A 53,000-nucleotide genomic window follows, 5' to 3' on the forward strand; every position below is an offset into this window, starting at 1 on the left:
TGATCAGCAGGTCGTCAGACGTTATATCCGTAATCAGGAAAAGGCCGACAAAGCTTCCGACTTCGCCGACCTCTTTAATCGTAGCTACTAACTTATAGCAAAACCGCTTCTAGCGGTTCAAGCGCAGCGTTTCAAACCTCCACCTCTGGTGGAGGGCATGGCTTGTCTTCGTCAAACGAGCATATTTGCGAACTCGCGTTCGCAGGCGAGCCGGTCCAGCGGGCCGAGACTGCCCAGCTTGCGCAGGATGAGCGTATTCGGAATGCTGGCGAGGCGCCAGCGGACGACGCAGCTCTTCGGCAGGTTGGCGGACGCGAGGTCCGTCAGCGCGACGTCGCTCGGCCAGGCGGATGCCTTGGCGGTCGTGATCATAGCGACCACGCTCGACCCGTTCCTTTCATTGAACGCCGGGCCGGAGACGACGACCGCCGGGCGACGTTTTAGGACTGGAATGTCTGCGAAAGGGAAGGGGACGACGATCGTCTCGTAGCGTTCACAGATCACGGAACGCCTCTTCATCCTCATCGCTTTCCCACTCCGGGAAGAGCGGCGCGATATTCTTCAGGTAATCGTCGGCAAGCCTCGCCTCACGCAACTGGATTTTTTCCCCCCGCCGAGTCTTGTACCACTGACGCCAGACGTCCTTCATGCTGCCATCGGGCCGGATTGCCTCCGTGGGGCGCCCGTCCTTGCCGGTGTTCATCCGTATCCAACGGCCAACGACACCGTCCGCTTCCAAATTTATATATTCGCCGTCGCGCAACTTGCGGAGCCGGGCCTGCAGTTCCGGGCTTTCGATGTGATTGAACCAGATGGCGACATCGGAAATTCGTACCTGGGGGACCATGAGGGACTTCTTTTCTTTGTATGGGGGTCTATGGGGGGTATCTAAACATGGCTTGTTCCCCGTGTCCACCCCGGCCGAAAACGTCTTCGGCCCAGTGCTGAACGTAGACAAGGACGGCTTCACCGTTCAATGTCGGCCGATTCCAACCAGCAGAACGAGCATCATGATTTCCTCTCTCGAATCCGAACTCGTCGCCGCCATCCGCAACATCCCGGACTATCCGAAGCCGGGCATCGTCTTCCGCGACATCACCACCCTGCTCGGCAATCCGCGGGCCTTCCGCCGCGCGGTGGACGAGCTGGTGCATCCCTATGCCGGCATCGGCGTGGCCAAGGTGGCGGGGATCGAGGCGCGCGGCTTCATCCTCGGCGGGGCCATGGCGCATCAGCTTTCGACCGGCTTCGTGCCGATCCGCAAGAAGGGCAAGCTGCCGCACGAGACGGTGCGCATCGCCTACAGCCTGGAATACGGCGTGGACGAGATGGAGATGCACAAGGACGCGATCCGCCCGGGCGAGAAGGTGATCCTCGTCGACGACCTGATCGCCACCGGCGGCACGGCGGAGGCGGCGGTGAAGCTGCTGCGCCAGATGGGCGCGGATATCGTCGCCGCCTGCTTCGTCATCGACCTGCCGGAGCTCGGCGGCCGCCGCCGGCTGGAAGCGCTCGGCGTCGAGGTGCGCACGCTCGTCGCCTTCGCGGGGCACTGAGCGGGGTCAGGCGAACTCCAGCACCGTGCTCTCGAAGCGGATGACGGGCTCGCCGTGCTGGTTGGCGCCGGCGCAGAGGATCGTGTTGATCAGCCGGCCGGGGCGCGAGGCGAGCGGCCGCGACGCCAGGAGCGTCACCGAGTAGGTGATCGTGTCGCCGGCGAAGACCGGCTTCAGCCAGCGCAGGCCGGTGAAGCCGGGGGAGGGGCCGAGCTTCGGCGGATCGATCCCCTCGGCGGCAAGCCGGCGGCATTCGCCCGCCCAGAACGGCACGAAGCATTTCATCCAGCCGGCGCTCGAATGCCAGCCCGACGCGCAGAGGCCGCCGAAGAGCGACCGTCTGGCTGCCGCGGCGTCGAGGTGGAACGGCTGCGGGTCGAAGTCGGCGGCGAAGCGGACGATGTCCTCCGCCGCGAAGACGAGGCTGCCGATCTCGACCGCCTGCCCGACGGGATAGAGCTCAGCCATGCGCATGGCCGGCTCCTTCCGCCGTCCGGCGGCGCATCATGTTGGCAAATTCGCAGACGGCGACCAGCTCGCCGCGCTGGTTCGTCACCTCGGCGCGGAACCGGACGATGCCGATCTCCGGCCGCGAGCGCGAGACGCGCGCCTCCAGCACGCTGCAATGGCCGGAGAGCGTGTCGCCGGCCAGCACCGCCCGCTTCCATTCCATGAGGTCGACACCGGGCGAGCCTTCCGAGGCCGCGCGGCGGATATAGGCCTCGTAGAGCATGCGCATCATCACCGCGCTGGTGTGCCAGCCGGAGGCGGCGAGCCCGCCGAGGATGCTGGCGCGGCCGGCTTGCTCGTCGAGATGCATCGGCTGCGGATCGAATTCCCGCGCGAAGGCGACGATCTCGTCCGCCGTCAGCGTCCGCCGTGCGAAGTCGAAACGGCGGCCGGGCGAAAAATCCTCGAAGGTCAGCAGCGCGTCCGTCATGACGTCAGGTGTTGAAACGGAAGTGGATGACGTCGCCGTCCTGCACGACGTATTCCTTGCCTTCGTCGCGCGCCTTGCCAGCCTCCTTGGCGCCGACCTCGCCCTTGTAGGCGACGTAGTCGTCATAGGCGATGGTATGCGCGCGGATGAAGCCGCGCTCGAAATCGGAGTGGATGACGCCGGCGGCCTGCGGGGCCTTGGTGCCGCGCTCGATCGTCCAGGCGCGCGTCTCCTTCGGGCCGACGGTGAAATAGGTGATGAGGTGGAGCAGCTTGTAGCCGGCGCGGATCAGCCGGTCGAGGCCGGCTTCCGAGAGGCCGAGGGCGGAGAGGAACTCGGCGGCCTCCTCCTCGGGAAGCTGGGCGACCTCGGCCTCGATCGCCGCGGAGATGACGACTGCCTCCGCGCCCTGCGCCTTCGCCATCTCCTCGACGGCGCGCGTATGGGCATTGCCGGTCGCGGCATCGGCCTCGGCGACGTTGCAGACGTAGAGCACCGGGTGGGCGGTGAGCAGGTTGAGGCCCTGCAGGATGTGGATCTCGTCCGGGGCGAGGGTGGCCAGCAGCGTGCGCACCGGCTTGCCCTCGCGCAGGAGGGCGAGCGCGGCTTCCATCACCGGAAGCTGGGCCATCGACTCCTTGTCCTTGCCGGTCGCGCGCTTGCGCGTCTGCTCGACGCGGCGCTCCAGGCTGTCGAGGTCGGCGAGCATCAGCTCGGTCTCGATCGTCTCGGCGTCGGCGACGGGGTCGATGCGGCCCTCGACATGGGTGATGTCGGTGTCCTCGAAGCAGCGCAGCACGTGCACGACCGCGTCGACCTCGCGGATATTGGCGAGGAACTGGTTGCCGAGACCCTCGCCCTTCGAGGCGCCGCGCACCAGGCCGGCGATGTCGACGAAGGAGATGCGGGTCGGGATGATCTCCTTCGAGCCGGCGATCTCGGCGAGCGTCTTCATGCGCGGATCGGGCACGGCCACCTCGCCGGTGTTCGGCTCGATGGTGCAGAAGGGATAGTTGGCAGCCTGCGCCGCCGCCGTCTTGGTCAGCGCGTTGAAGAGGGTCGACTTGCCGACGTTCGGCAGTCCGACGATACCGCATTTGAAGCCCATGGGAGAATGGTCCGTCCGTCGTGAGAATTTGCCCCCGCTATGGGGGAAGGGGGCGCGATGGTCAAGGGGTGGCGCGACGCCGATGCCCCTCATCCGGCTGCCGCCACCTTCTCCCCGCAGGCGGGGAGAAGGGATATGCCGCATCGTTTCCTGAACCGTCGTCGTTCCGCGGGGCTGGTCCCCTCGCCCCGCTTGCGGGGAGAGGGTTAGGGTGAGGGGCAGCGCCGTCGCCTCAATCCTCCCGCTTGCCCAGCAGCTTCTTCAGCATGTCCGCCATCGGTCCCGTCGTGGGCAGGGCCTTGGGCTGGGCGTGGTTGCGGGCGGGGCGGATGTGCGACTGGGCGGGCTTCTTCTCCGGCGCGTCGGGCTTGGCGCCGGTGGCGAGCGCCAGCTTGTTCATGAGCTGCGAATCCTCGCCGCGCACCAGCATGGCGGCGTTGAGCGCGAGCTCGTCCAGCAGCGGATCGAGCCAGGCGTGGTCGGCCTTGGCGAAATCGCCGAGCACGTGGCCGGTCACGCGCTCCTTGTCGCCCGGGTGGCCGATACCGAGCCTCAGGCGCCGGTAGTCCTTGCCGCAATGGGCGTCGAGCGACTTGATGCCGTTGTGGCCGCCGTGGCCGCCGCCCACCTTGATGCGCGCCTTGCCGGGCGCGAGATCCAGCTCGTCGTAGATCGCGACGACGTCCTTCGGCGGCAGCTTGTAGAAGCGCATCGCCTCGCCGACCGACTCGCCGGACAGGTTCATGAAGGTCTGCGGCTTGACGAGCAGCACCTTCTCTCCGGCAAGCTCGCCCTCGGAGATCTCGCCCTTGAATTTCCGCGACCAGGGCGAGAAGGGGTTCTTGCGGTGGATCGCGTCCACCGCCATGAAGCCGATATTGTGGCGGTTGCCCGCGTATTTCGCGCCCGGATTGCCGAGGCCGGCGATAATCAGCATGGTCTTTGTCTGCCCGAAGTTTCCGTCTGCGTCTTCACCACCGAAAAACGGCGCGGAAGTCAACCGCGGGCGGTCACTTCCTGGTCTTCGCCTCGTTGGCGGCGGTGCGGGGATTGGCGAGACCGTAGGCGGCGAAGATGCGGTCCTGCCCGCCTTCGAGGATGAGCTTGTCGAGCTCGGCCTGCAGGCGGGCGTGGATCGCCTCCGGCATCGCCCTGTTGCAGGCGAGCCCATAGGTCTGCCCGTCCATGACCATCGCCTTCTCCACCGGATGGCCGGCCGCGATCATGCTCTCAAAGGTCTTCAGGGAGGTCGGCATCAGGTCGATGCGGCCGCTCAACAGCTTGCCGAGCGTGATGTCGATATCGGCGGCGAGGTCGATGTCGCGGAAGCCCCTGGCGGCAAGCAGGCCGATGGCGAAGTCGTCGCGCTGCGCGCCGATCCTGAGCTTCACCGCCTCCTCCAGCGTATGCGCGTCGATGCCGCCGTCCCTGCGCTTCACCAGAACCATCACGTCCTGCACGAGCGGCTCGACCCAGCGGAAGCGGTCGTGGCGCTCCTCGGTATGGGTCGCCGTGAAGGCGCAGTGCATCGGCTGGTGCTCGGCGAGCGCGAAGGCGCGCGCCCAGGGCATGATCTCGATCGTGTAGTCGACGCCGGCGCCCTTGGCGATGGCATGGACCTGATCGATGGAGATGCCCGTGATCGCGCCGTCCTTCGTGAAGTTGAAGGGCGGATATTCCTCGGTGACGAAATGGACGGTCTCGGCCCGGGCGGGAGACAGCGCGGCAAGCAGGAGGCCAAGCGCCGGAAGCAGTCTCTTCATCGCCCCGTCCTCCTTCGTTTCCGCAAGAACACCTGCCACCGACTAGGACGCAACGGCAGCCCTTTCTTCCGGCACGAACTCCGCGAGCCTGTCGACCAGCGCCGGAAGCGGCAGCGGCCTGCTGAAAAGGTAGCCCTGGCCGAACTCGATGTCCATGGCGCGCAGGATCTCCCACTGCTCGTCGGTCTCGATGCCCTCGGCGACGACCGTGCAGCCCATCTGGTGCGAGATCGTGCGGATGCCCTCGACCAGCATGCGGCTCTTGTCGCGCAGCGCCTTCTCGCTCGTCGACAGCGAGCGGGTGAAGGACTGGTCGATCTTGACGATATCCACGGGGAAGCGGTTGAGATAGCTCAGCGACGAGTAGCCGGTGCCGAAGTCGTCGAGCGCGATGCGGCAGCCGAGCGCGGACAGCGCGTCGAGCACCTCCCGCACCGCCGGATTGTCGAGCATCAGCACGGCCTCGGTGATCTCGATGACGATGCGCGGGGGCGTGACGTCGTTCTCCATCAGCAGGCTCGCGAGCCGGGCGGGCAGCGCCGGCTCGAACTGCAGCGGCGAGAAGTTGACGGCGAGATAGGTCTCCCCGAAGCCGGCGATCGCCGAGATCGCGGCGAGATTGGCGATCGACTTCGACAGGATGACATCGCCGATGCGGGTGATCGAGCCGTTCTCCTCGGCGATGCCGACGATCTCGCCGGGCGGCAGGATGCCGCGCTGCGGGTGGTGGAGCCGCATCAGCGCCTCGAAGCCCGCCACGCGCCCGTCGGAAAGGGCGACGATCGGCTGGAGATGGGCCTCGAACCAGTCCTCGCGCAGGCCCTGGTCGATGAACTGCTCCGTCTCCAGGCGCTTGCGGGCGATGTCGAGCATGTCCGCGTCGAAGAAGCGGACGCCGTTCTTGCCGCTCCTCTTGCGCGAATACATCGCCATGTCCGACTTCTGCAGCAGGTCGGCGGCGGTCGCGGCATGGTCTGGGTAGACGGCGATGCCGATGCTGGCGCTGACGTTGAGCTCGCAGCCCTGCGAGAGGATCGGCGGGCGCAGGCTGGCGGCGAGCCGTGCGCTGACGTCGGTGGCGAGCTGGCGCGCGTTCGGGGCGCTCAGCAGGATCGCGAACTCGTCGCCGCCGAGCCGGGCGATCATGTCGTCGGCGCGCAGCTGCCGCCGCAGCCTCGTGGCGACCTCGCACAGCACGTCGTCGCCGGCGGCGTGGCCGAGGTTGTCGTTGATCCACTTGAAGCGGTCGAGGTCGACGAAGAGGCAGGCGAGCTGGTGGCCGTGCTGGTCGGCCCTGCCGATCATGTCGTCCAGCACCGCCTCGAAGCCCTGGCGGTTGATGAGGCCGGTGAGGTGGTCGGTGATCGCCTGGCGGTGATTGCGGGTCTCGGCCTCCTTGAGGTCGGTGACGTCGGTCATCACGGAGAGCGACAGCGCCTGGCGATCGTCGCTCTCGGCGATGCCGGTCTCCAGGATCAGCACGTCCATCACGCTGCCATCGGCGCGGCGGAAGCACACCGTCACCTCGCAGATGCCGCCTTCCGACCGGCTGGTGGCGTGGCGGTCGCGATAGACGTCGCGCCATTCGGGATCGACGAAGGCGGTGAAGTCGCGGCCGATCACGTCCCGGCGGCGGTAGCCCGTCGCCGTCAGCCAGTAGTCGCTGACGGCCGTGATGCGGTTCTGCGCGTCGATCGAGAAGAGCATGGCCGGCGTCAGGTTGTAGATGTCGGTTGCGCGCGCATGCGCCAGCTTCAGCTCGTTCTCCTCGCGCTCGAGCTTGCTCTGCATCTCGTTGAAGTTGTGGGCGAGCGCGCCCATCTCGTCGTTCGAGGTCCAGTCGACATGGTGGCGCGAGCCAAGCCGGCGGGTCGCCTCGATCGCCGCCGTCAGCCGCATCAGCGGGCGGATGACGGTGATGCGGTTGCCGATGATGGCGGCGGTGAACATCGTGCCGACGGCGAAGAGGAAGATCGCGAAGATCGTCAGCTCGTCGCGGCTGAAGCGTGCGAGAATGCCCTCCTTCTCGATCCAGATCTCCGCCGTGCCGACCTTCTTGATGCCGTCGGCGGCATGGTAGAGGATGTCGGTCGTCATCGAGCGCGCATTCGGGAAAGCCGGGGCCAGCTCGGGCTTGCGCACGTCGATGAGGTTGGCCGTGTCGCGCACGCGCACATAGGCGATGGCGGGATCAGCCTGGAGCGTGGCGGCGACCTGGCCGATGCTTTCCCGGTCGAAGTCCCACAGGGGCTTGGCGAGCGCCTGCACGTTCGTTTCGACGAGCACCTGCGTGTGCTGCTCCCGCTCGCGGGCGACCCGGTCGGAGGAGACGATGAGAAACAGGGCGAAGAGCGGCGCGACGAAGATCAGCAGCGCGCCGATGACGATCGCGATGAAGCGACTTTCCACCGAATGCATTCTCATGCCGGCAGTTCCGCTGCGCCAAGCCAGCCCATTCGTACCCCTCTTCCGGCTCGCCTTCGAAAACCCTGGTCTAGCGTTCCATGAAAACCTTAAATGTTGTTGAAGCGGCGGACCAGAAAAACGCTGAGAATTCAAGCATCCCGCAGGGGTGTCTCCGTGGCCCGGACGTCGCGCAAACAAAAAGTCCCGCTTCGCGGGAAGCGGGACTTCGCATCGGCGGGCCTTGCGGAAGACTTATTCTTCCGAGGCTTCTTCCTCGTCCTTCTTCACGCCGCCGGCCGGAGCCGCGATCGTGGCGATGGTGAAGTCGCGGTCGGTGATGACCGGGCTCGTGCCCTTCGGCAGCGTGACGTTCGAGATGTGCACGCCGTCGCCGACCTTGAGGCCGGTGAGGTCGACGGTGATGGAGTCCGGGATGTTGTCGGCGAGCGCGTGCAGCTCGACCGCATGGCGCACGATGTTGAGGACGCCGCCGGCCTTGATGCCCGGGGCCTTGTCTTCGTTGACGAAGTGGACCGGCACTTCGACGACGACGTGGGTGTCGCCGGAAACGCGCAGGAAGTCGACATGCATCGTGAAGTCGCGGACGGGATCGAGCTGGTAGTCCTTCGGCAGGACCCGGATCTTCTCGCCGTTGACGTCGATCGTGGCGACGGTCGTCTTGAAGCCGCCGGCATGGATGCGCAGCGTGACGTCCTTCGTCGAGACGGCGATCGCGAGCGGGGGCTGCTTGTCGCCGTAGATGACTGCGGGAATAAGGCCGTTGCGGCGAAGTTCACGGGAGGACCCCTTACCAACCCGTTCGCGCGTCTCGGCCTTGAGCTCGTAGGTTGCGTTGCTCATGGCATTACCTTTCATGTTGCTGGAGCGCTTCGCGCGGGCGGGTGGTCCCGACCGTCCGAAACGTGAGGATTTCGTGAAAGCCTCATCCGCGTTGCCTCCAAGGGTGTCTGCGCGGACGTGGGTCCGATAAACGAGAACCGCCGGAAATGCAAGGCCCGCGCCCGCATTGACAGGGGCGGGCCGCGGCCGGATTGTGGAGCGGACGCGTTCGCACGAGGGAGAAGGACATGCGACGGACGATCCCGCTCACCCTAGCGGCGCTTGCCGCCCTTTCGGCCGGCGCCGCGCCGGCCGCCGAGGTTTCGCAACGGACGGCGGGCGAGATCGAGCGCAGCCTCACCCGCTACCTGCCGCCGGAGCTCGCCCGCGCCGGCCTGCTCACCGTGCAGGCGGCGACGACCTTCTACGAGCTGCGCGTCGATCCGGCCGTGCTCGCCGCGAAGGCGCGGGCCGGCGGGCTCGCGGTCGAGGGGCTGAAGCCGGTGACGGCCTATCTGCGTCCGGCGCAGGACGGGACCTATCGTGTCGAGGCGGCGACCGATCTCGATCTCAAGGGCTCGTTCGGCGCCGGCGCCGGCAAGGGCAGCTTCTCCTACCTCGTCGAGGCGATGAAGCTCGACGGCATCTACGACCCGGAGATTCTCTATTTCCGCGCGGCCGACTGGACGGCGAAGGGCCTCGCCTTCGAAAGCCGCTCGCCGCAGCAGTCGGTCGAGGCACGTTTCGGCGAGAGCGCGATGCGCGTCGCCGCCGAGACGACGGGGGCGGGGCTCCTCGACATTTCCGGCACCGGCGTCCTCAAGGCCTTCACCGAGACGGTGACGGGCGGAGAGCAGGGGCGCGTCGAGATCTCCGCCGACGTCGTCGACGTCGATGTCGGTCTCGACGGCGCGCGCTACCAGGTGTTCCGGGACCTCGTCTTCTTCGTGCTCGACAACATGCAGAAGAAGACGCTCGAACCGGCGGAGGCGGCGCGGTTCAAGGCGCTGCTGCGCGCCGCGCTGCCGGTCTTCGACAACCTCACCGAGACGATCACCGCCTCCAACGTCACGGTCGGCACGGCGCAGGGCACCTTCGGCGCCCGGTCGGTGCGCTACGACATCGCCATGAACGGCATCGCGCATGCGACGCGCGTCGGCTTCGGCTTCGACATCGACGGGCCGCGCCCGCCGGCGGGCCTGCTGCCGGCGGCCTTCGAGGGCGTGGTGCCGGAGCGGGCGACCTTCCGCGCCGCCGTCACCGATCTCGACCTCGCCGGCGCCATGACCTACCTGCTCGACAGGACCGACTTCTCGCGGCCGCTGACGGACGAGGAGAGCCGGGAGGCGGGCCGCATCGTGCTGCCGACCGGGACGATGAACGTCGCCTTCGAGGACGTCTCCGCCGTGTCCGCGATCTACGACGTGCGCCTCACCGGGCGGATGCGCGTGCAGCCCGGAAAGAAGGACGGCCACAGCGCCGACGTGACGATCACCGCGCGCGACTTCGACAAGACGGTCGCCTATCTGCAGCAGAACGCCGCCGCCGTGCCGCAGTTCGGCCAGGCGGCCTTCATGCTGCTGATGGTCAAGGGCTTCGCGAAGGACCTCGGCAACGGCACGCAGAGCTGGGACATCGCCGTCGGCGAGGACGGCAAGGTGCTGATCAACGGCCGGCCGCTGCCGTTCCAGCCGCAATGAGCCGTCAGGCGCGGCGCCGCGGCGCGTAGCGGGCGAGCGCCGTCATCAGGCCGCCGGCCACCAGCCCCCAGAAGGCGCCGGAAATGCCGGCGAAGGAGACGCCGGAGGCGGTGACGAGGAAGGTGATGGCGGCGGCCTCGCGGTTTTCCGGCTCGCGGAAGGCGTTGAGCGCGGAGCCGGCGAAGGCGCTGACGAGCGCAAGCCCCGCCACCGCCTGGATGAGGATCGGCGGGGCGAGCGAGACGAAGGCGGTGACGGCGCCGGCGGCAAGGCCGAAGATCACGTAGAACATGCCGGCATTGACCGCCGCCCAGTAGCGCCGGGCGGGGTCCGGATGGGCGTCGGAGCCCGCGCACATCGCCGCGGTGATGGCGGCGAGGTTGACGGCATGGCCGCCGAACGGCGCCGAGAGCAGCGAGAACAGGCCGGTGACGGCGAAGAGCGGGCCGGGGTTCGGCCGGTAGTCGTTGACCTTCAGCACGGCGATGCCGGGAATGTTCTGCGAGGCCATGGTGACGATGAAGAGCGGCAGCGCGATGCCGACGAGGCCGGCGATGTTGAAGACCGGCGCCACCGCCTCCGGCTGCGGCAGCAGCCTTTCCGCAAGGCCGGCGAAGGCGCCGTCCGGGATGTCGATGCCGAAGGCGAGGACGGCGACGAAGGCGGCAAGTGCCGCCGGCACCGCGTAGAGCCGGTTGAGGCTGCCGACCACGGCCCAGGCGACGACGATCGGCAGGCCGAGCAGCGGATCGAAGGCGATCGCCTTCACCGGCGCGAAGCAGAGGCCGATCAGCACGCCGGCCAGCATGGCGTTGGCGAGCGTCGCCGGGATGGCGGCGACCATGCGGCCGAGCGGCTTCCACAGGCCGGCGAGGACGATCAGCGCGGCGCAGACGAGGAACCCGCCGACGGCCGCCGGAAAGCCGCCCTCGACCGTCCCGCCGCTCGCCAGCAGCGCCGCGCCCGGCGTCGACCAGGCGATGGAGACGGGAAGGCGCGTGCGCAGGCTGAGCACGATGGCGCAGACGCCCATGGAGACCGAGAGCGCCATCAGGCCCGACGCGGCCTGGGCCTCCGTCGCGCCGACGCCGGCAAGGCCGTGCAGCACCACGGCGAAGGAGCTCGCGAAGCCGACGAAGGCGGTGAGCAGGCCCATGAAGAGTGCCTGGACGGAGAAATCACGAAGCATGGCGGGTTCGCTGCATCTGGATGGAACGCGTGACTGGTAGCAGGCCGCGCGCCGCTTGGGAACCGTCGGATGGCAGGCGGCCGCGTCCGTGTTTTTATCCCTCGCCCCAACCCTCTCCCTGCAGGCGCGGAGAGGGGCTTAGGAAGCCGGTGCGGCATGTTTCCTTCTCCCCGTCTACGGGGAGAAGGTGGCCGGCAGGCCTGACGAGGGGCTGACGCCCCCATGCGGCCGCGTCAACCGTCAGCGTGCCGGGCACTCGCCGGGCCGGACCACGCGGAAGCCGGCGACCTCCGCCGCGCAGGCATTGCCGAACGTGCGGCGGTCGCGGCCCTGCTGGCCGCAGACCGGCTTGTATTCGCTCGTGCAGACGCGCTGGTCGCGCGGCAGGCCGGCGCGGTCGTCGCGGCCCCTGTCGTTCCGGTCGCGGCCGTCGCGGTCCCGGTCGCCGCGGCTCCGGTCATTGCGGTCCGCGCGATCCCTGTCCCTGCCGTCGCGCTCGCGGTCGCCCTCGCGCCATTCGCCGCGATCGTTGCGGTTGCGGTCCGCGGGCACGACCTGGCATTCGCCGCGGCCGAGGATGTCGTAGCCGCTCGCGCGCGCCTCGCAGGCGTTGGCGAAGGTCTGGCGCTCGCGGCCGCGCGCGGCGCAGACCGGCGCGTATTCCCGCGTGCAGGCGCGGCTCTCGTCCGGCCGCGGCTCCGGCCGGCCGTGGCGGCATTCGCCGGGGCCGAGGACGCGGAAGCCGCTCGCCTGCGCCTCGCAGGCATTGGCGAAGGTCTGGCTGTCGCCGCCGCGCGCGGCGCAGACCGGGCGGTATTCCGCCGTGCAGGCGCGGCCCGGGCTCGGGCGGAAGCCGCCGCCGGCATTCGGGTCGGCGACGTCGACGGAGCAGGCGGCGAGCACCAGCCCGGCAAGGGCGACGACGATGCGTCCCGCCCTCGGGCGGAAGAGGGTCGACAGGATCGGCATGTGGCTATTCTCCTCGCGAATCGTTCGACGACGCTAGGATATTCGGCCGGGAGTGGAAACCCGCTCAGTCGAAGAGGCTGGAAACGGACTCTTCGGCGCTCGTGCGGTTGATGGCCTCGCCGAGCAGGTTGGCGGTCGAGATGACGCGGATGTTGTGCGCCGACTGGACGGCCGTGGTCGGCTGGATCGTGTCGGTGATCACCAGCTCCTTGAGCTTGGAGGAGGTGACGCGCGCCACCGCGCCGCCGGAGAGCACGCCGTGGGTGATGTAGGCCGTGACGCTGGTGGCGCCGTTCTTCAGCAGCGCCTCGGCGGCGTTGCAGAGCGTGCCGCCCGAATCGACGATGTCGTCGATCAGCAGGCAGTCCTTGCCGGAGACCTCGCCGATGACGTTCATCACCTCGGATTCGCCCGGCCGGTCGCGACGCTTGTCGACGATGGCAAGCAGACAGTCGAGCCTTTTCGCGAGCGCGCGGGCGCGCACCACGCCGCCGACGTCCGGCGAGACGACCATGACGTTCTCGAGGTTGTAGTTCTCCTTCACGTCGCGGGCGAGGATCGGCACGGCGTAGAGGTTGTCGGTCGGGATGTCGAAGAAGCCCTGGATCTGGCCGGCATGCAGGTCGAGAGTGAGCACGCGGTTGGCGCCGGCCTGGGTGATGAGGTTGGCGACGAGCTTGGCGGAGATCGGCGTGCGCGGGCCCGGCTTGCGGTCCTGGCGGGCATAGCCGAAATAGGGGATCACGGCGGTGATGCGGCGCGCCGAGGAGCGGCGGATCGCATCGATCATGATCAGGAGCTCCATCAGGTGGTCGTTCGTCGGGAACGAGGTCGACTGGACGACGAAGACGTCCTCGCCGCGCACGTTCTCCTGGATCTCGACGAAGATTTCCTGGTCTGCGAAGCGCCGAACCGTGGCGCGGCCGAGCGGAACATTCAGATAATTGCAGATCGCTTCGGCGAGGAGCCGGTTCGAATTGCCCGCGAAAACCTTCATCTATGGTCCGCCCGTGATTATGCTGATGGGCCGCGTTTAAGCGGCAAGCTCAGCGAATGCAAGGGCCTTGGCGGACGGGAAAAGCGGATTCCCCCGCATTTCGTTACGAGTTCGTTTCGTGGCGTTCGCCCGGGCATCAGCCGCGCGCCGTGCCGCGCCAGTCGAGATACTGGCGGATGGTCTTGGCGGCGATGTCCTCCATCGTGCCGGCGGGCACCGCCGTCCAGGGATCGGCCGCCGTGCCGCGCACGCTTTCCTGCCCCTGGATGCGGTGAAGCCGCGCGCCGGAGCCGTCGAGCACGTCCCAGACATAGACGACGGTTGTCTTGCCGCCGTCGTTCATCGCCGAGAAATAGCCCTTCAGGATGTAGCGGGCCGAGCCGTCCGCGGCGCTCCTGATCGTCAGGCCGCCCGCGCGCGCCTCGGCGCCGAGGCGCTTGGAGAGCGGGGTCACCGCCTGCACCGGCGCGCCGATGATCGGCAGGAAGCGGATCGTCTCGCCGGACGTCGCCCCGGCGGGGGCAAGCGCGGCGGTCTCCGTCCCGCCCGCCGTCTCGGCGGTGGGCGAGCGGGCCGCCGTCTCGCGGGCCTCGGCCTGCTGCCGCGTGCCGGCGTTGCGGGCGAGCGCGTCGGCCTGCGCCTGCAGCGTGTTGGCGGAGGACGCGCCGCCGTCGGAGGCGAAGGCGGTCTGCTGCGTGGTCGTCGCGGCGGGGGCGCTCTCGGCCGTCATGCCGTCCAGGTCGTTCTGGGTGACGGGCGGCGAGGAGAAGCCGCCGCCGACATCGACCTGCGGCGTCAGCGCATCGGTGGTGTTGCAGCCCGAAAGGATCGCGATGAGGCCGATCAGTGCCAGCCGCTTCGAAAGCTCTTGCATCTTCGTCGTCCGTCTTGCCGGAGCGTGCCCGCGGCTCCGTTCCCCGGACAGATTTATGGGAGGCGCGGGCGGGGCCTGTCAACCGCAGCCGTCAGAGGTCGATGAAATCCAGCCCGTAGCGCGAGAGCGGCTTCGGCGTGTCGGTCGTCGTCAGATAGGTCTGGCCGAGCGTCATGGCAGTGCCGGTGTCGGAATCCATGATGACCATGTGCACGAAGAGCGTCATGTTCGGCTCGATCTCCTGCGGGTTGCCGACATGGAACATCTGCTGCTCCATCCAGGAGGGGGCGAAGCGGGCGCCGAGCGAATAGCCGCAGGCGTTCAGCCGGTGCCGGGCGAGGCCGCGCTCGTCCATGATGCGCGCATGCGTGTCGAAGACGGTGCCGAAGGTGTTGCCGGGGCGCAGCACCATCTCGATCGCCTGGATCGTCTCGCGGCAGGCGCTGTAGAGCTCGCGGTGGCGGTTGGTCGGCTCGCCGATGACGACGGTGCGCATCATCGCGGCATGGTAGTGGGCCACCACGCCCGCCCATTCGAGGGTGAGCTGGTCGTTGGCCGCAAGCCGCCGCCGGCCGGACTTGTAGCGGCAGAGCAGCGCGTCGTCGCCCGAGCCGATGACGAAGCCGTTCGCCGGATAGTCGCCGCCGGCCGACAGGATCGCGCCCTGCATGGCGGCGAGGATCTCCGCCTCGTCGGCGCCCGGCGCGATCAGCGGGCGGGCGGCGTCGAGCGCCTTGTCGGCGAGGGCGGCGGCCTGCTCGACATAGGCGATCTCGGCCGGGCTCTTGATCAGCCGCAGGCGGCCGACGAGCGTGGAGGCGTCGACGAGGTCGCCGAAGCTCTGCAGCTGGTTGTCGAGAAGGCGGGCGTTGCGGCCGGTGAGCCCGTGCGTATCGTATTCGACGCCGATGCGGCAGCCGAGCAGGTCGAGGTCGGACAGGAGGTTCTTGAGGTCCATCGTCGGGTCGGCGTTGACCCGGTCGATCCAGATCTCGACCTTCTCGATGGTCGAGGTGTTGCGGGCCTGGCGCAGGTCGGCCGAGCGCGTCAGCAGCACCATGTCGCCGTCGGCCTTCACCACCAGCGTCTGGAAGAAGCAGTAGCCGAACGTGTCGTAGCCGGTGAGCCAGTACATGCTCTCCTGGGCGAAGAGCAGCATCGCGTCCAGCTTCTCCTCGCGCATGCGCGCCGTCAGCCGCTGCAGCCGGTTGGTGTATTCCTCGGCGTCGAAATGAAGGGCCATCCTTGCCGTCCTCCCTCGTCTGCGGGCGTCACGCCCTTACCATGATCGCCGATATCTGGCGTCCGTAGTCCGGTTCCTGCCGGTGGGTGGTGCGCCGGTAGGAGAAGAAGCGTTCCTCGTCGGGATAGGTGCAGATGTCGAGGTTCTCCGCCGTCACGCCGGCCCTGCCGAGCCGCTCGGTCGTCAGGCCCGGCAGGTCGAACAGCGCGTGGCCGGGTTTCTGCGACGGCGTGAAGAAGCGGGCATGGCCGGCATCGGCGGCAAGGAAGCGGTCGACGAATTCCGGGCCGACTTCGTAGTTCTGCCGGCCGATCGACGGGCCGAGGCTCGCGAGGATACGGTCGCGCCTGGCGCCGAGCCGTTCCATCGCGGCTATGGTGTTTTCCAGCACGCCCGCCAGCGCGCCCTTCCAGCCGGCATGCGCCGCGCCGACGACGCGGGCCTCCGGGTCGCAGAAGAGGATCGGGCCGCAATCGGCCGTCAGCACCCCGAGGACGAGGCCGGGCGTCGCCGTCACCAGCGCGTCGGCGGCGGGCCGTGTGCCGTCATACCCGTCGTCGACGGTGACGACGTCCGGCGAATGGACCTGGTGGACGGTCGCGAGCCGGTCCGGGGGAACGCGGAACCAGCGGCAGACGCGGGCGCGGTTCTCGAGCACCTTCTCGCGCGCGTCGTGCGAGCCGAGCCCGACGTTGAGGCCGCGCCAGATGCCGTCGGAAACCCCGCCTGCGCGGGTGAAGAAGCCGTGGCGGACGACGCCCGCGGCGTGGCGCTCGAGGAGCGGGCTTTCGAGGGGCAGGGGGAGCGCGTCGTCCTTCATCGTGTCTCGGCTGGATCGGAGCCCCTCGCGTTCCTTGCGGATTGCGAGAACGCTCTCTCTGTTTGTTTTCACGCAATTCCGCACGCAAGACCGCTTCGCGCGCTTGCTGGAACCGCTCTGGACGGGGCCGTCCGGAAGGCTTTCGGACGGGGCAAATCGGCCCGGATGTTGGCGTTCCTTGGCGGCGGTGTCAATCGGGCTGGCGGAAGGGGAAGAGTGCGAGCGGGCTGCTTCCGACGGCGAGCACCTTGAAGAGATCGCCCATTTTCCCGGCTCCCGAGCCGGCCAGCCGGTCGACATCGGCGAGGATCGCGCGCTGCGTCGCCTCGTCGCGGTTGCGGCCGAGCGCGGAGGCACGCTCGCCGATGCCGAGCCCGGCGAGGAAATCGCCCTGGTGCAGCATGCCGTGCACGGAAAGGCCGGCCGCGGCGGCGGTGGCCGCAAGCCGCGCGAAGTCGACATGGCTCGTCAGGTCCGCCTCGCCGGGATGGGCGAGCGGCGGGTCGAAGCGGTGCTTCAGCACCGCCTGCAGCGTGTCGCCGAAGCCGGTGACGAAATGGCCGTAGTCGATGACGAGCGCGGTGCCGCCGGAACGGGCGAGCCTTTCGCCGATCGCCGTCATCACCGCCTCGCGGGCCGGCGCGATCTCGAAGATCGTGCCGTTCGCAACGGTGCGGTGGTTCTCCGGCAGGAGCGCCGGGTCGATGCCGGCGACGCCGGCGGCGAAGGTCAGCTCCCCCTCGGCGTCGAGGCCGACCATGCGCTCGCGGAAGCCGGAGGGCGTCTTGACGAACTGGCGGATCGGAATCGCGTCGAAGAGCTCGTTGGCGGCGAGCAGCACGAAGCCGTCCGGCAGGTCCTCGAAGCCGTCGTGCCAGGAGACGCGGGGCGCATGCGTGCCGAGCGTCTCGCGCTGGATCTCTCGCAGCTTCGGGCTCGTCTCGACGAGGTGGACGGTCGCGTCCTCGTAGAGCCCGGGGGCGAGCCGGGCGACGACGCGCAGCATGTCGGCCATCATCGTGCCGCGGCCGGGGCCGATCTCGGCGATGCGCACGCCCGCGGGGCCGCCGTGCTTCTGCCAGGCATGGACGAGGAAGACGCCGAGCATCTCGCCGAAGAGCTGGCTCACCTCCGGCGCGGTGACGAAGTCGCCGGCGCGGCCGAAGGGATCGCGGGTGCGGTAGTAGCCGTATTCCGGATCGGCGAGGCAGAGGGCGAAATAGTCGGTCACGCTGATCGGGCCGCTGGCGCGGATCAGGGCCTTGATCTTGCGGGCAAGGGGCGTGGACATGGCGGGCCTCGTCTCAGGCGGCGGCCCGGCGGGCGCGGGCGACGGCCCAGAGGCCCAGCGCCAGCATCGGCAGCGAGAGGACCATGCCCATGGTCAGCCAGCCGAAGGCCAGATAGCCGAGCTGCGGGTCCGGCTCGCGGAAGAACTCGACCGTGATGCGCGAGAGCGCGTAGCCCGCGACGAAGAGGCCGGTGACGAGGCCGGGACGCTTCAGCGCGCCGAGACGGTAGACGGCGACGACGATGACGGCGAGAAGGAGGATGCCCTCCAGCCCCGCCTCGTAGAGCTGGCTCGGATGGCGGGCAAAGGGTCCGGCCTCCGGGAAGACCACGGCCCAGGGCGCGTCGGAGAGGCGCCCCCACAGCTCGCCGTTGACGAAGTTGGCGAGGCGGCCGAAGAACAGGCCGATCGGCACGACGGCGGAGACGATGTCGAACAGGCTCCAGAGCGGGATGGCGTTGCGGCGGGCAAACAGGATCATGGCGATCGCCGTGCCGGCGAAGCCGCCGTGGAAGGACATGCCGCCCTTCCAGACCTGGACGGCGCGCAGCGGATCGGCCGCGACATTGGCGAAGTCGTAGAAGAGGATGTAGCCGAGCCTTCCGCCGAGGATGATGCCGACGGCGGCCCAGACGAGGAAGTCGTCGAGCTGCGCCCGCGTCATCGGCGGCTCGCCCGCCCAAAGCCGCGGCGTCTCGATCAGCCGGCGCGCATAGAGCCAGCCGAGCATGATGCCCGCCACATAAGCGATGCCGTACCAGTGGACGGCGACGGGACCGATCGAGAAGGCGACCGGATCGATCTCCGGGTAGGGCATGAGGGCGAAGAGGCTGGCGATGCTGGTCAAGGGGCGTGTCTTCCGGTTTTCGGGCGGACCATGGATGCGCCGCGTGGCACGGTCAAGGCGGAGATGGGCGAAAGGCGCGGGCTTTGCGCCCGGCGAACCGCACGATCCACCGGAATCCGCTTGCAAGCGGCCGGCCGAGACCCTACCTCAGGCGCACAGGAACCCCGATCCCCAGGAGGGCACGCCATGACCACCGGTGCGAACCGCATCCTCGACGACCTCGCCAAGCTGATGACCGATGCGGCCGGCGCCGCGCAGGGCGTTCGCCGCGAGGCGGAAACCGTCTTCCGCGCCCAGGCGGAGCGGCTCTTCAACAGCATGGATCTGGTCAAGCGCGAGGAGTTCGAGGCGGTGCGCGAGATGGCCGTGAAGGCACGCGACGAGAACGACGCGCTCGCCCGGCGCATCGAGGCGCTGGAAGCCCGGCTCGCCGCCAAGGATTGAGTTCCCGTTTCCCCTTGTCCCCGCCGGGGGGAAGGTGGCCCGCAGGGCCGGATGAGGGGGCGAGCCCGCCGCGTCCCGCCTTCGGCGTCCCCCTCATCCCGCTGCCGCGACCTTCTCCCCGCCGGGGAGAAGAGGCAAAAGGTACTCGCCCCATTTCATGCGCAAGGCTCCTTCTTCCGGCTCGGACTCGCGCCACGCGATTCCCGGTGCGCCAACCGATTTTTTTAATAAAATTTTCACCCCTGTGGACACTTGCGAAAAGCCCTTTTCGCAGAGTCCCTTAAGCCATGCGCCTGAATCATTTTCGCAGGCGCTTTCCACAACCTGGCAGAGAAAATGCAGGGACGGGGGCTGGCGTCGCGACTCCGCCGTTATACACTGATTTTAAATGATGATTCGAGACGGACGCCGCAAGGTTCGGGCAGGGTAGGTCGCCCAGACTGCGTGTAGTGCCGAGCAATCATTCAGTGTTGTATCCGGAGTACGGGTTTGCCGCGTCGCGTGTGAGCGCGATTTCGCATGCCCGCCGGTCGAGAAGGTGATGCATGAGCCTCATGGAATTGGATATCGGGCGTCAGTCCAACCCGGTCGACATGATCGAGTTCGTCGCGGCCAACAACGACTGGACCTTCGAGCGGTCGGGCGAGGACGAGATCGCGATGACGGTCGAGGGCAAGTGGACGGACTACCACGTCTCCTTTTCCTGGATGGAGGAGTTCGAGGCGCTGCATCTGGCCTGCGCCTTCGACATCAAGGTGCCGGAAAGCCGCGTCAACGAGGTCCATTGCCTGCTCTCGCATGTCAACGGCCAGGTGCTGATGGGCCATTTCGACCTGTGGCGGCGCGAGGACGTGGTGATCTTCCGCCAGTCGCTGCTGCTCGCCGGCGGGGCCGAGCCCACCAACCGGCAGGTCGAGGTGCTGCTGTCGAGCGCGCTCGAGGCCTGCGAGGCCTATTTCCAGGCGTTCCAGTTCGTCGTCTGGTCCGGCATGGACGCGCAGTCGGCGGTGGACGCCGTGCTGTTCGAGACCGTCGGGGAGGCGTGATCGTGGCGGTGGCTGCTTCCGGTCCCATCGTCCTCGTCGGTGCCGGCAACATGGGCGGCGCCATGCTGTCCGGCTGGCTGAAGAGCGGCATCGCCGGTTCCTCCGTCCTCGTCGTCGATCCCGGCCCGGCGCCGGCCATGGCCAAGCTGATTGCCGAGAACGGCGTGCGGCACGAGACCTCGGCGCCGGCGGACCTCAAGGCGGGCGTGCTCTTCGTCGCGGTCAAGCCGCAGGTGATCGACCAGGTGCTGCCGCCGCTTGCGGGCCTCGTCGGGCCGGAGACGGTGGTCGTCTCGGTCGCCGCCGGCAAGACGCTCGCCAATCTCGAAAGCCATCTGGGTGCGGCCGCCATGGTGCGCGCCATGCCGAACACGCCGGCCATGGTCGGCCGCGGCGTCACCGGCGCCTTCGCCAATGCGCGCGTCTCCGACGCGCAGCGCGATGTCGTGACCGCGCTCCTCAAGGTGAGCGGCCCGGTCGAATGGGTCGAGAGCGAGGCCGACATCGACGCCGTCACGGCGGTCTCGGGCAGCGGCCCGGCCTATGTCTTCTATCTCGTCGAGTGCATGGCGGAGGCAGGTCGCAAGCTCGGCCTGCCGGCGGACCTCGCCATGCGTCTCGCACGGGAAACCGTCTCGGGGGCTGGTGAACTGCTTCACCAGTCCCCCGATGACGCCAGCCGGCTTCGCCAGAACGTCACCTCGCCGGGCGGCACCACGGCCGCCGCGCTCACGGTGCTGATGGCGGAGGACGGCATGCAGCCGCTCTTCGACAAGGCCATCGCCGCCGCCCGCAAGCGGGCCGAGGAACTGGCGGGCTGAGTTCCCTTCGCCCCTCACCCTAACCCTCTCCCCGCAAGCGGGGAGAGGGAACTTGCCCCGCGAAGGGACAATGTTTGGGAAAACGGCGCGGCATATCCCTTCCCCCCGCTTGCGGGGAGAAGGTGGCCGGCAGGCCGGATGAGGGGCCCATCGCGCACCATTTCGAGGATATCCCATGAGCGAAACCATCACCTATGCCGATTTCGAGCGCGTCGACATCCGCATCGGCACCGTCGTCCAGGCGAGCGTCTTTCCGGAGGCGCGCAAGCCCGCCTACAAGCTGACGATCGACTTCGGGCCGGAGATCGGGCTCAAGAAATCCTCCGCGCAGATCACGGTGCACTACACGCCGGAGGGGCTCGTCGGCCGGCAGGTGCTCGCCGTCGTCAATTTCCCGCCGCGCCAGATCGGCCCGGTGCGCTCGGAGGTGCTGACGCTCGGCTTCGCCGATGCCGAGGGCGCGATCGTGCTCGCCGGCGTCGACCACCCGGTGCCGAACGGGCACAAGCTCTGCTGACGTCATGCCCGGCACGCTCCCTCATCCGCCTGCCGGCACCTTCTCCCCGAGGGGAGAGGGGATATGCCGCGACGTCTCTCTACTCCTTCTCCGCTCGGGGAGAAGGTGGCCCGAAGGGCCGGATGAGGGGGGTTACGCCGGAAGTCGCACGGTCGCCCTCAGGCCGCCCATGGGGCTCTCCGACAGCGTGATGCCGCCGCCGTGGCTGCGGGCGATGTCGAGGGCGATGGCAAGGCCGAGGCCGGTGCCGGACGCATTGAGGTTGCGGGCGGCGTCGAGGCGGAAGAAGGGCTTGAACACGTCCTCCCGCGCCTCTTCGGGAATGCCCGGCCCGTCGTCGTCGACGGTGATGACGAGCCACTTGCCGCGGTTTTCCGCCGTGACCCGCACGCTCTTCGCATAGCGCATCGCATTGGAGACGAGGTTGCCGAGGAGGCGGGCGAAGGCGTTCGGCCGCGCCAGGACCTCGTCCTCGCCGTGGATCTCGCTCGAGAAGGCGCAGCCGTGCAGCTCCGCCTCGGCGGCGAGCTTGCGGAAGAAGGCGGAGAGGCTGACGGTGCCGACGTCCTCCTCGCTCTCGCCGCGGGCGAAGGCGAGGTAGCCTTCCAGCATGGTCTGCATGTCGGCGACGTCGTTGCTCAGCCCTTCGAGCTCCGGCCCGTCGCCGGCGAGCGCGAGCTGCAGCTTGAAGCGGGTGAGGATGGTGCGCAGGTCGTGGCTGACGCCCGTCAGCATCGCCGTGCGCTGCTCGATCTGCCGCTCGATGCGCTCGCGCATCAGGATGAAGGCGAGGCCGGCGCGCCGCACCTCCTCGGCGCCGCGGGGAGCGAAGTCCTCGGTGCGCTGGCCCTTGCCGAAGCTCTCCGCCGCCCGCGCCAGCGCCAGGATCGGCCGGATCTGGCCGCGCAGGAACAGGATCGAGATGGCGATGAGCACCAGCGACGTGCCGACCATCCACAGGAGGAAGATGTGGGTGTTGGAGGCGTAGGTCTGGTTGCGCCGGGCGTAGACGCGCAGCACCTTGCCGTCGAGCCGGATGCGGATCTCCACCAGGTTGCTGTCGCCGACCGTGTCGATCCAGAAGGGACGGCGGATCTGCTCGCGGATCTCCTCGCTCAGGATCTCGTCGAGGATGTTGAAGAACGGCTTGGGGCGCGGCGGCGGCAGCTCGGTGCCGGGCTCGACGGCGATGTTGAGCGCCAGCCGCTCGCGGGCGATGCGCACGATCTCGGCCTCCTCCACCCCTTGCGGGAAGGATTCGATCATGTCGATGATCGCGGCGATGTCGCGGGTGACGGCGGTGGAGAGGCGCTGCGTGACGAGCTGCCAGTGGCGCTCCATGAAGACGAAGGCGACGACGGACTGCAGGATCACCATCGGCAGGATGATGATGAGCAGCGAGCGGGCATAGAGGCCGCGCGGCATCCAGTGGCGCAGCCAGCGAGCGAAGCGCCGCCAGCCGTGGAGGGCCGCTTCCAGCCGCTCCCGCACGGCCGCCGCGGACAGGCGCATCAGGCCTGTTCCACGCTGAGGCGGTAGCCGATGCCGCGCACGGTCTGCAGCCAGACGGGGTTCGACGGGTCGTCCTCGATCTTGCGGCGCAGCCGGTTGATCTGCACGTCGATGGTGCGCTCGCCCACCTCCGTCTCCTCGCCGATCAGCTCGTGGCGCGGGATCGTCTCGCCGGCGCGCTCGGCGAAGAGCAGCATGATCTCCTGCTCGCGGTCGGTGAGGCGTATGGTGTCGCCGCCGCGCCTGAGCTCCTTGCGCACCAGCGAGAAGGTGTAGGGGCCGAACATCACCTGCTCGATCTTCGGCGTGGCCGGGCCGGCGTTGCGTCTGAGGATGTTGTTGACGCGCAGCACCAGCTCGCGCGGCTCGAAGGGCTTCGGAAGATAGTCGTCGGCTCCGGCCTCCAGCCCCTCGATGCGGGCGTTCGTCTCCGCCAGCGCCGTCAGCATCAGGATCGGCACGGCGCGGATCTCCTTGAGGCTCTTCGTCAGCGACAGGCCGCTCTCGCCCGGCATCATCACGTCCATGACGATCAGGTCGAAATCGAGCCCGCGCAGCTTGCGGCGCGCCTCGTCGGCGTCGCGCGCGACGGTGACGCGGAAGCCCTGGTCCACCAGATAGCGCGACAGCAGGTCGCGGATGCGCGTGTCGTCGTCGACGACGAGCAGGTGGGACGCGTCGTCGGAAGGCGCGGCAACGGTCATCGTCCTGGCCTCCTTTCCCGGCGGCTTGGAGCATCTCGGCCGTTCTTGCGGAGATGCCCTATCTTTCTGTTTCCCGCATTGTCCTGGCGCAAAACCGCGCTCCGCACTTTTGCTGGAAATGCTCTAGTCGTGGCCGGCATTCTGCATGCCGGAGAGGAACCGGGTCACGACCCGCCGGTCGTCGGCGCTCATGCCCTGGAATGCCCGCTTGATGCGGCGCGATTGCGGCTCGGCGAGCGCCAGCGCCAGCGCGCGGCCGGAGCGGGTGGGGTAGAGCTTGCGCTGGCGCCGGTCCTCCGGCCCCGCCACCTGCTGGATATAGCCGGAATCGACGAGCTGCTTCAAGACGCGGGCGAGAGACTGCTTGGTGATCTTCAGCGTGTCGAGCAGGTCGGCCACCGTCATGCCGGGCTCGCGGTTGACGAAATGGACGACCCGATGGTGGGCGCGGCCGAAGCCGGAGCTTTCGAGGATCGCGTCCGGATCGGAGATGAAGTCGCGATAGGCGAAGAAGAAGGCCTCGATGATCTCGAAATCGATGCCGTCGCAGACCATGGCGTCTTCGTGCAGCGCGTCGGGGATGCGTTTTTCCGCCGCCTGCCGGGCCACGGTCTCATTTGCCTTCGTCATGTCTCGTCTCTCGTGAAACGCATGGCGAATATGTCAGCCCTGCTGGCGTTTTCGTCAAGGACGCATCCTGCACAAACCGAAGGCGGCCGCACGGGCCGCCTTCTTTTCCGGCAACGGATGCCGCCCCTATTTCTTCCCGAGCACGGCGCCGACGATCGCCGTCAGCACGCCGCCGCCGACGAGGCCGCCGATGCCGTTGGCGACGAGGCCGGTGAGGCCCGCTTCCCCGCCCACGAGCTGCAGCAGAAAGCCGCCGCCCACGCCGCCGATGGCGCCGACGATGGTGCGCACGACGACGCTGACGGCCACCTGCTTCAGCGCGGCGCCGGCCGCGTTGCCGCCGATGGCGCCGGCGATGAGCTGCGTAATGATCGCTTCCATATTTCCCCCTCCTTGCGGATCGTCCGGCCGCAGGCTTCCGTCCGCGTCCGGTGCCGAGTCTTCGGCCTATGCAACGTGATGAGAAACATGGCGGCTGTCAATTTGCCGCGGCGGCCGTGCACCGGAGTCTTGACGGCAAAAGGGGCGGCCGCGGCGCGGCCACCCCTTCCGTTCCCCGCTGCTTGGCCGCCGCGGTCGTTATTCTGCGGCGTCGTTGAAGACGCCCCGGCGGATCTGGTCCTCCTCGATCGATTCGAACAGCGCCTTGAAGTTGCCCTCGCCGAAGCCCTCGTCGCCCTTCCTCTGGATGAACTCGAAGAAGATCGGGCCGATCACGGTCTTCGAGAAGATCTGCAGCAGGATCTTCGTCATGCCGCCGTTCACCACGCCCTCGCCGTCGATGAGGATGCCGTGCTTCCTCAGCCGCTCGACCGGCTCCTCGTGGCCATGCACGCGCTCGTGCGACTTCTCGTAATAGGTGTCCGGCGGGCCGGGCATGAATTTCAGGCCGTTCTCGGCCAGCCGGTCGGTGGCACCGTAGATGTCTTCCGTGCCGACGGCGATGTGCTGGATGCCTTCGCCCTTGTACTTGCGCAGGTATTCCTCGATCTGGCTCCTGTCGTCGGTGGATTCGTTCAGCGGGATGCGGATCTTGCCGCAGGGCGAGGTGATGGCGCGCGAGACGAGGCCGCTCATCTTGCCTGCGATGTCGAAGAAGTGGATCTGCCGGAAATTGAAGAGCTCGCGGTAGAACGCCCACCACTTGTCCATGTTGCCGCGGAAGACGTTGTGGGTGAGGTGGTCGAGATAGTAGAAGCCGACGCCCGCGGGTTTCGGATCGCGTTCCCCCGTCCAGTCGAACTCGGCGTCGTAGGCCGAGCCCTTCTCGCCGTAGCGGTCGATGAAATAGAGGAGCGATCCGCCGATGCCGACGATCGCCGGCGCGTCGATGCACTTGTCGTCGCCCGTGTATTCCTCGGCGCCGAGGCCGACGGCGTGCTTCAGCGCATGCCGGGCATCCACGACGCGCCAGGCCATCGAGGGCGCGCAGGGACCGTGCTTGTCGACGAAGCGCTCGGCGAAGGAGCCCTTCTCGGCGTTGAGGATGTAGTTGATGTCGCCCTGCCGCCAGACGGAGACGGCCTTGTGCCTGTGCCGCGCGACCCTGGCGTAGCCCATGCGGGTGAAGAGCTCCTCCAGTTTCTCCGGCTCGGAATGGGCGAACTCGACGAATTCGAAGCCATCGGTGCCGACCGGGTTGTCAGGCGTGATCTGCGCCGGCGGCGCGTCGTGCGGGAAAGGGCCCATCGTTCGTCCTCCTCGATCCGTGAGATGGAGGCAGTATCGCGCATCGTCCGTGCAAGGTGCGTGCGTAATGCTTGTCATTCGGCAAGTCGATGCAATAAGCATGCATGGAATTGTCGATGGAGGATTGTTCCATGCACATAGACGACTTCGACCGCAAGCTGCTCGCCCATTTGCAGGAGGATGCGCGGCTGACGAACAACGAGCTCTCGGAGCGCGTCAACCTCTCGCCCTCGCAGTGCTCGCGCCGGCGCATGCGGCTGGAAGAGGAGGGGATCATCCGCGCCTACCGCGCCGAGCTCGACCGGGAGAAGCTCGATCTCGGCATCGTCATCATCGTCACGGTGACGCTCGCCACCCACAACCGCGACAATGCCCGGCGCTTCGCCCGCCTGATCTCCAGCCTGCCGGAGGTGCTGGAGGCGTTCTCGCTGACGGGGGAGATGGACTACGTCATCAAGGTGGTCGTGCCGAACCTCAAGGCGCTCTCGGCCTTCGTCAACGACGTGCTGCTGCCGCACGAATCCGTCTCGCACGTGAAGACGGCGATCGTGCTCGACACGCTGAAGGAAACGACCGCCCTGCCGCTGTGAAGGTGTTGTCGGTCGACAACAGTCGCCGCCCGCGTCCTGTTTCCTGCGGAACAGTGCGGAATCTCGCGTCGTTCTATGAAGCGATGACGAGACCGCCGCAACGTAGGAACAGGACGATGCAACCGAACGCCAGCAAGGAAAAGAACCCCGTCGCCGAAAGGCTTCGCCCCGTAGTCTACCTCTACGCGGCCGTCAACATCGTCGTGGCGATGCTTCTCTTCTCCACCGTCTCGCCGACGGTGGCAACGGAAGGCGGGCAGCAGGTCGCGGAGCTGCGGTGACGGGTGGTCCCGGCATGCCGTTGCCGCTATAGAGACGTCACGCGGCAACCGAGCGAGGACCCCATGGGCATGCTTCAGGCGGGCATCATCCCCGTCACCCCCTTCCAGCAGAACTGCACCATCCTCTTCGACAGCGAGACGAAGGACGGGGTCGTGATCGATCCCGGCGGCGACGTCGACACCATCGTCCGCACCGTCGAGGAGAACGGCATAAGGCTCAAGGCGATCTGGCTCACGCACGGCCATATCGACCACGCCGGCGGGGCGAAGGAACTGAAGGAGCGGCTCGGCGTCGACATCGTCGGCCCGCACCGGGACGACCTGCCGCTCCTGCAGAAGCTCGAATCGCAGGCGGCGATGTTCGGCGTGCCGATGGCGGTGAGGAACGTCGTGCCGGACCGCTGGCTCGCCGATGGCGACCGCGTCTCCTTCGGCGGGCACGAATTCGAGGTCTACCACACGCCGGGCCACGCGCCCGGCCACGTCATCTACTTCAACCGCGCGCAGGGTTTCGCCCATCTCGGCGACGTGCTGTTCCAGGGCTCGATCGGCCGGACGGACCTGCCCGGCGGCAACCACGAGCAGCTCCTGCAGTCGATCCGCGACAAGGTTTTTCCGCTCGGCGACGAGGTGGGCTTCCTCTGCGGTCACGGTCCCGGCGGGCGGATCGGCGACGAGCGCCGCAGCAACCCGTTCCTGCGCGGACTATAATAGAGAGGGCGGGTGCCGCGGCACCCGCCCTCTCTCATCGAAGCTTGCGCTCGCGCTCAGCCGGCGACGCAGAAATGCTCGCGGCCGTCATAGCCGACGAAGGTGCCGGTCTCGGGATTGAACGAGCGGTAGCGCTGCGTGCAGTAGCGGTACCAGGACTGGGTCCAGGGCTCGTAGCTCGGCACGACGGCCGGGCGGCGGTAGACGACGCGCGGCTCCGGATAATAGTCCGGCTCGACATAGATCTCGCGCTCGACGTAGCGCGGCTGCGAGGCGATGGCGCCGCCGATGATCAGGCCGGTGGCGAGCCCGAGCGCGCCGCCGACGACGGCGTCGCGGCCATGGTTGTGGCGGTGGTTGTAGTGCCGGTAGTGCCTGCGGTCGCCTTCGCGCCACTCGCGGTCACGCGCATGGGTGACGCCGGCGGTGGCGGTGAGCGTGGTGGCGGCGGCTGCAAGGGTCAGCACGAGGGCCTTGGCGAATTTGTTCATGGAACCGTTCCTCTGAACGCCGGCACGGTGCCGGTCGATGAGATCACTCTAGGACGGCGTGGCTGAACGGCGGCTGAACGAAAAAACCCGGCATCTCTGCCGGGCTCCAACGTGAATCTCCTGCAGAGACCGGTATCAGCCGGCGATCTGCAGATTGACCGCCTTCGGGCCTTTGCCCCGGCGATCCGGTTCCGTGTCGAAGCTCACCTTCTGGTTCTCGGAAAGGCCGTTCAGGCCCGAGGCCTGCACGGCGGAAATATGTACGAAGATATCCGCACCACCGTTGTCGGGCTTGATGAAACCGAAGCCCTTTTCGGTGTTGAAGAATTTTACGGTGCCAGTTTCGGCCATGCGTCAGGTCCTTTTCTCTCTGCCCGGATTCTCCTGGCGGGCAGCATAACAGTTTTGCCCCTTGGGGCGTTTGGCAGGCAGTTCTCGACGTTTGAGGAAAGGGTCCTGTTTACCGCGGGCCTGTCCGGCGTCCCATGGAACGACGGACGTCGGCCGCCCGGAATTTGTGCGTCTCCGGCCGCAATTGTTATAAGGTCTTCCCGTGTTCGCAAATTGCCCGAACAGTGCAAGAGTGCTGTGTTTATGTCGAATTGGCAAGCAAAAGTTTTTTTACCCGCGTTAGCCGCCTCATTATGGTCACAATCCGGGCGGCTGCCGAAAAAAAGCGCAGGTTTCGCGTCGTTTTGCGCAGTATTTGTATGACTTATGCTTCGGCCGGGACGGCGCGCCGGCCGCGCAGGAGCTCCGGCACCAGTTCGACGGCAAGCATCGCCACGAAGATGACCGCACAGCCGGCGTAACCCGCGGGCGGGATCGTCTCGCCGAGCAGCAACACGCCGAACAGGGCGGCGAACAGTGCTTCGCTCGACAGGAAGATCGCCGCCTGCGGCGCGGTCGTGTAGCGCTGCGCGATGTTCTGGCAGATGAAGGCGATGCCGCTCGAGAAGAACCCCGCGTAGAGGATTTCCATGAGCGCGCCCTCGATCGCGGCAAGGCTGATCGGCTCGGCGAGCGCGCCGAGCGCGCAGCCGAGCACCGCGCAGACGAAGAACTGCACCGCCGACAGCGCCGCGGGCCGGCCGGAGCGGACGGCGAAGACGCCGACCAGGATCATCTGCACGGACCAGAACACCGCGCAGACGATGGTGAGCGTATCGCCGAGGGTAAGCGCGGCAAGCGCCCCGCCGCTGAGCAGGTAGATGCCGACGGTCGCCAGGAACGCGGCGGGCCAGATGATCCAGTGCGGTCGGCGGCGCAGGAAGAGCACCGTCAGGATCGGCGTGAAGACGACGTAGAGGCCGGTGAGGAAGCCGGAATTGGTGACGGAGGTGGTGAGCAGGCCGACCTGCTGCGAGGCGGCGGCGGCAAAGAGCGCGAGGCCGACGAGGACGAAGCCCGCGGCGTCGGCGCGCCTGAGCGGGGTTTTGGCGCGCGCGTTTTCCCAGAGGGCGACGGGCAGGGCCACCAGCGTGGCGATGGCGAAGCGCAGGCCGATGAACCAGATCGGTCCCAGCGTCTCCATCGCCGTCGACTGGGCGATGAAGCCGGCGCCCCAGATGGCGCCGGAAAGCAACAGGAGAAGGTTCGCTTGGACGCGCGTCATGTGTCGAGAATCCGAAGGATCGCGGAGAGGGAAGGGGCGGGCGCCCCGTTTTCCCTCTGCTAGCAGGCGCCTGCGCCTTCGGCAAGGGCGGGGCTATTCTTCCGCGGCGGCGCGCGAGACGCGCAAGAGCGCGCCGTCCTCCCCGTCGGTCAGGATCAGGAGCGCACCGTCCGCGGCGACGACGACGTCGCGCAGCCGCCCGAACTCGCCGCCGAACAGCCGCTCCTCGGCGACGACGGCGCCGTCCTCGGCCCGCTCCAGCCGGGCGAGGAGCTGGTATTTCAGCGCCGCGACGATCAGGTTGCCCTCCCATTCCGGGAACATCGCGCCGCGATAGACGGCGATCGCGCCCGGCGCGATGGAGGGATCCCAATAGTAGAGCGGCTGGTCGAAGCCGTCTGCGGCCGAGCCGAGCTCGAACTCCGCGCCGGAATAGTGCCGGCCGTAGGAGGTGAGCGGCCAGCCGTAGTTGTGGCCGGGCTGCGGGGTGTTGATCTCGTCGCCGCCGCGTGCGCCGTGCTCGACGGTGATGAGCCTGCCGTCCGCCGGGTCGATGACGATGCCCTGCGGGTTGCGGTGGCCGATCGACCAGATTTCCGGCAGGCCCTCGGACGTGCCGAGATAGGGGTTGTCGGCATGCGGGCTGCCGTCCGGGTTGATGTGCAGGATCGAGCCGGCGTGGTCGCGCGGATCCTGGGCGCGCATGTCCTCGCCGCGGTCGCCGATGCCGAAGAACAGGCTGCCGTCGCCGGCGATCGCGATGCGCGAGCCGAAATGCTGGCCGCGCGAGGAGAACCGGTTCATGGCGAAGATGCGCGTCACGTCCTCGAGCGCCGTGCCGTCGGCCGAAAGCCGGGCGCGGGCGACCGCCGTGCCGGCGCCGCCGTCGCCGGGCGCGGCATAGGTGAGGTAGAGCGTGCGGCTTTCGGCGAAGTCGCGGGCGAGCGCGACGTCGAGCAGGCCGCCCTGGCCGATCTCGGCGACCTGCGGCACGCCGTCGATGGGTGCGGAGGCCTTGCCGTCGCGGATGATGCGCAGCGTCCCCGGCTTCTCGCTGACGAGATAGCCGCCGTCCGGCAGCGGCTCCACCGACCAGGGCTGGTCGAGCCCCGTCGCCAGCGTCTCGACGATGAGGTTCGCCTTCTTGCTCGGGAATTCGCGGGTTTCGGCGACGGCGGCCGTCAGGCCGAGGGTGCCTGCGAGCGCCGCGCCGGCGATACCCGCCCATATGGTCCGAAAATGCCGGTTTTCCGTTCGCATCGCCGTCTCCTGCCTTTGCCGTTACGTGGCCCGGAACCGGCGCCCTTTCAAGAGCGATATATGGGGGTAGGGCCGTGCGGCGCGTTCACTTTCGCGTGGGCAGCGTGTCGAGCACCGGCTTCTCGATGCCGGAGGTCTTCATGTGGTCGAGCGCGATCGCCGGCGGCGACATGAGGCTCACGACCATGGCGATGCAGGCGGCGAGCGCCGTCATGGCGATGAGGAACATGGCGCGCGACTCTCGGGCCTTGCGCTTGCCTGGGATCCTGTCGTCGTCCAGAAACATTTCGTCCCCCGTCTCGTCTCGTTCCGCGACGAAAATGGCCAGCCGAAATCGGCGCCAACGGGACCGAATTGCGGCAAGGCCCGACATTTATTGCGGCGAAAATGAGGCAGCCGGAAAACTTGGTGTTTCAGGCGTTTCCGGCGAATAAACGGCCATGCCCGGCCGTCTTCGACAGTTAACGGGCCATCCCATTCACGGCGGTGATGGCATCCATGAAAATTCGCGCCCGCGCCCGCGTCCTTCCGCTTTCGCGCTTGCAAGAGGCCCCCACATTCGACATAGACCTAACCGCCATGGGGCACTGCCGTTCCGTGGCGCGAAGCCGTCATCGAACCCGAACAGGACATCTCCATCATGGCCTTTCTTGCCGACGCCCTTTCCCGCGTGAAGCCCTCCGCCACCATCGCCGTCTCCCAGAAGGCCCGGGAACTGAAAGCCAAGGGCCGGGACGTCATCGGGCTCGGCGCGGGCGAGCCGGATTTTGACACGCCGGACAACATCAAGCAGGCGGCGATCGAGGCGATCAACCGCGGCGAGACGAAGTACACGCCCGTCTCCGGCATCCCGGAGCTGCGCGAGGCGATCGTCAGGAAGTTCAAGCGCGAGAACAATCTCGACTATACCGCCGCCCAGACCATCGTCGGCACCGGCGGCAAGCAGATTCTCTTCAACGCCTTCATGGCGACGATGAACCCCGGCGACGAGGTCGTCATCCCCACACCCTACTGGGTCTCCTATCCGGAGATGGTGTCTTTGTGCGGCGGCACGCCGGTCTTCGTCGCCACCACGCAGGAAAACAAGTTCAAGCTGAAGGCCGAGGACCTGGAAAGGGCGATCACGCCGAAGACCAAATGGTTCGTCTTCAACTCGCCCTCCAACCCGTCGGGCGCCGCCTACAGCCATGACGAGCTGAAGGCGCTCACCGACGTGCTGATGAGGCATCCGCACGTCTGGGTGCTGACGGACGACATGTACGAGCACCTGACCTACGGCGACTTCAGGTTCGCGACGCCGGTCGAGGTCGAGCCCGGCCTCTACGACCGCACGCTGACGATGAACGGCGTCTCCAAGGCCTATGCCATGACCGGGTGGCGCATCGGCTATGCCGCCGGCCCGCTTGCCCTCATCAAGGCGATGGACATGATCCAGGGCCAGCAGACCTCCGGCGCCTGCTCGATCGCCCAGTGGGCGGCCGTCGAGGCGCTGAACGGCCCGCAGGACTTCATCCCGGCCAACAAGAAGATCTTCGAGGGCCGCCGTGACCTCGTCGTCTCCATGCTCAACCAGGCCAAGGGCATCGAGTGCCCCTCGCCGGAAGGGGCGTTCTACGTCTATCCGTCCTGCAAGGGGCTGATCGGCAAGGCGGCGCCGTCGGGCAAGGTGATCGAGACGGACGAGGATTTCGTGTCGGAACTGCTGGAGGCGGAGGGCGTCGCCGTCGTGCACGGCTCGGCCTTCGGCCTCGGCCCGAACTTCCGCATCTCCTACGCGACCTCGGAAGCGCTGCTCGAAGAGGCCTGCAAGCGCATCCAGCGCTTCTGCGCGGCCTGCAAGTAAGAAACCGGCGCGAGGCCCCCTCGTCCGGCCCTCCGGGCCACCTTCTCCCCGGCAGAAAGAAGGGAAACCGTCATCGCCGCAATCCTCCTTCTCCCCATCGGGGAGAAGGTGTCGGCAGGCGGATGAGGGGGCGGCTCTCCGGACTTACAACCCGATCGCCGTCAGCATCAGGAAGGTGGCGAAGAGGATGAAATGGGTCATGCCCTCGATGGCGTTGGTCTCGCCGTCGTTGAGGTTGATGGCGGCGGCGATGAGCGTGATCGCCACCATCACCGTCTGGGTCGGCGACATGGCCATGACGAAGGGCTGGCCGGTGTAGAGCGCGATCGCCTCCATCACCGGCACGGTGAGGATGACGGTCGACAGCGACGCGCCCATGGCGATGTTGACGACCGACTGCATGCGGTTGGCGAGTGCCGCGCGCAGCGCCGTCAGGATTTCCGGGGCGGCAGAGATCGCCGCGACGACGACCGCCATCAGCGCCGGCGGCGCGCCGGAGCCCTTCAGCCCCGCCGTCAGCAGCACCGACATCACCTCCGCCAGCGCGCCGATCAGCACCACGCCGACGACGATGACGGCGATGGCGAGCGCGGCCGGTTCCTCTTCGGCGGGGTCGCCGGCAGGGTCCTTGCGCTCGCCGCGCGGATAGGTGTAGCTGAAGAAATAGCTGTGCACGCCCACCTGCATGCGCAGGAACAGCGCGTAGAGCGAGATCATCGCGCCGATGGTGAAGGCGGAATAGAGGTGCCAACTCTGGCGCGGCACGAATTCCGGCACGACCATGGAGATGCCCATCGCCGTCAGGATCATCACGCCGTAGGTCTTGCCGGAATCGTCGTTGTAGGGCTGCTCGCCGTGGCGGATGCCGCCGAGCAGGGCGGCAAGCCCGAGGATGCCGTTGATGTCGAGCATGACGGCGGCGTAGATCGTGTCGCGCACCAGCGTCGGCGAGGTCTCGCCGCGCATCATGATGGCGAGGATGACGACCTCGACCAGCACGGCCGACAGCGTCAGGATCATCGTGCCGTAGGGATCGCCCACCTTGGCCGCCAGCACCTCGGCATGGTGGGCGATGCGCGTCGACACGAGCACGATCGCCGCGACGATCGCGAAGGCGGCGACGAGCATCGGCAGCCGTCCCGCCTCCATCAGCGCGTGCTCGGTGCTGTAGGCGGCGACCGCCGCGGCGAGGCCGATCAGCAGGAAACGTTCCTTCAGCAGGCTGGACAGCATGGGCGGACGGCTCCTCGGCATGGACTCTGCCGATAGATGTAGCCGCGGCGGCGGAAAAGGAAACGCCCGCAATACGTTTCCGTCATACTCCCTCTGCCCTGCCGGGTATCTCCCCCACAAGGGGGGAGATTGGATGGAGTGCCGTTTCGCCCTCCTCGGAGGGGCGTATCTGAAACGGGGTTTGTCCCCTTGCCCGATCTTCTCCTTGGGGGAGATGCCCGGCAGGGCAGAGGAGATGTCGCGAAGTTCACGCCACGTGGGCGAGCGCCGGGTAGTCCGTGTAGCCCTTCGCGCCGCCGCCGTAGAACGTGTCCTTGTCGGGCGTATTGAGCGGCGCGTTCTCCTTGAGGCGCTGCACGAGGTCCGGGTTGGCGATGAAGAGCTTGCCGAAGGCGACGAGGTCGGCCCTGCCGCTTTCGACGGCGTCGATCGCGAGCGCCCGGTCGTAGCCGTTGTTGACCATCCAGGCGGCCTTGCCGCCGGCGGCATGGTAGGCGGCGCGCAGCGCGGCGTAGTCGAAGGGCCTTTCGCCCTGGCTGTGGTCGCGCGCCCCGCCCGTCGCGCCCTCGATGACGTGGATATAGGCGAGCCCGTAGCGGGCGAGGCCCTCGACGACATGGGTGAAGAGCGGCTGCGGGTCCGGGTCGAAGGCGTCGTTGGCGGGCGTCACCGGCGAGATGCGGATGGCCGTGCGGCCGGCGCCGATCTCCTGCGTGATCGCGTCGACGACCTCGAAGAGCAGGCGGGCGCGATTCTCGATCGGGCCGCCGTAGGCGTCCGTGCGGTGGTTGGAGCCCGCGCGCAGGAACTGGTCGATGAGGTAGCCGTTCGCCGCGTGGATCTCCACGCCGTCGAAGCCGGCGTCGATCGCCGCGCGCGCGGCGCGGCGGTAGTCCTCGACGATGCCCGGCAGTTCGGAAATGTCGAGTGCGCGCGGCTCGGAGGTCTCCGCGAAGGAACCGGTTCCGTCGGGATTGACGAGATAGGTCTTGGATCTGGCGCGGATCGCCGAGGGGGCGACGGGCTTGCCGCCGCCCGGCTGCAGGGTCTCGTGCGAGATGCGCCCGACATGCCACATCTGCACGACGATCTTGCCGCCGGCCCGGTGCACGGCGTCCGTCACCTGGCGCCAGCCTTCGAGCGCCTCGGGCGTGTAGAGGCCCGGCACGTCGGCATATCCCTGGCCCTGCTGGGTGATGGCGGTCGCCTCGGTGATCAGCAGGCCGGCGGTGGCGCGCTGCTCGTAATAGGCGGCGTTCAGCGTGTTCGGCACGGCGCCCGGCGAGCGGTTGCGCGTGAGCGGCGCCATGACGATGCGGTTGGAAAGCGCGATGTCGCCGACGGTGATGGGGTCGAAGAGCGAGGTCATGGGAGGTCCTTCTGCTGGGTGGGATGAGATGCGCTCAGAGTGCACGGGAAAGATGGTCGAGAAAGGCGGCGATCGCCGCCTCGTCGCGCTTGTAGAACACCCACTGGCCGACCTTGCGCGTGGTGACGAGACCGGCGCGCTGCAGGACGGCGAGGTGGGCGGAGACGGTGGATTGGGAAAGATCGCAGCGCCGCTCGACCTGGCCGGCGCAGACGCCGAAATCGAGCGGATGCTCCTGGCCGGCGAAGTGCCGCTCCGGCTCCTTCAGCCAGGCGAGGATTTCCAGCCGTTTCGGGTGGGCGAGCGCCTTCAGGATTTCGTCGGTGTCCGGGGTCATATCGCTCCATCGCGATTTTTCGATTCTTGTATCGAGTTTCGACGATATTGTATCGGCTCCGACGTCGCGCAAGGGGCAAGGCAAAAAAAAGGGCCACAAGCTCGAGGCTCGGGCCCTGTCAGTCGTGAAGGTCTTGGAACCTCCAGAGGGGAACAGCCGACGCGCGGCACTGGGAGGAGAAAGACCGCGAGTGCGTCGACTGATCAAGATATGGATGCAGCGGTCCCGTTCTTCAAGGGTGACCATGCCAAGATTTTCACCGGAAGCGAAATTCCGTTCCCGGAACGGAAGGCAAAAAAAGAGGGCCGCAAGTCGAACTTGGGCCCTTTGTAGTTTTGAAGGTAATAAACCTCCAGAGGGGAACAGCTGCTGCGGTGGCACTGGGAGGAAAAAGCCACCAAAGTGCATCAGCTACGGGCGATATGATGCTTTTTCGGGCATACATCAATCAATGAATGTGCATGCCAGCCATGCGCGAGGCGCAGGTCTTGGCGAATCTGCCTTAAAAATTCCAGTTGCGTGCCTTGGCGACGATGAAATCGCGGAAGGCCTTGAGCTTGGCCGCATTCTTCATCTCGCTTGGATAGCAGAAATAGGTGTCGAAGGAGGGCACGTCCGCATTGGTGACGAGCTGGATCAGGCCGGGGTCGCGGCCGACGATATAGTCCGGCAGCATGGCGATGCCGATGCCGAGCAGGCAGGCGCGCTTGATCGAGGTGAGGCTGTTGATCTGCAGCACCGAGGGGCGCGGATTGTCGGAATCGCGGCCGGCGATCTCCAGCCAGTTGACGTCGAGCAGGTAGTTCGGCGCGGGCTCGCCGAAGGTGATGATCTTGTGCTTGTCGAAATCGTCGATCGACTGCGGCTCGCCGTAGCGGTTGATGTAGGAGGGGGCGGCGTAGACGTGCATGTGCACGGTGAAGAGCTTGCGCTGGATGAGGTCCGACTGCTGCGGCTCGCGCAGCCGGATCGCGCAGTCGGCGTGGCGCATGTTCACGTCGAGCTCCTCGTTGTCGAGGATGAGCTGCACCTGCATGTCGGGATAGAGCGCGAGGAATTCCTGCACCTTGTCGGTGAGCCAGCCCTGGCCGAGGCCGACGGTGGTGGTGATGCGCAGCTTGCCGCTCGGCTTCTCGGTGTTCTCGGTGAGCTGCACGCGCACGCTTTCGAGCTTCATCAGCACGTCGTGGGCGGTGCGGTAGAGGATCTCGCCCTGCTCGGTGAGGATGAGGCCGCGGGCGTGGCGGTGGAACAGCTTGATGCCGACGTCCTGCTCGAGCGCGCTCACCTGGCGGCTGATCGCCGATTGCGAGAGATGCAGCTTGTCGGCCGCATGCGTGAACGAGCCTGCCTCGGCCGCGGCATGGAAAATCCGCAGCTTGTCCCAGTCGAGCGGCATCCTATCCCCCATATGTCCTCGCAGCGGGAACCCGGTGTTTCCCGCCCCATCGCTGATCCACTGTTCCCACGTCGGGATCCGGGACGAATCCCGCTCCCTTATTGGCGGCTTCTACTCGGCCGCAATTGCGACAGGCCTATGACCCGCAAGATATTTTTCCGCTTCGAGCGCGGCCATGCAGCCCATGCCGGCTGCCGTCACGGCCTGGCGGTAGACGTCGTCCGTCACGTCGCCGGCGGCGAAGACGCCGGGCACGTCGGTCGCCGTCGAATCGGGTGCGGTCCACAGATAGCCGTTCGGCTTCAGGCGCAGCTTGCCCTTGAAGAGCTCGACGGCGGGTGCGTGGCCGATCGCGACGAAGACGCCGTCGGTCGCGAGATCCTGCGTCTCGCCGGTCTTCGTGTTGCGGAGCCGCACGCCGTTGACGGAGGCCGGGATCGGCGGTCTCGCCTCGGCGCCGAGATACGCGATCACCTCGTGGTCCCAGATCACCCGCACGTTCTCCCTGGCGAAGAGCCGCTCCTGGAGGATGCGTTCCGCGCGGAAGCCGTCGCGCCTGTGGACGACGGTCACGGTGCGGGCGAGGTTGGCGAGGTAGAGCGCCTCCTCCACGGCCGAGTTGCCGCCGCCGACCACGACCACGTCCTTGTTGCGGTAGAAGAAGCCGTCGCAGGTGGCGCAGGCCGAGACGCCGAAGCCCTGGAATCTGGCCTCGGTCTCGATGCCGAGCCAGCGGGCCTTGGCGCCGGTGGCGATGATGAGGGCGTCGGCCGTCCATTCGGTCCCGCTGTCGGTGGAGATGCGGAACGGGCGCACGTCGAGGTCGACGTTCGTCACGAGGTCGTTGACGATCTCGGCGCCGACGTGCTGCGCCTGCTTCAGCATCTGCTCCATCATCCACGGGCCCTGGACCGGATCGGCATAGCCCGGATAGTTCTCCACGTCCGTGGTGATCATGAGCTGGCCGCCCTGCTCCATGCCGGCGATCAGCACCGGCTCCAGCATGGCGCGGGCGGTATAGATGGCGGCGGTGTAGCCGGCGGGGCCGGAGCCGATGATCAGCACCTTGACGTGACGTGCGGACATGGTCGTTCCTTTCGGGGCGCTCGGCCGGCCTCGGGCCCGCATCGCGGGACGGCGGCGAGGGGCTCTCGCATATCTCTGTTCGGCCTCCATTTATGAGGGCGGAGGCCCCGGTTTCAAGCCCGGCCCGGCCGTTGCCAACAGACGGCGAAGGAGCGTGACATATTTGTGCCTCTTCCTGTAATAATATTGCGTCAATCAGGCGATTCGGATCACATCCGGTCGCGCCCGTGAAAGGTCCGTATCCACCCATGTTTCGCGCCGAACTCGATGCCATCGATCTCCGCATCCTGAAGGAACTGCAGGCGGACGGGCGGATGACCAATGTCGAGCTCGCCGCGCGCGCCGGCATTTCCGCCCCGCCGTGCCTCAGGCGCGTGCGCAAGCTGGAGGAGGCGGGCATCATCGAGGGCTACACGGCGATCCTGAACGCGCCGGCGCTCGGCTACGACCTCGTCGCCTTCTGCATGGTGGGCCTGCGCCACCAGTCGGAGGCCAACCTCAAGGCCTTCGCCGCGGCGACCGCCGAATGGCCGATGGTGCGCCAGGCCTGGATGGTCTCCGGCGACAGCGACTTCCTGCTCCATTGCGTGGCCGAGAATCTCACCCGCTTCCAGGACTTCGTCATCGAGGAGCTGACCGCCAACGAGCAGGTCGACACGGTGCGCACCATGCTGACGATCCGCCAGGTGAAGAAGGTCGGGCTGGTGGAGCTGTGATGGCGCCGTCGCAACGCGAGGGGCTTTTCCCGTGGATCCGGCGCAAGCTGGAGAAGAAGGCGCGGCGGCTTGCCGGCCGGGGCCGGCGCCTGCTGGGGCTCAGCCACACCGCGCCGCTCGGCGAGCCCGACGTCTTCGAGCTGCTGCGCGACAGGTCCGTCGCCCTCGTCGGCAATGCGCAAAGCCTGACCGGGACGGATCGCGGCGCGGTGATCGACGCCCACGATCTCGTCATCCGGTGCAATGCCGCGCCGATCCCGGACGTCCGCTCGCACGGGGCGAAGACCGACATCATCGCGACCAGCATCGGCTTCGACGCCGGGGTGATGGACGCGCGCAGGGCACGCTACCTGTTCTGGATGTCGCCGCAGCGGGACGACCTGCCGGGCTGGATGCTCCGGTGGCCGGGCTTCTTCCTCTTTCCCGAGGAAAGCCACCGCGTGCTGCTGGCGGCGATCGGCCGCCGGCCGACGACGGGCCTGATGGTGATCGCGCTGCTGTCCCGCTCGCCGTGCCGGAAAGTGAGCCTCCACGGCTTCGATTTCTTCCGCAGCCAGTCTCTGTCCGGCGTCTTGCGCAAGGCCACGCCGCACGATCCCGCGGCGGAGGAGCGTTTCGTCTCGGATCTCGTCCGGGCCGATCCGCGGTTTTCCCTTAATTGACGTTCGATCGGCGCCGTCCGGGCGCACTGAAGGTGCACATGCAGAAAATCGGCGATTTTTGGGTTCCCGACGTCGACGCGCGGCCGGGGGAGAATCTGGAGAAGAGCCGGCGCGGCTTCGAGGGGCGGGCGGGTATCCAGATCGCCCATCTCGAACGCGCGCTCGAACTCGTCCCGGGACGGGAGCTCGCAATTGACGGCGGCGCGAATGTCGGCGCCTGGACAAGGCTCATGGCGAAGCACTTCCGGCGCGTGCACAGCTTCGAGCCCAATCCGGAGGTCGTCGCCTGCCTTGCGCGCAACGTCGAGGAATGGGGGGCGGCCGATGTCGCCACGGTTCATCCGAAGGGCCTTTCCGACCGCCGCGAGTTCGTCGCCATGGGGACGAAGGAAGGCGCGCGCACCGTCACCGGCAGGATCGTCGGGCAGGGCGACATCGAATGCGTGACGATCGACAGCCTCGACCTCGAGGCGTGCTCGCTCCTCAAGCTCGATCTCGAGGGCTACGAGGCGCAGGCGCTGGCCGGGGCGGCCGGGACCATCCGGCGATACCGGCCCTGGATCCTGATCGAGAACAAGCGCGGCTTCCTCGAACGGATCGTCGGGACAAAGGCGCAGCGCTTCCTCGCGCGGAACGGCTACAGGCTCGTCGAGAAGATCGGCGACAAGGGCATAGACTGGCTGTTCAGCCCCGCCTGACGTCCCCGCCATCGCGGGCGAGCCCGGCGATCTCGCCGAAGAGATCGCGGGCCTTCTCCGTGCAGAGGCGCAGCCCCGCCTCGATCCTCGCGCGTTCCTCGTCGGAATAGTCTTCGGCGCCGCCCTGGGCGAGGCGCTCGCGCAGCTCTTCCGCCGTAACCAGCCGTTGCCTGCCGAGGCCGAAATCGTCGAGGAGCGCGGCGATCTTCCAGGAATTCGAATCCACGGCCAGGAACGGCGTTCCGGTGAAGAGGCAGAAGCAGACGGCGTGGAAACGGCCGGTGACGTGCAGCCTTGCGCGCAGGAGATGGGCGATGAACTCCTCCTCCGTCCGGCTGAACAGGATCTTGCGGTCGAGCGCTCCGGCCGCCGCCGCATGAGCGTGGATGAAGGCCTCGCGAAGCTGCCGGATCGGAAACGGCCAGTGCGCCCGCGGCGCTTTCAGCGTCGTCAGGATCGGCAGGAAGAAGGTATCCGGCGAATGGCGGGCGATCTCGCGCAGCGTCCTGCTCAGCGTCCTGGAGACGGAATCGCCGACGAGGATGCGGTCCCGCCCGGGCCCGCCGGGGGCGGCGAGCATGCCGTCGGAAAGCGACATGTCGGGCACGACCGGCGTCCTCCTGCCGGTCAGCGCCTCGATCTCCGCGGCGCTGCGGGAATCGCGCGCCGAGACGAGGGCGATCTTGTCGAGGTAGCGCCGCCACTCTTTCGGGTTGTCCTGGTAGAGGGTGTTGATCAGCGCGACCGGCTTGCCGGCCCGGGCCGGGTGGTCGACGACCTTCAGGAGGCGCAGGGCGCTCTGCGCGCCGTGATGGAACGTGCCTTCGCCGTTGATGACGACGAGGTCGCTGCGGCCCATCGCGTCGAGGAACGCACGGTCGTTCTCCCAGTCGTTGCGGATCGGGCTGCGGCCGGCGATCTCGATGCCCTGCCCGGCAAGCCGCTTCTCGATGAGGCGCATGACGCGCAGGCAGCCGAAATGCCGGTCTGCGCGCGTGTCGTTCATGAGGACGGCTCTGATGGGCATGCGCGGTTCTCGGTTTTCCAAGGGATGCGATCCCGTGTGGGGATAGTCAATCGGACGGGCGCTTGCAACCTGTCCGCCGTGGTAGCCAAGGGGGCGGCGGTTCTATATGGAGCATTATGGTTTTCGGTTCCGACAGGCCCCTGTGGCGCGCGTTCCTCAAGATAGGCACGCAACTCGTTCTCGGCAGGGAGCGGGCGCATTTCCATAACTGGTTCCCGGGGCTCGATCTGCATGTGCCCGCCGGTCCCGCCGAGACTGGTTCCATCGTCCATCGCGGGCGAACGGTCGGCCGGCTGCACCATCCGGAGGTCCTGCGCCGGCGGGCGGGCGCGGACATCGTGATCGTCGGCTCCGGCCCGTCCGTGCGCGAGAACGACGTTTCCCGGCTGCCGGCGGACACGGCGATCCTGCTCAACGGTGCGATCAACCTCGTGCCCGGGGTGATCGCTTCGCCGCTTGCCGTGGCGATCGAGGACGAGCGCTTCGTCTGGCGCCACCACGATGCGATCGTCCGCACCGTCGCGCCGGGCACGATCTGCCTGCTCTCGGTCGGCGTCATCCGCGCGCTCTGCGAGCTCGATGCGCATTGGCTCGCCGAGCGGACCGTCGTCCTGATCGACGACGTCTGCAAGCCCTATCGCCGGCCCCGGCGCAGGGCGGAGGAGGTCGCGGCGCTGGAATATGTCCGGACGGACGGGAAGGGGTTCGGCTTTTCGCTTTGTCCGGCGCGGGGCGTCGTCCAGGGCGGCTCGGTGGTGGTGAGCGTCTTCCAGTTCGCGGTCTACTGCCGGCCGCGCGCGATCGGCTTCGTCGGCATCGACCTTGCGAATGCCGACGCGCCGCGCTTCTACGAAAGCCGCGGCCGGAAGGCCTTTTCCGGCGTCGCAGCGGCGACGGACCGGATCCTTTCGTCGCTTGCCGCCGGCTTGCCCGTCTGCGCGCAGAACGGCATCACGCTCCGCAACCATTCGCGGCACTCGGCGCTGGCGCGGATCGGGCTCGATTACGATCCGCGCCTTGCCGCCGCGTCGTAGACGGCGGCGAGGCGGCCTGCCTCGCCCTCGATCGTGAAATGCCGCATGACATGCGGGCGGGCCCGCGCCGCGGCCGCCAGGCGCCGGGCATCGTCGTCCATGAAGCGGGCGGTCGCCTCCGCCACGGCGTCGAGATCGCCGGGCGGCACGACGACGCCGGTTTCCTCCTCGCCCGTCGCGACGATCTCCGCGAAGGCGCCGACGTCGGTGGCCACCACCGGCACGCCGGTCGCCATGGCTTCGAGCGGGGTGAGGCCGAAGCCTTCCCAGCGCTGCGGCGCGACGAACAGGTCGAGGGTGCGGTACCAGGCGTTGATGTCGGTGTGCTCGCCGACGAAGGCGATGCGGTCGGCAAGGCCGGCGGCGCGGACCTTCTCCCTCAACCCGGCCTCGAAGGCGGCGTGCTGCGCGGTGGCGCGGCCCGCGACGACGGCCGCCCAGCCCGGCCGCGACGGCAGCAGCCGGATCATCGCGTCGACGAAGAGGTCGGTTCCCTTCTGATGGCGGACGCGACCGAAGCAGCCGATAACGTTCAGGCCCGGGTCGAGGCCCTTTTCCCTCCTGGCCGCGACCTTGTCGGCGGCGGGGGAGAAGCGTTCCGGGTCGATCCCGTGCATGACGACGGTGGCGGGCACGTCGAGATAGGCGGCCGTCTTGCCGCTCGTCGCCACGACGGCGTCCATCCGCCGGATGAGGAACTTCGTCCAGCCGGTATGGCGGCGCTGCGAGGCCGAAGTGAAGACGAGCTTCAGCGGCATGCGCAGGAGATCGCGGAGAAGGATGCCGGGCAGCATCTCGAGGTTGCGACGCGCATGCCAGATCCGCCAGCGCCGCCCCGCCGGCGGCGACCACAGGCGAAGAAGGTCCCGCCAGCGCAGGAACGGCAGGTGCGGGGGCAGGCCCGGCCCGAGCGTCGCGACCTTCTGCCCGAGCCGGTTCTGCACCGGCACGAGCTGGATGATGGTCGACGTCACGCCGGAGAGGCGGCGCTTGAAGTTGGGTGCAATGACCTCGACGTCACGCATGTCGGTGACTGCCGGCATGGGGATGCGTTCACCCCCAGGTGACGGCGAGGATTTCGTAGGCCTTGGAGCCGCCCGGCGCGTTGACCTCGATCGAATCGCCGACCTCCTTGCCGATGAGGGCGCGGGCGATCGGCGAGGAGATGGAGATGCGGCCGGCCTTCACGTCGGCCTCCTGGTCGCCGACGATCTGGTAGACCTTCTCCTCCTCGGTGTCCTCGTCGACGAGCTTTACGCGGGCGCCGAACTTGATCTTGGAGCCGGACATCTTGGAAAGGTCGATGACCTCGGCGCGGGCGACGAAGTCCTCGAGCTCGGTGATGCGGCCCTCGTTGTGGCTCTGCGCTTCCTTGGCGGCGTGATATTCGGCGTTTTCCGAAAGGTCGCCGTGCGCGCGCGCCTCGGCGATCGCCTCGATGATCCGCGGACGTTCCTCCTGCTGGCGCCAGCGCAGCTCCTCCTGCAGCTTGACGAAACCGTCCTGAGTCATCGGTACCTTTTCAACCATAATATTCCGTCCTTCAGCCTAGGCCGCCCGGGCCTTCCACCCGTGCACACGCAAAAGAAAACGGTCTCCGGAGAAAAACCCCGGAACCGTCGAAAGCGTTTGAACGCCGCTTATAGCAGATTGCCGGCCGGGAAAGCCAGTTTTTTCGCCGCAGGCCGTGCCGCCCGCCGGCGGAACAATCTCCCCGCGCGCCCGTTTGGCACCCATTGCGGGAGATGCCTGATGACGACGCGCGACCTCGCCCATCTGGAAGGACGGATCAACGCCCACCGGCGCCTGCTGGTGGAGCTTCTCTCCGTCGTCGCCGCACTGCCCGAGGCGCGCGACGCGCTCGTCGCCATGGCGCGCGAGAACGAGACCGTCGCCGACCACGAGGAGGATCCGGGGCTGGAGCCCGATGCCGCCTTCGCGGCGCAGCAGGTCGCCGACGACGAGATCCGCGCGATCCTGAGGGCCGCCATGGAGCGGCTCGACGCACGCCCGGCCCCGACGAGCACAAGGGAGTGATCCGATGAACATGTTGCAGAAGATTTCCGGCTATTTCAAACAGTTCGCGGGCGAGTTCGCCGGCGACCAGCGCGTCTACGACGAGGGGCGCGCCGAGGCGGGCCATGATCCGCAGCCGGCGCCGTCGCCTTCGCGGGACGGCGGCGGCGTGGCCGCCATCCATGCCGACGCCGCGCCGCAATTCGAGGTGTCGCGGGAAGGAGCCACCAACAACGGCGTTTCGAGCGCCAAGCCGCGCGTCATCACCGGCAGCGACGACGCGACGGCCCACAGCGGTCCGCTCGGCGCCGGCCCCGCCGAGCCGGCCTGGTCGGCCGGCTTCGACGAGACCGCGCCGCGGCTCGACCGGGAAGGACCGGCGCCGGACTATTCCGATCCGGAGCAGCTGAAGCTCTACCGGCTGGTGCCGATCGCCGCCCCCGGCGACACCAACTGGGACCTCGCGCCGAACCAGGGCGAGGTGGTGGTGCGGGCGCGTTCGAGCGGTGACGCCCGCGTCGTCGCGGCCGAGGCGGAGCTCGACTTCACCGAGATCGACGCGCTTCCGGGCGACGGCAATTCCACGACCTCCGACAGCGCGTTCCGCAACGAGCGGCTCTATACCGTCGTCGACGAGACCGATCCCGCCTATCCGGCGGAGGGGCCGCGGGGCGTCGTCGCCGGTTCCATCCGCACCGACAACATCCGCCCGACCGAACTCTGAAGGAGACCCCCATGGCAAACGGCAAGGCAGCCCGGACGGCAGAGCGCCAGCGCGACATCCAGGACGAGGTCGCCGCGGCGGACGGCAGGAAGGACGAGAAGAAGCCGGAGGCGATGCAGGCCGGCGCGCGGCCCTATCCCGTGCCGCCCTTTCCCAAGCAACACCAGCCCAAGCCCGGCGACGAGGCGAAGCTCGATCCGCCGCCGATGTACGACGCACCCTTCTACCGCGGTTCGGAGAAGCTGAAGGACAAGGTGGCGCTGATCACCGGCGGCGATTCGGGGATCGGCCGGGCCGTCGCGGTGCTGTTTGCCCGCGAGGGCGCGGACGTGGCGATCGCCCATCTCGCCGAGGGCAGGGACGCCGCGGAGACCGTCGCCGCCGTGGAGGCGGAGGGACGGCGCGCCATCGCCATTGCCGGCGACGTGCGCGACAAGGCCTTCTGCCGCGACGCGGTGGCGAAGACCGTGAAGGCCTTCGGCAAGCTCGACATCCTCGTCAACAACGCCGCCTTCCAGGTGCACACCAAGGATATCGTCGACCTTTCGGAAGAACATTTCGACGAGACGCTGAAGACCAATCTCTACGGCTATTTCTTCATGGCGCAGGCGGCGGTGCCGCACATGAAGCCGGGCTCGGCGATCGTCAACACCGGCTCGGTGACCGGCCTCGACGGCTCGAAGGCGCTCCTCGACTATTCGATGACCAAGGGCGGCATCCACGCCTTCACGCGCTCGCTGGCAAGCCAGCTCATCGGCCGCGGCATCCGCGTCAACGCGGTCGCGCCCGGCCCCGTCTGGACGCCGCTCAACCCCTCCGACAAGGAGGCGGAGGAGGTCGCCGAGTTCGGCGCGAAGGTGCCGATGAAGCGCCCCGCGCAGCCGGAGGAGCTCGCCCCGGCCTACGTCTTCCTCGCCTCGCCGCACTGCTCCAGCTACATCACCGGCGAGATACTGCCGATCGTCGGGGGGTATTGATGGGCGGTCTCAGGCGGCCCGCGACAGGAGGTCCTCGGGCAGATGCGCCCGCGCGCCGAGGACTTCGAGGCCGACGATGCGGCCGTCCTTGTCGTAGTCGAGCATGATGCCTTGCGAGACTTCTTCCGTCTCGACGATGTCCTTGTCGGAAAAGCGGATGTAGGCCGCATCGACGGCAGGATCGTATTCGACTTTCAGGGGCATGCCGGCTTCCTCGCGCCTCGGTCGACGAATGCGGATATTATCCGTATTTCGTCGCTTGCTTCAACAACAACGACACGCAGTACGCGCCCTTCGAGGGCATTGATCGATCGGTAGAGCCGTTCGATGTCCGGGCCTCCCGGATCGTCCGTGCGCCAATCAGGAGCGCGGACGGTCGCTTCGACCCAGGCTCGATCAAGCCCGCGCTCCCGGATCACGGTTTCCGCGTGAAGCGAGTAGCGCAAGAGCTTGAGCATCCATTCGCCTCAGAAATAGCTCTGCAGCGGCCGGACTTCCAGCTGGCCCTGCTTCAGCGCGCGGATCGCCTGGGCGGCGGCTTCGGCGCCGGCCATGGTGGTATAGTAGGGCACCTTCTGCATCAGCGCGGCGCGGCGCAGCGACTTCGAATCCGAGATCGCCTTGGTGCCGTCCGTCGTGTTGATGACGAGGCTCACCTGGCGGTTGCGGATCGCGTCCTCGACATGCGGGCGGCCTTCCTGCACCTTGTTGACCTTGGTGGCCTCGATGCCGTTCTCGGCGAGGAAGCGGGCGGTGCCGGAGGTGGCGAGCACGCGGAAGCCGATGCCGGTCAGGATGCGGACGGCGGGAAGCACGCGCTCCTTGTCCTCGTCGCGCACCGAGACGAAGACCGCGCCGTCGCGCGGCAGGTCGACGCCCGCACCCAGCTGCGACTTGGCGAAGGCGAGCGCGAAGTCCGTGTCGAGGCCGATGACCTCGCCGGTCGAGCGCATCTCCGGCCCGAGCAGCGTGTCGACGCCGGGGAAGCGGGCGAAGGGGAAGACGGCTTCCTTGACGGCGATGTGTTTCAGGTTGCGCGGATCGGGTTTTGCGCCATAGGCGGCGATCGCCGCGTCCAGCGCCTCGCCGGCCATGACGCGGGCGGCGATCTTGGCGATCGGCGCGCCGATGGTCTTGGCCACGAAGGGCACGGTGCGCGAGGCGCGCGGGTTCACCTCCAGCACGTAGATCGTGCCGTCCTTGATGGCATATTGCACGTTCATCAGGCCGCCGACGTCGAGCGCCTTGGCGAGCGCCTGCGTCTGGCGCTCCAGCTCGTCGACGATCTCCTTCGAGAGCGTGCGCACCGGCAGCGAGCAGGCACTGTCGCCCGAATGGATGCCGGCCTCCTCGATGTGCTCCATGATGCCGGAGACGAAGACGCTCTTGCCGTCGCAGAGCGCGTCGACGTCGACCTCGACGGCATTGGTGAGGTAGCTGTCGAAGAGCAGCGGGTTCTTGCCGAGCAGCGTGTTGATCTGGCCGGTCTTGTCGTTCGGGTAGCGCTGCTTGATGTCCTCCGGCACCAGTTCCGGCACGGTGTCGAGCAGGTAGGTCTGCAGCTGGCCTTCCGAATGGATGATCTGCATGGCGCGGCCGCCGAGCACGTAGGACGGGCGCACGACCAGCGGGAAGCCGATCTCGCCGGCCACCAGCCGGGCCTGCTCGACCGAATAGGCGATGCCGTTGTTCGGCTGGTTGAGGTCAAGCTTCTGCAGGAGCTTCTGGAAGCGGTCGCGGTCCTCGGCGAGGTCGATCATGTCCGGCGCGGTGCCGAGGATCGGGATGCCGTTCTTCTCCAGCGCTTCGGCGAGCTTCAGCGGCGTCTGGCCGCCGAACTGGACGATGACGCCGACGAGCTCGCCGTTGGTCTGCTCGGCGCGCATGATCTCGATCACGTCCTCGGCCGTCAGCGGCTCGAAATAGAGCCGGTCGGAGGTATCGTAGTCAGTCGAGACGGTCTCCGGGTTGCAGTTGACCATGATCGCCTCGTAGCCGGCGTCCTTCAGCGCGAAGGCGGCATGGCAGCAGCAATAGTCGAACTCGATGCCCTGGCCGATGCGGTTCGGCCCGCCGCCGAGGATGACGACCTTCTTGCGGTCGGAGATCTGCGCCTCCGAGCGCGTCTCGCCGGCGAAGGGGGCCTCGTAGGTGGAGTACATGTAGGCCGTCGGCGAGGCGAATTCGGCGGCGCAGGTGTCGATGCGCTTGAAGACGGGGCGCACGTTGAGCCGGTTGCGGATCTCGGCCACTTCCTTCGGCCGCTTGCCGGTGAGCGTGGCGAGCCTTGCGTCGGAGAAGCCCATGGCCTTCAGCATGCGCAGATTGGCGGCATCCTCGGGCAGGCCGTGCTCGCGGATGCGGGCCTCCATGTCGACGATCGCCTTGAACTGGGCGATGAACCACGGATCGATCTTCGAGCTCTCGTGCACGTCCTCCGGCGACATGCCGAGGCGCAGCGCCTGGGCGACCATGCGCAGCCGATCCGGCGTCGGCGTGGCGATGGCGGCGCGGATGGCGTTCCTGTCGTTGCCGTCGCCCAGCCCGGGGATCTCGATCTCGTCGAGGCCGGTCAGGCCCGTTTCGAGGCCGCGCAGCGCCTTCTGCAGCGATTCGGCGAAGGTGCGGCCGATGGCCATGACCTCGCCGACCGACTTCATGGCGGTGGTCAGCGTCGGCTCGGCGCCCGGGAATTTTTCGAAGGCGAAGCGCGGGATCTTCGTCACCACGTAGTCGATGGACGGCTCGAAGGAGGCCGGGGTGGCGCCGCCGGTGATGTCGTTCTCCAGCTCGTCCAGCGTGTAGCCGATGGCGAGCTTGGCGGCGACCTTGGCGATCGGGAAGCCGGTCGCCTTGGAGGCGAGTGCCGAGGAGCGCGAGACGCGCGGGTTCATCTCGATGACGACGAGGCGGCCGTTCTCCGGGTTGACGGCGAACTGCACGTTCGAGCCGCCGGTCTCTACCCCGATCTCGCGCAGCACCGCGATCGAGGCGTTGCGCATGATCTGGTATTCCTTGTCCGTCAGGGTCAGCGCCGGGGCCACCGTGATCGAATCGCCGGTATGGACGCCCATCGGGTCGATGTTCTCGATCGAGCAGATGATGATGCAGTTGTCCGCTGTGTCGCGGACCACTTCCATCTCGTATTCCTTCCAGCCGAGCACCGATTCCTCGATCAGCACCTCCGTCGTCGGCGAGGCGTCGAGGCCGCCGGAGACGATGTCGAAGAACTCCGAGCGGTTGTAGGCGATGCCGCCGCCGGTGCCGCCGAGCGTGAAGGAGGGGCGGATGATCGCCGGCAGGCCGATCTCGTCCAGCGCCTGGGCGGCGATCGCCATGGCGTGGCTCATGTAGCGCTGCTTGCGGTCGGTCTCGCCGAGGTTCCAGCGGTTTTCGAGCTCGTCCAGCGCGTTGTCGAGCGCGTCGCCGGAAAGCTCGGCCTTGAGCTTGGCGCGTTCGGCCTCGTGTGACTTGCGGTCCTGGTCCTTGATGTCGGTGGCATTGGCGAGCATCGACTTCGGCGTCTCCAGGCCGATCTTCGCCATCGCTTCGCGGAACAGCGCCCGGTCCTCGGCCTTGTCGATCGCTTCCGGCTTGGCGCCGATCATCTCGACATTGTAGCGGTCGAGCACGCCCATTCTCTTGAGCGACAGCGCCGTGTTGAGCGCCGTCTGGCCGCCCATGGTCGGCAGCAGCGCGTCGGGGCGCTCCTTGGCGATGATCTTCGCTACCACTTCCGGGGTGATCGGCTCGACATAGGTGGCGTCGGCAAGGCCCGGGTCGGTCATGATCGTCGCCGGGTTGGAGTTGACGAGGATGACGCGGTAGCCTTCCTCCTTCAGCGCCTTGACGGCCTGCGTACCGGAATAGTCGAATTCGCAGGCCTGGCCGATGACGATCGGCCCCGCGCCGATGATGAGGATCGATTTCAGGTCTTGGCGCTTGGGCATCTCTCTATCCGTTCTCCGGCGTGCGCGAAAAACCGGCCAAGGCGAGGGGTTCACCGGGCCGGGCGCGCAAATATGGTCTTTCAAGGCTAGACGCGGCTTATAGGCAAATGGGGGCTCGAGCGAAACCCCGAAATTGCCGAATCGACAGGAAATATGCACGGAGCTCGCCAGTGCGCCCATGCCGCAGGGCAGGGCGGCCGGGCGAGGCCCCGTCAGTCCCGCGCCAGGATGGCGGGCAGGTCCGCGAGGATGCCGTCGCGGGCGCGCAGGCTGGTGCGGGGCTCCTGCTTCTTCTCGTCCTGCAGCAGCCGCGCGAAGACGACCGTGCGTCCGCCGCGCTGCGCCCAGCCGACATACCAGCCCCATGGCCGCCGGTAGTCGAACGTGCCGTCCGCCTGGCGGGGATAGGCCATGCCGGTCTTGCCCCACGAGCGCCAGCCGCCGTCGATGTCGCGCCGCTCGACGATCTCCATCGTCTTCGCGATGGCGTCGGCGGAGACCGGCAGGTCGCGGTTCACCAGCCTGCGCAGGAAATCCACCTGCTCGCGCGGCGAGATTTTCAGCGAGGAGGCGATCCAGGACCGCTCCAGCCCGTTGTCCTTGCCGGGATCGCCCGTCATGTCGGCATTGCCGTAGGCGAAGGCCTCGGCATAGCCGCGCAGCCGCTTTGCGCCGAGGAAGCGGGCGATCTGCTGCGAATACCAGACGACGGAGAACTGCAGCCACTGCTGCGGGCCGGTCGGCTGCCGCCAGGCGTCCCCGCCCCAGTCCGGATAGCCCTTCACATAGGGCAGGTTCGGTTCCGCGGCGTTCTTCAGGAAGCCGGAATCGTAGCCCATCAAGGCCAGCGGCACCTTGAAGGTGGAGGCCGGCGTCACGCGCGTCGCGCAATCGCCTTCCTCCAGGATGGTCTTGCCGCTCGCCGCGTCCGCGACGATCGTGCAGAGAATGCGGGCCTCGGCGGGAGCGGCGAACCCTGCGGCCAGCAGCAGGCCGGCTGCGAAAAGGCGTATGTCCATCGGGTCGTCCTCGATTTTCGGCCGCTATCGTGCGCCCGGGATCACCAGCACCTTGACCTCGCCCGGCCGCGGCGGATTGGCGACGGCATCGGGAAGCTCGTCGAGGCCGATGCGGCGCGAGACGAGGGGATCGACGGCAATCGCGCCGGAGGCGATCAGCGCCGCCGCGCGGCCATGCGTGAAGGGATTGAGGAAGGAGGTGAGGATCCTCACCTCGCGGAACAGCAGGTCGAAGGGCTCGAAGTCCACCTTCTCGCCCTGCGGCAGGACGCCGAGGATGACGACCGTGCCGCCGTTGCGGGCGAGCTTCGGCGCCTGGCGGACCGTCTCGGCGACGCCGGCGCATTCGATCACCACGTCCGCCCCGCCCGGCAGCAGGCCGCCGGGCTCGATGAGGCCGCAGTCGATGTCGCCGGTGCTCGCGTCGTGCGTGGCGGTCGCGCCGATCTCCTCGGCGAGCTTGCGGCGCGAGGCCTGGCGGGTGGAAAGCACGACGGAGGTCGCGCCGGCAAGGCGCGCGAGCTGCACGACGAGCATGCCGATCACCCCGCCGCCGAGCACGAGGACGGAGGAGCCGGGCAGGATGCCGGCCATGTCGACGCCGTGCAGGCAGCAGGCGAGCGGCTCGCAGAAGGCGCCATGCTCCGGTGGCAGCGAGAGCGGCAGCTCGTGCGCCTGCGCCTCCGGCACCAGCACGTATTCGGCGAAGCCGCCGTCGCGGTGGATGCCGATCGCCGTCAGGTTCTCGCAGAGATTGACGCGGCCGCGCCGGCATTGCGGGCAGCGGCCGCAATGGATGTTCGGGTCGCCGGTCACGCGCATGCCGGGACGGAAATGGGTCACCTCCGCGCCCGCCGCCTCGACGATGCCGGAGAATTCGTGGCCGAGCGTCACCGGCGGCCGGCAGGGGAACTCGCCGCGGAAGAGGTGGCGGTCGGTGCCGCAGATGCCGGCCGCCTCCACCCGCACCAGGAGCTCGTCCGGCCCCGGCGCCGGCTTCTCCACGTCTCGCACGAAAAATCCGCCGATCGATTCCAGCCGTCCCGCCTTCATGCCGTCCTCCCGCTGTTTCCGGCATAGGAGCGGGAACGGGCGGGACGGTCAAGGCCGGCCGCTTTTCGTTTTGCAAGGGCGTGCGGCCGGCCCTATAAGTCGTTGCAGGGGAACGAAATCGCAGACTATACGTTCCTCGGCCGTCAAATACGGGGGAAGCGCCATGGAATGGAAGGGTCGTCGCCAGTCGAGCAACATCGAGGACCGCCGCGGCACGGGTCCCGCCGGCGGCAGCAATCCGTTCGGCCGCGGCGGCGGCGGGTTCCGCATCCCGATGGGCGGCGGCGGACGGCGGGCCGGCGGCGGCTTCAGCCTCGGCACGATCATCTTCATGGTCGTCATCTATTTCGTGCTAAAGGCCATGGGCATCGACCTCCTCCAGGTGATGGGCGAGGGCGGGCAGGTCGGCATGCCGGGCTTCGAGCAGACGGAGACGGCGAGCCGGCGCTCCTCGCCGCAGGAGGAGGAGACCAAGGCCTTCATGGCGACGGTGCTCGCCGAGACGGAGGACACCTGGAACGGCATCTTCCAGGCTGCCGGATCGACCTATCAGGAGCCGAGGATGGTGCTCTTCTCCGGCTCGGTGCAGTCGGCCTGCGGCTTCGCCTCCGCAGCGACGGGCCCGTTCTACTGCCCCGGCGACAACAAGGTCTATCTCGACATGGGCTTCTTCGACGAGCTGGCGCGCAAGTTCGACGCCGCCGGCGACTTCGCGCAGGCCTATGTCGTCGCCCACGAGGTCGGCCACCACGTGCAGAACCTCACCGGCGTGCTGCCGCGCTTCAACCAGCAGCGCCGCTCGATGAGCGAGGTCGAGGCCAACCAGATGTCGGTGCGCGTCGAGCTGCAGGCGGACTGCTATGCCGGCGTCTGGGGCCACTACACGCGGCAGAAGGGCCTGCTGGAACAGGGCGACCTGGAGGAGGCGCTGAACGCCGCCACCCAGATCGGCGACGATACGCTGCAGAAGCGCATGCAGGGCTATGTCGTGCCGGAAAGCTTC

Annotated in this window: 58 protein-coding genes and 1 pseudogene (1 of these 59 running past the window's edge); 19 read left to right on the forward strand and 40 right to left on the reverse strand. The window is 67.7% G+C overall.

The window, feature by feature from the left end:
- Positions 1-91: pseudogene (locus tag NNZ72_RS25590) on the forward strand (IS200/IS605 family transposase); the annotation flags it as partial.
- Positions 92-171: 80 nt separating this feature from the next.
- Here NNZ72_RS25590 and NNZ72_RS16895 read toward each other — a convergent pair.
- Positions 172-519, reverse strand: coding sequence for a type II toxin-antitoxin system PemK/MazF family toxin (locus NNZ72_RS16895; RefSeq protein WP_257316586.1), 348 nt, complete (start codon positions 517-519; stop codon positions 172-174).
- Positions 494-847 carry a hypothetical protein gene (locus NNZ72_RS16900; RefSeq protein WP_257316587.1) on the reverse strand — a complete coding sequence of 118 codons (354 nt, stop codon included), beginning with the start codon at positions 845-847 and terminating at the stop codon, positions 494-496. Before NNZ72_RS16900 ends, NNZ72_RS16895 begins: the two co-directional genes overlap by 26 nt.
- A gap of 163 nt (positions 848-1,010) precedes the next feature.
- On the opposite strand from NNZ72_RS16900, the gene NNZ72_RS16905 reads away from it, so the two are divergent.
- Complete coding sequence (locus NNZ72_RS16905) at positions 1,011-1,556, forward strand: adenine phosphoribosyltransferase (RefSeq protein ID WP_306766350.1); 546 nt, start codon at positions 1,011-1,013, stop codon at positions 1,554-1,556.
- Between the two features lie 6 nt (positions 1,557-1,562).
- Here NNZ72_RS16905 and NNZ72_RS16910 read toward each other — a convergent pair whose 3' ends face one another.
- The 7 genes from NNZ72_RS16910 to NNZ72_RS16940 form a co-directional block, all read right to left on the reverse strand.
- The gene (locus tag NNZ72_RS16910; RefSeq protein WP_257316588.1) at positions 1,563-2,030 is read right to left on the reverse strand and encodes a MaoC family dehydratase; all 468 of its coding nucleotides are present in this window, start codon (positions 2,028-2,030) and stop codon (positions 1,563-1,565) included.
- Positions 2,017-2,496 carry a MaoC family dehydratase gene (locus NNZ72_RS16915; RefSeq protein WP_257316589.1) on the reverse strand — a complete coding sequence of 160 codons (480 nt, stop codon included), beginning with the start codon at positions 2,494-2,496 and terminating at the stop codon, positions 2,017-2,019. Before NNZ72_RS16915 ends, NNZ72_RS16910 begins: the two co-directional genes overlap by 14 nt.
- Positions 2,497-2,500: 4 nt before the next feature.
- Positions 2,501-3,604, reverse strand: a complete 1,104-nt coding sequence (gene ychF, locus NNZ72_RS16920) for a redox-regulated ATPase YchF (protein ID WP_257316590.1) — start codon at positions 3,602-3,604, stop codon at positions 2,501-2,503.
- A gap of 232 nt (positions 3,605-3,836) precedes the next feature.
- Positions 3,837-4,541 (reverse strand): aminoacyl-tRNA hydrolase, encoded by a 705-nt coding sequence (pth, locus tag NNZ72_RS16925; RefSeq protein ID WP_257316591.1) that lies wholly within the window; start codon positions 4,539-4,541, stop codon positions 3,837-3,839.
- Between the two features lie 73 nt (positions 4,542-4,614).
- Positions 4,615-5,367, reverse strand: a complete 753-nt coding sequence (locus NNZ72_RS16930; protein WP_257316592.1) for a substrate-binding periplasmic protein — start codon at positions 5,365-5,367, stop codon at positions 4,615-4,617.
- A gap of 42 nt (positions 5,368-5,409) precedes the next feature.
- Positions 5,410-7,791: a putative bifunctional diguanylate cyclase/phosphodiesterase gene (locus NNZ72_RS16935; protein ID WP_306766351.1), complete on the reverse strand. Its 2,382-nt coding sequence runs from the start codon at positions 7,789-7,791 to the stop codon at positions 5,410-5,412.
- Positions 7,792-8,025: 234 nt separating this feature from the next.
- Positions 8,026-8,634 carry a 50S ribosomal protein L25/general stress protein Ctc gene (locus NNZ72_RS16940; RefSeq protein ID WP_257316593.1) on the reverse strand — a complete coding sequence of 203 codons (609 nt, stop codon included), beginning with the start codon at positions 8,632-8,634 and terminating at the stop codon, positions 8,026-8,028.
- 227 nt (positions 8,635-8,861) lie between these two features.
- Here NNZ72_RS16940 and NNZ72_RS16945 point away from each other — a divergent pair, with 227 nt between their 5' ends.
- The gene (locus NNZ72_RS16945; protein WP_257316594.1) at positions 8,862-10,313 is read left to right on the forward strand and encodes a hypothetical protein; all 1,452 of its coding nucleotides are present in this window, start codon (positions 8,862-8,864) and stop codon (positions 10,311-10,313) included.
- Positions 10,314-10,317: 4 nt separating this feature from the next.
- On the opposite strand, the gene NNZ72_RS16950 is transcribed toward NNZ72_RS16945, so the two are convergent.
- The 8 genes from NNZ72_RS16950 to lgt form a co-directional block, all read right to left on the reverse strand.
- The gene (locus tag NNZ72_RS16950) at positions 10,318-11,502 is read right to left on the reverse strand and encodes a benzoate/H(+) symporter BenE family transporter (protein WP_257316595.1); all 1,185 of its coding nucleotides are present in this window, start codon (positions 11,500-11,502) and stop codon (positions 10,318-10,320) included.
- 240 nt (positions 11,503-11,742) lie between these two features.
- The gene (locus NNZ72_RS16955) at positions 11,743-12,471 is read right to left on the reverse strand and encodes a Kazal-type serine protease inhibitor domain-containing protein (protein ID WP_257316596.1); all 729 of its coding nucleotides are present in this window, start codon (positions 12,469-12,471) and stop codon (positions 11,743-11,745) included.
- 64 nt (positions 12,472-12,535) lie between these two features.
- Positions 12,536-13,468, reverse strand: coding sequence for a ribose-phosphate pyrophosphokinase (locus NNZ72_RS16960; RefSeq protein WP_257316597.1), 933 nt, complete (start codon positions 13,466-13,468; stop codon positions 12,536-12,538).
- A gap of 136 nt (positions 13,469-13,604) precedes the next feature.
- On the reverse strand, positions 13,605-14,342 hold the full coding sequence (locus NNZ72_RS16965; RefSeq protein WP_257316599.1) for a hypothetical protein: 738 nt from the start codon (positions 14,340-14,342) through the stop codon (positions 13,605-13,607).
- Positions 14,343-14,433: 91 nt separating this feature from the next.
- Complete coding sequence (locus NNZ72_RS16970) at positions 14,434-15,585, reverse strand: M24 family metallopeptidase (protein WP_257316601.1); 1,152 nt, start codon at positions 15,583-15,585, stop codon at positions 14,434-14,436.
- Positions 15,586-15,613: 28 nt separating this feature from the next.
- Positions 15,614-16,405, reverse strand: coding sequence for a peptidoglycan editing factor PgeF (gene pgeF / locus NNZ72_RS16975; protein WP_257316602.1), 792 nt, complete (start codon positions 16,403-16,405; stop codon positions 15,614-15,616).
- A gap of 190 nt (positions 16,406-16,595) precedes the next feature.
- Entirely contained in the window at positions 16,596-17,696 is a 1,101-nt protein-coding gene (locus tag NNZ72_RS16980) for a class I SAM-dependent methyltransferase (protein ID WP_257316603.1), read from the reverse strand.
- A 13-nt stretch (positions 17,697-17,709) separates the two neighbouring features.
- Positions 17,710-18,513: a prolipoprotein diacylglyceryl transferase gene (lgt, locus tag NNZ72_RS16985; protein WP_371747776.1), complete on the reverse strand. Its 804-nt coding sequence runs from the start codon at positions 18,511-18,513 to the stop codon at positions 17,710-17,712.
- A 216-nt stretch (positions 18,514-18,729) separates the two neighbouring features.
- Between lgt and NNZ72_RS16990 the strand changes: the two genes are divergently transcribed.
- The 4 genes from NNZ72_RS16990 (at position 18,730) to NNZ72_RS17005 (ending at position 21,371) form a co-directional block, all read left to right on the forward strand.
- Complete coding sequence (locus NNZ72_RS16990) at positions 18,730-18,987, forward strand: accessory factor UbiK family protein (RefSeq protein ID WP_257316605.1); 258 nt, start codon at positions 18,730-18,732, stop codon at positions 18,985-18,987.
- Positions 18,988-19,532: 545 nt separating this feature from the next.
- Positions 19,533-20,033 (forward strand): type III secretion system chaperone family protein, encoded by a 501-nt coding sequence (locus NNZ72_RS16995; RefSeq protein ID WP_064330750.1) that lies wholly within the window; start codon positions 19,533-19,535, stop codon positions 20,031-20,033.
- A 2-nt stretch (positions 20,034-20,035) separates the two neighbouring features.
- Positions 20,036-20,854: a pyrroline-5-carboxylate reductase gene (proC, locus tag NNZ72_RS17000; protein ID WP_257316607.1), complete on the forward strand. Its 819-nt coding sequence runs from the start codon at positions 20,036-20,038 to the stop codon at positions 20,852-20,854.
- Positions 20,855-21,029: 175 nt separating this feature from the next.
- On the forward strand, positions 21,030-21,371 hold the full coding sequence (locus NNZ72_RS17005) for a tRNA-binding protein (protein WP_257316608.1): 342 nt from the start codon (positions 21,030-21,032) through the stop codon (positions 21,369-21,371).
- 132 nt (positions 21,372-21,503) lie between these two features.
- Here NNZ72_RS17005 and NNZ72_RS17010 read toward each other — a convergent pair whose 3' ends face one another.
- The 5 genes from NNZ72_RS17010 to hppD all read right to left on the reverse strand — a co-directional run bounded on the left by NNZ72_RS17010 (position 21,504) and on the right by hppD (position 25,906).
- The gene (locus NNZ72_RS17010; protein WP_257316609.1) at positions 21,504-22,883 is read right to left on the reverse strand and encodes an ATP-binding protein; all 1,380 of its coding nucleotides are present in this window, start codon (positions 22,881-22,883) and stop codon (positions 21,504-21,506) included.
- Entirely contained in the window at positions 22,883-23,587 is a 705-nt protein-coding gene (locus NNZ72_RS17015; protein WP_257316610.1) for a response regulator, read from the reverse strand. Before NNZ72_RS17015 ends, NNZ72_RS17010 begins: the two co-directional genes overlap by 1 nt.
- 123 nt (positions 23,588-23,710) lie before the next feature.
- Positions 23,711-24,142 (reverse strand): MarR family winged helix-turn-helix transcriptional regulator, encoded by a 432-nt coding sequence (locus NNZ72_RS17020; protein WP_257316699.1) that lies wholly within the window; start codon positions 24,140-24,142, stop codon positions 23,711-23,713.
- Positions 24,143-24,343: 201 nt separating this feature from the next.
- The gene (locus NNZ72_RS17025) at positions 24,344-24,598 is read right to left on the reverse strand and encodes a hypothetical protein (protein WP_257316611.1); all 255 of its coding nucleotides are present in this window, start codon (positions 24,596-24,598) and stop codon (positions 24,344-24,346) included.
- A 198-nt stretch (positions 24,599-24,796) separates the two neighbouring features.
- Positions 24,797-25,906: a 4-hydroxyphenylpyruvate dioxygenase gene (gene hppD / locus NNZ72_RS17030; RefSeq protein ID WP_257316612.1), complete on the reverse strand. Its 1,110-nt coding sequence runs from the start codon at positions 25,904-25,906 to the stop codon at positions 24,797-24,799.
- A 131-nt stretch (positions 25,907-26,037) separates the two neighbouring features.
- On the opposite strand from hppD, the gene NNZ72_RS17035 reads away from it, so the two are divergent.
- The 3 genes from NNZ72_RS17035 (at position 26,038) to NNZ72_RS17045 (ending at position 27,488) form a co-directional block, all read left to right on the forward strand.
- Positions 26,038-26,496 carry an Lrp/AsnC family transcriptional regulator gene (locus NNZ72_RS17035; protein ID WP_371747775.1) on the forward strand — a complete coding sequence of 153 codons (459 nt, stop codon included), beginning with the start codon at positions 26,038-26,040 and terminating at the stop codon, positions 26,494-26,496.
- A 116-nt stretch (positions 26,497-26,612) separates the two neighbouring features.
- Complete coding sequence (locus NNZ72_RS17040) at positions 26,613-26,777, forward strand: hypothetical protein (protein ID WP_257316614.1); 165 nt, start codon at positions 26,613-26,615, stop codon at positions 26,775-26,777.
- Between the two features lie 69 nt (positions 26,778-26,846).
- The gene (locus NNZ72_RS17045) at positions 26,847-27,488 is read left to right on the forward strand and encodes an MBL fold metallo-hydrolase (protein ID WP_371747777.1); all 642 of its coding nucleotides are present in this window, start codon (positions 26,847-26,849) and stop codon (positions 27,486-27,488) included.
- 56 nt (positions 27,489-27,544) lie between these two features.
- Here the strand turns inward: NNZ72_RS17045 and NNZ72_RS17050 are convergent, their stop codons facing one another.
- The 5 genes from NNZ72_RS17050 to NNZ72_RS17070 all read right to left on the reverse strand — a co-directional run bounded on the left by NNZ72_RS17050 (position 27,545) and on the right by NNZ72_RS17070 (position 31,140).
- Complete coding sequence (locus NNZ72_RS17050) at positions 27,545-27,979, reverse strand: BA14K family protein (protein WP_257316615.1); 435 nt, start codon at positions 27,977-27,979, stop codon at positions 27,545-27,547.
- 135 nt (positions 27,980-28,114) lie between these two features.
- Positions 28,115-28,330 (reverse strand): cold-shock protein, encoded by a 216-nt coding sequence (locus NNZ72_RS17055; protein ID WP_064330734.1) that lies wholly within the window; start codon positions 28,328-28,330, stop codon positions 28,115-28,117.
- Positions 28,331-28,694: 364 nt separating this feature from the next.
- Complete coding sequence (locus NNZ72_RS17060) at positions 28,695-29,594, reverse strand: DMT family transporter (RefSeq protein WP_257316616.1); 900 nt, start codon at positions 29,592-29,594, stop codon at positions 28,695-28,697.
- A 93-nt stretch (positions 29,595-29,687) separates the two neighbouring features.
- Entirely contained in the window at positions 29,688-30,854 is a 1,167-nt protein-coding gene (locus NNZ72_RS17065) for a PQQ-dependent sugar dehydrogenase (RefSeq protein ID WP_257316617.1), read from the reverse strand.
- An 85-nt stretch (positions 30,855-30,939) separates the two neighbouring features.
- On the reverse strand, positions 30,940-31,140 hold the full coding sequence (locus tag NNZ72_RS17070) for a hypothetical protein (RefSeq protein ID WP_257316618.1): 201 nt from the start codon (positions 31,138-31,140) through the stop codon (positions 30,940-30,942).
- A gap of 354 nt (positions 31,141-31,494) precedes the next feature.
- Between NNZ72_RS17070 and NNZ72_RS17075 the strand changes: the two genes are divergently transcribed.
- A complete protein-coding gene (locus tag NNZ72_RS17075) occupies positions 31,495-32,697 on the forward strand; it encodes a pyridoxal phosphate-dependent aminotransferase (RefSeq protein WP_257316619.1) in 1,203 nt (400 codons plus the stop codon).
- Between the two features lie 144 nt (positions 32,698-32,841).
- Here NNZ72_RS17075 and NNZ72_RS17080 read toward each other — a convergent pair whose 3' ends face one another.
- The 5 genes from NNZ72_RS17080 to trxB form a co-directional block, all read right to left on the reverse strand.
- Complete coding sequence (locus tag NNZ72_RS17080) at positions 32,842-33,930, reverse strand: calcium:cation antiporter (RefSeq protein WP_257316620.1); 1,089 nt, start codon at positions 33,928-33,930, stop codon at positions 32,842-32,844.
- Positions 33,931-34,177: 247 nt separating this feature from the next.
- Positions 34,178-35,299 (reverse strand): alkene reductase, encoded by a 1,122-nt coding sequence (locus NNZ72_RS17085; protein WP_257316621.1) that lies wholly within the window; start codon positions 35,297-35,299, stop codon positions 34,178-34,180.
- 34 nt (positions 35,300-35,333) lie between these two features.
- Complete coding sequence (locus tag NNZ72_RS17090) at positions 35,334-35,636, reverse strand: ArsR/SmtB family transcription factor (protein WP_257316622.1); 303 nt, start codon at positions 35,634-35,636, stop codon at positions 35,334-35,336.
- 502 nt (positions 35,637-36,138) lie between these two features.
- Positions 36,139-37,035: a LysR family transcriptional regulator VtlR gene (locus NNZ72_RS17095; RefSeq protein WP_257316623.1), complete on the reverse strand. Its 897-nt coding sequence runs from the start codon at positions 37,033-37,035 to the stop codon at positions 36,139-36,141.
- Positions 37,036-37,146: 111 nt separating this feature from the next.
- Positions 37,147-38,121 carry a thioredoxin-disulfide reductase gene (trxB, locus tag NNZ72_RS17100; protein WP_257316624.1) on the reverse strand — a complete coding sequence of 325 codons (975 nt, stop codon included), beginning with the start codon at positions 38,119-38,121 and terminating at the stop codon, positions 37,147-37,149.
- Between the two features lie 248 nt (positions 38,122-38,369).
- On the opposite strand from trxB, the gene NNZ72_RS17105 reads away from it, so the two are divergent.
- The 3 genes from NNZ72_RS17105 to NNZ72_RS17115 are packed head-to-tail and all read left to right on the forward strand — an operon-like array spanning position 38,370 to position 40,197.
- Positions 38,370-38,837: an Lrp/AsnC family transcriptional regulator gene (locus NNZ72_RS17105; protein ID WP_257316625.1), complete on the forward strand. Its 468-nt coding sequence runs from the start codon at positions 38,370-38,372 to the stop codon at positions 38,835-38,837.
- Positions 38,837-39,499, forward strand: a complete 663-nt coding sequence (locus NNZ72_RS17110) for a glycosyltransferase family 29 protein (RefSeq protein ID WP_257316626.1) — start codon at positions 38,837-38,839, stop codon at positions 39,497-39,499. The genes NNZ72_RS17105 and NNZ72_RS17110 overlap by 1 nt, the downstream gene beginning before the upstream one ends.
- Before the next feature lie 38 nt (positions 39,500-39,537).
- A complete protein-coding gene (locus NNZ72_RS17115) occupies positions 39,538-40,197 on the forward strand; it encodes an FkbM family methyltransferase (RefSeq protein ID WP_257316627.1) in 660 nt (219 codons plus the stop codon).
- On the opposite strand, the gene NNZ72_RS17120 is transcribed toward NNZ72_RS17115, so the two are convergent.
- Positions 40,184-41,224 (reverse strand): polysaccharide pyruvyl transferase family protein, encoded by a 1,041-nt coding sequence (locus NNZ72_RS17120; protein WP_257316628.1) that lies wholly within the window; start codon positions 41,222-41,224, stop codon positions 40,184-40,186. The two genes, NNZ72_RS17115 and NNZ72_RS17120, sit on opposite strands and share 14 nt — an antisense overlap.
- Before the next feature lie 116 nt (positions 41,225-41,340).
- Between NNZ72_RS17120 and NNZ72_RS17125 the strand changes: the two genes are divergently transcribed.
- A complete protein-coding gene (locus tag NNZ72_RS17125; RefSeq protein WP_257316629.1) occupies positions 41,341-42,258 on the forward strand; it encodes a glycosyl transferase in 918 nt (305 codons plus the stop codon).
- Here the strand turns inward: NNZ72_RS17125 and NNZ72_RS17130 are convergent.
- Both NNZ72_RS17130 and greA read right to left on the reverse strand, forming a co-directional pair.
- Positions 42,228-43,301 (reverse strand): glycosyltransferase family 4 protein, encoded by a 1,074-nt coding sequence (locus NNZ72_RS17130; protein ID WP_257316630.1) that lies wholly within the window; start codon positions 43,299-43,301, stop codon positions 42,228-42,230. The two genes, NNZ72_RS17125 and NNZ72_RS17130, sit on opposite strands and share 31 nt — an antisense overlap.
- Before the next feature lie 10 nt (positions 43,302-43,311).
- A complete protein-coding gene (greA, locus tag NNZ72_RS17135; RefSeq protein ID WP_184143358.1) occupies positions 43,312-43,788 on the reverse strand; it encodes a transcription elongation factor GreA in 477 nt (158 codons plus the stop codon).
- 222 nt (positions 43,789-44,010) lie between these two features.
- On the opposite strand from greA, the gene NNZ72_RS17140 reads away from it, so the two are divergent.
- From NNZ72_RS17140 to NNZ72_RS17150, 3 genes are all read left to right on the forward strand, one after another.
- Positions 44,011-44,295, forward strand: a complete 285-nt coding sequence (locus tag NNZ72_RS17140; protein ID WP_257316631.1) for a hypothetical protein — start codon at positions 44,011-44,013, stop codon at positions 44,293-44,295.
- 385 nt (positions 44,296-44,680) lie between these two features.
- Positions 44,681-44,998, forward strand: coding sequence for a hypothetical protein (locus NNZ72_RS17145; RefSeq protein ID WP_371747778.1), 318 nt, complete (start codon positions 44,681-44,683; stop codon positions 44,996-44,998).
- A gap of 11 nt (positions 44,999-45,009) precedes the next feature.
- Positions 45,010-45,975, forward strand: coding sequence for an SDR family oxidoreductase (locus tag NNZ72_RS17150; RefSeq protein ID WP_257316632.1), 966 nt, complete (start codon positions 45,010-45,012; stop codon positions 45,973-45,975).
- 9 nt (positions 45,976-45,984) lie between these two features.
- Here NNZ72_RS17150 and NNZ72_RS17155 read toward each other — a convergent pair whose 3' ends face one another.
- The 5 genes from NNZ72_RS17155 to NNZ72_RS17175 form a co-directional block, all read right to left on the reverse strand.
- Entirely contained in the window at positions 45,985-46,179 is a 195-nt protein-coding gene (locus NNZ72_RS17155; protein ID WP_257316633.1) for a DUF2283 domain-containing protein, read from the reverse strand.
- A complete protein-coding gene (locus tag NNZ72_RS17160; protein WP_257316635.1) occupies positions 46,170-46,433 on the reverse strand; it encodes a DUF4258 domain-containing protein in 264 nt (87 codons plus the stop codon). The genes NNZ72_RS17155 and NNZ72_RS17160 overlap by 10 nt, the downstream gene beginning before the upstream one ends.
- A 9-nt stretch (positions 46,434-46,442) precedes the next feature.
- A complete protein-coding gene (gene carB / locus NNZ72_RS17165) occupies positions 46,443-49,925 on the reverse strand; it encodes a carbamoyl-phosphate synthase large subunit (RefSeq protein ID WP_257316636.1) in 3,483 nt (1,160 codons plus the stop codon).
- A 212-nt stretch (positions 49,926-50,137) separates the two neighbouring features.
- Positions 50,138-50,944: a class D beta-lactamase gene (gene blaOXA, locus NNZ72_RS17170; protein WP_257316637.1), complete on the reverse strand. Its 807-nt coding sequence runs from the start codon at positions 50,942-50,944 to the stop codon at positions 50,138-50,140.
- A gap of 24 nt (positions 50,945-50,968) precedes the next feature.
- Positions 50,969-51,997 carry a zinc-dependent alcohol dehydrogenase family protein gene (locus tag NNZ72_RS17175; RefSeq protein WP_257316638.1) on the reverse strand — a complete coding sequence of 343 codons (1,029 nt, stop codon included), beginning with the start codon at positions 51,995-51,997 and terminating at the stop codon, positions 50,969-50,971.
- Positions 51,998-52,160: 163 nt separating this feature from the next.
- On the opposite strand from NNZ72_RS17175, the gene ypfJ reads away from it, so the two are divergent.
- Positions 52,161-53,000 carry the 5' portion of a KPN_02809 family neutral zinc metallopeptidase gene (gene ypfJ / locus NNZ72_RS17180; protein ID WP_257316639.1) on the forward strand. The gene runs 96 nt beyond the window's last position, so only the first 840 of its 936 coding nucleotides appear in the window; its start codon is at positions 52,161-52,163; its stop codon lies off the right edge, out of view.

The sequence above is a fragment of the Shinella pollutisoli genome (assembly GCF_024609765.1).
Classification (GTDB): domain Bacteria; phylum Pseudomonadota; class Alphaproteobacteria; order Rhizobiales; family Rhizobiaceae; genus Shinella; species Shinella pollutisoli.

Excerpts from the sequence above, each read along its gene's own strand:
- NNZ72_RS17045 (WP_371747777.1), top strand. The coding sequence starts at position 26,847 with ATGCTTCAGGCGGGCATCATCCCCGTCACCCCCTTCCAGCAGAACTGC.
- NNZ72_RS17090 (WP_257316622.1), bottom strand. The coding sequence starts at position 35,636 with ATGACCCCGGACACCGACGAAATCCTGAAGGCGCTCGCCCACCCGAAA.
- greA (WP_184143358.1), bottom strand. The coding sequence starts at position 43,788 with ATGGTTGAAAAGGTACCGATGACTCAGGACGGTTTCGTCAAGCTGCAG.
- NNZ72_RS17025 (WP_257316611.1), bottom strand. The coding sequence starts at position 24,598 with ATGGAAGCGATCATTACGCAGCTCATCGCCGGCGCCATCGGCGGCAAC.
- NNZ72_RS17125 (WP_257316629.1), top strand. The coding sequence starts at position 41,341 with ATGGTTTTCGGTTCCGACAGGCCCCTGTGGCGCGCGTTCCTCAAGATA.
- NNZ72_RS17050 (WP_257316615.1), bottom strand. The coding sequence starts at position 27,979 with ATGAACAAATTCGCCAAGGCCCTCGTGCTGACCCTTGCAGCCGCCGCC.
- NNZ72_RS16900 (WP_257316587.1), bottom strand. The coding sequence starts at position 847 with ATGGTCCCCCAGGTACGAATTTCCGATGTCGCCATCTGGTTCAATCAC.
- NNZ72_RS16905 (WP_306766350.1), top strand. The coding sequence starts at position 1,011 with ATGATTTCCTCTCTCGAATCCGAACTCGTCGCCGCCATCCGCAACATC.
- NNZ72_RS16930 (WP_257316592.1), bottom strand. The coding sequence starts at position 5,367 with ATGAAGAGACTGCTTCCGGCGCTTGGCCTCCTGCTTGCCGCGCTGTCT.
- NNZ72_RS16915 (WP_257316589.1), bottom strand. The coding sequence starts at position 2,496 with ATGACGGACGCGCTGCTGACCTTCGAGGATTTTTCGCCCGGCCGCCGT.
- NNZ72_RS16935 (WP_306766351.1), bottom strand. The coding sequence starts at position 7,791 with ATGAGAATGCATTCGGTGGAAAGTCGCTTCATCGCGATCGTCATCGGC.
- NNZ72_RS17005 (WP_257316608.1), top strand. The coding sequence starts at position 21,030 with ATGAGCGAAACCATCACCTATGCCGATTTCGAGCGCGTCGACATCCGC.
- NNZ72_RS17130 (WP_257316630.1), bottom strand. The coding sequence starts at position 43,301 with ATGCCGGCAGTCACCGACATGCGTGACGTCGAGGTCATTGCACCCAAC.
- NNZ72_RS16940 (WP_257316593.1), bottom strand. The coding sequence starts at position 8,634 with ATGAGCAACGCAACCTACGAGCTCAAGGCCGAGACGCGCGAACGGGTT.
- carB (WP_257316636.1), bottom strand. The coding sequence starts at position 49,925 with ATGCCCAAGCGCCAAGACCTGAAATCGATCCTCATCATCGGCGCGGGG.
- NNZ72_RS17095 (WP_257316623.1), bottom strand. The coding sequence starts at position 37,035 with ATGCCGCTCGACTGGGACAAGCTGCGGATTTTCCATGCCGCGGCCGAG.
- NNZ72_RS16910 (WP_257316588.1), bottom strand. The coding sequence starts at position 2,030 with ATGCGCATGGCTGAGCTCTATCCCGTCGGGCAGGCGGTCGAGATCGGC.
- NNZ72_RS17065 (WP_257316617.1), bottom strand. The coding sequence starts at position 30,854 with ATGCGAACGGAAAACCGGCATTTTCGGACCATATGGGCGGGTATCGCC.
- NNZ72_RS17085 (WP_257316621.1), bottom strand. The coding sequence starts at position 35,299 with ATGACCTCGCTCTTCGACCCCATCACCGTCGGCGACATCGCGCTTTCC.
- trxB (WP_257316624.1), bottom strand. The coding sequence starts at position 38,121 with ATGTCCGCACGTCACGTCAAGGTGCTGATCATCGGCTCCGGCCCCGCC.
- NNZ72_RS16995 (WP_064330750.1), top strand. The coding sequence starts at position 19,533 with ATGAGCCTCATGGAATTGGATATCGGGCGTCAGTCCAACCCGGTCGAC.
- hppD (WP_257316612.1), bottom strand. The coding sequence starts at position 25,906 with ATGGGCCCTTTCCCGCACGACGCGCCGCCGGCGCAGATCACGCCTGAC.
- NNZ72_RS17175 (WP_257316638.1), bottom strand. The coding sequence starts at position 51,997 with ATGAAGGCGGGACGGCTGGAATCGATCGGCGGATTTTTCGTGCGAGAC.
- NNZ72_RS16895 (WP_257316586.1), bottom strand. The coding sequence starts at position 519 with ATGAAGAGGCGTTCCGTGATCTGTGAACGCTACGAGACGATCGTCGTC.
- pth (WP_257316591.1), bottom strand. The coding sequence starts at position 4,541 with ATGCTGATTATCGCCGGCCTCGGCAATCCGGGCGCGAAATACGCGGGC.
- NNZ72_RS17080 (WP_257316620.1), bottom strand. The coding sequence starts at position 33,930 with ATGCTGTCCAGCCTGCTGAAGGAACGTTTCCTGCTGATCGGCCTCGCC.
- NNZ72_RS17060 (WP_257316616.1), bottom strand. The coding sequence starts at position 29,594 with ATGACGCGCGTCCAAGCGAACCTTCTCCTGTTGCTTTCCGGCGCCATC.
- NNZ72_RS16965 (WP_257316599.1), bottom strand. The coding sequence starts at position 14,342 with ATGCAAGAGCTTTCGAAGCGGCTGGCACTGATCGGCCTCATCGCGATC.
- NNZ72_RS17035 (WP_371747775.1), top strand. The coding sequence starts at position 26,038 with ATGCACATAGACGACTTCGACCGCAAGCTGCTCGCCCATTTGCAGGAG.
- NNZ72_RS16955 (WP_257316596.1), bottom strand. The coding sequence starts at position 12,471 with ATGCCGATCCTGTCGACCCTCTTCCGCCCGAGGGCGGGACGCATCGTC.
- NNZ72_RS16980 (WP_257316603.1), bottom strand. The coding sequence starts at position 17,696 with ATGTCCACGCCCCTTGCCCGCAAGATCAAGGCCCTGATCCGCGCCAGC.
- NNZ72_RS17155 (WP_257316633.1), bottom strand. The coding sequence starts at position 46,179 with ATGCCCCTGAAAGTCGAATACGATCCTGCCGTCGATGCGGCCTACATC.
- NNZ72_RS17010 (WP_257316609.1), bottom strand. The coding sequence starts at position 22,883 with ATGCGCCTGTCCGCGGCGGCCGTGCGGGAGCGGCTGGAAGCGGCCCTC.
- NNZ72_RS16950 (WP_257316595.1), bottom strand. The coding sequence starts at position 11,502 with ATGCTTCGTGATTTCTCCGTCCAGGCACTCTTCATGGGCCTGCTCACC.
- NNZ72_RS17140 (WP_257316631.1), top strand. The coding sequence starts at position 44,011 with ATGACGACGCGCGACCTCGCCCATCTGGAAGGACGGATCAACGCCCAC.
- NNZ72_RS17160 (WP_257316635.1), bottom strand. The coding sequence starts at position 46,433 with ATGCTCAAGCTCTTGCGCTACTCGCTTCACGCGGAAACCGTGATCCGG.
- lgt (WP_371747776.1), bottom strand. The coding sequence starts at position 18,513 with ATGCCCTACCCGGAGATCGATCCGGTCGCCTTCTCGATCGGTCCCGTC.
- NNZ72_RS17020 (WP_257316699.1), bottom strand. The coding sequence starts at position 24,142 with ATGGTCTGCGACGGCATCGATTTCGAGATCATCGAGGCCTTCTTCTTC.
- NNZ72_RS17150 (WP_257316632.1), top strand. The coding sequence starts at position 45,010 with ATGGCAAACGGCAAGGCAGCCCGGACGGCAGAGCGCCAGCGCGACATC.
- NNZ72_RS16945 (WP_257316594.1), top strand. The coding sequence starts at position 8,862 with ATGCGACGGACGATCCCGCTCACCCTAGCGGCGCTTGCCGCCCTTTCG.
- ychF (WP_257316590.1), bottom strand. The coding sequence starts at position 3,604 with ATGGGCTTCAAATGCGGTATCGTCGGACTGCCGAACGTCGGCAAGTCG.
- NNZ72_RS16970 (WP_257316601.1), bottom strand. The coding sequence starts at position 15,585 with ATGGCCCTTCATTTCGACGCCGAGGAATACACCAACCGGCTGCAGCGG.
- NNZ72_RS17040 (WP_257316614.1), top strand. The coding sequence starts at position 26,613 with ATGCAACCGAACGCCAGCAAGGAAAAGAACCCCGTCGCCGAAAGGCTT.
- NNZ72_RS17120 (WP_257316628.1), bottom strand. The coding sequence starts at position 41,224 with ATGCCCATCAGAGCCGTCCTCATGAACGACACGCGCGCAGACCGGCAT.
- NNZ72_RS17105 (WP_257316625.1), top strand. The coding sequence starts at position 38,370 with ATGTTTCGCGCCGAACTCGATGCCATCGATCTCCGCATCCTGAAGGAA.
- NNZ72_RS16960 (WP_257316597.1), bottom strand. The coding sequence starts at position 13,468 with ATGAAGGTTTTCGCGGGCAATTCGAACCGGCTCCTCGCCGAAGCGATC.
- blaOXA (WP_257316637.1), bottom strand. The coding sequence starts at position 50,944 with ATGGACATACGCCTTTTCGCAGCCGGCCTGCTGCTGGCCGCAGGGTTC.
- NNZ72_RS17015 (WP_257316610.1), bottom strand. The coding sequence starts at position 23,587 with ATGACCGTTGCCGCGCCTTCCGACGACGCGTCCCACCTGCTCGTCGTC.
- NNZ72_RS17115 (WP_257316627.1), top strand. The coding sequence starts at position 39,538 with ATGCAGAAAATCGGCGATTTTTGGGTTCCCGACGTCGACGCGCGGCCG.
- NNZ72_RS17110 (WP_257316626.1), top strand. The coding sequence starts at position 38,837 with ATGGCGCCGTCGCAACGCGAGGGGCTTTTCCCGTGGATCCGGCGCAAG.
- NNZ72_RS17055 (WP_064330734.1), bottom strand. The coding sequence starts at position 28,330 with ATGGCCGAAACTGGCACCGTAAAATTCTTCAACACCGAAAAGGGCTTC.
- NNZ72_RS17075 (WP_257316619.1), top strand. The coding sequence starts at position 31,495 with ATGGCCTTTCTTGCCGACGCCCTTTCCCGCGTGAAGCCCTCCGCCACC.
- NNZ72_RS17070 (WP_257316618.1), bottom strand. The coding sequence starts at position 31,140 with ATGTTTCTGGACGACGACAGGATCCCAGGCAAGCGCAAGGCCCGAGAG.
- NNZ72_RS16990 (WP_257316605.1), top strand. The coding sequence starts at position 18,730 with ATGACCACCGGTGCGAACCGCATCCTCGACGACCTCGCCAAGCTGATG.
- pgeF (WP_257316602.1), bottom strand. The coding sequence starts at position 16,405 with ATGAAGGACGACGCGCTCCCCCTGCCCCTCGAAAGCCCGCTCCTCGAG.